Source organism: Citrobacter sp. S39 (genome assembly GCF_009495675.1).
GTDB lineage: Bacteria > Pseudomonadota > Gammaproteobacteria > Enterobacterales > Enterobacteriaceae > Citrobacter > Citrobacter freundii.
This window is the reverse complement of sequence record NZ_CP045555.1, coordinates 2,701,220-2,758,153: the sequence shown is the minus strand read 5'-3', so window position 1 is coordinate 2,758,153 and position 56,934 is coordinate 2,701,220. Positions and strand designations below refer to the sequence as shown.

The 56,934-nt window shown below is 49.4% G+C and carries 55 protein-coding genes and 2 riboswitches (1 of these 57 running past the window's edge); of the genes, 29 read left to right on the top strand and 26 right to left on the bottom strand.

Translation table 11 applies throughout. The features are described 5' to 3' along the window. Positions 1–306: 306 nt before the first annotated feature. Positions 307–531, top strand: coding sequence for a cold shock-like protein CspD (cspD, locus tag GFB57_RS12990; RefSeq protein WP_003036813.1), 225 nt, complete (start codon positions 307–309; stop codon positions 529–531). A 74-nt stretch (positions 532–605) separates the two neighbouring features. Here the strand turns inward: cspD and macB are convergent, their stop codons facing one another. Together macB and macA are read right to left on the bottom strand one after the other, a co-directional pair. Further along, complete coding sequence (gene macB / locus GFB57_RS12985; protein WP_003036815.1) at positions 606–2,552, bottom strand: macrolide ABC transporter ATP-binding protein/permease MacB; 1,947 nt, start codon at positions 2,550–2,552, stop codon at positions 606–608. Then, positions 2,549–3,664 carry a macrolide transporter subunit MacA gene (macA, locus tag GFB57_RS12980; RefSeq protein WP_003036818.1) on the bottom strand — a complete coding sequence of 372 codons (1,116 nt, stop codon included), beginning with the start codon at positions 3,662–3,664 and terminating at the stop codon, positions 2,549–2,551. The genes macB and macA overlap by 4 nt, the downstream gene beginning before the upstream one ends. A 159-nt stretch (positions 3,665–3,823) precedes the next feature. Here macA and GFB57_RS12975 point away from each other — a divergent pair, with 159 nt between their 5' ends. Then, the gene (locus GFB57_RS12975; protein ID WP_008324663.1) at positions 3,824–4,771 is read left to right on the top strand and encodes a VirK/YbjX family protein; all 948 of its coding nucleotides are present in this window, start codon (positions 3,824–3,826) and stop codon (positions 4,769–4,771) included. Here the strand turns inward: GFB57_RS12975 and GFB57_RS12970 are convergent. Then, entirely contained in the window at positions 4,768–6,426 is a 1,659-nt protein-coding gene (locus tag GFB57_RS12970) for an ATP-dependent endonuclease (protein WP_003036822.1), read from the bottom strand. The genes GFB57_RS12975 and GFB57_RS12970 overlap by 4 nt on opposite strands. 371 nt (positions 6,427–6,797) lie before the next feature. Between GFB57_RS12970 and aqpZ the strand changes: the two genes are divergently transcribed. The 5 genes from aqpZ to GFB57_RS12945 all read left to right on the top strand — a co-directional run bounded on the left by aqpZ (position 6,798) and on the right by GFB57_RS12945 (position 13,139). After that, positions 6,798–7,493, top strand: coding sequence for an aquaporin Z (gene aqpZ, locus GFB57_RS12965; protein ID WP_003840208.1), 696 nt, complete (start codon positions 6,798–6,800; stop codon positions 7,491–7,493). Between the two features lie 144 nt (positions 7,494–7,637). Further along, the gene (locus GFB57_RS12960; protein ID WP_003027250.1) at positions 7,638–8,537 is read left to right on the top strand and encodes a lysine exporter LysO family protein; all 900 of its coding nucleotides are present in this window, start codon (positions 7,638–7,640) and stop codon (positions 8,535–8,537) included. 155 nt (positions 8,538–8,692) lie between these two features. Next, on the top strand, positions 8,693–10,345 hold the full coding sequence (gene hcp / locus GFB57_RS12955; RefSeq protein WP_003840204.1) for a hydroxylamine reductase: 1,653 nt from the start codon (positions 8,693–8,695) through the stop codon (positions 10,343–10,345). Between the two features lie 10 nt (positions 10,346–10,355). Further along, positions 10,356–11,324 carry an NADH oxidoreductase gene (gene hcr / locus GFB57_RS12950; RefSeq protein ID WP_003027256.1) on the top strand — a complete coding sequence of 323 codons (969 nt, stop codon included), beginning with the start codon at positions 10,356–10,358 and terminating at the stop codon, positions 11,322–11,324. 201 nt (positions 11,325–11,525) lie between these two features. Next, positions 11,526–13,139, top strand: a complete 1,614-nt coding sequence (locus GFB57_RS12945) for an FAD-NAD(P)-binding protein (protein ID WP_003027259.1) — start codon at positions 11,526–11,528, stop codon at positions 13,137–13,139. Between the two features lie 74 nt (positions 13,140–13,213). Here GFB57_RS12945 and GFB57_RS12940 read toward each other — a convergent pair whose 3' ends face one another. Further along, a complete protein-coding gene (locus GFB57_RS12940) occupies positions 13,214–13,648 on the bottom strand; it encodes a DoxX family protein (RefSeq protein WP_003027261.1) in 435 nt (144 codons plus the stop codon). A gap of 152 nt (positions 13,649–13,800) precedes the next feature. On the opposite strand from GFB57_RS12940, the gene poxB reads away from it, so the two are divergent. From poxB to GFB57_RS12920, 4 genes are all read left to right on the top strand, one after another. Beyond that, on the top strand, positions 13,801–15,519 hold the full coding sequence (gene poxB, locus GFB57_RS12935; protein WP_003027264.1) for a ubiquinone-dependent pyruvate dehydrogenase: 1,719 nt from the start codon (positions 13,801–13,803) through the stop codon (positions 15,517–15,519). Positions 15,520–15,674: 155 nt separating this feature from the next. Further along, entirely contained in the window at positions 15,675–16,676 is a 1,002-nt protein-coding gene (gene ltaE / locus GFB57_RS12930; protein ID WP_003027267.1) for a low-specificity L-threonine aldolase, read from the top strand. A gap of 10 nt (positions 16,677–16,686) precedes the next feature. Beyond that, complete coding sequence (locus tag GFB57_RS12925; protein ID WP_003027270.1) at positions 16,687–18,117, top strand: SDR family oxidoreductase; 1,431 nt, start codon at positions 16,687–16,689, stop codon at positions 18,115–18,117. Between the two features lie 97 nt (positions 18,118–18,214). After that, the gene (locus tag GFB57_RS12920; protein ID WP_003027273.1) at positions 18,215–19,228 is read left to right on the top strand and encodes an NAD(P)-dependent oxidoreductase; all 1,014 of its coding nucleotides are present in this window, start codon (positions 18,215–18,217) and stop codon (positions 19,226–19,228) included. A gap of 105 nt (positions 19,229–19,333) precedes the next feature. On the opposite strand, the gene GFB57_RS12915 is transcribed toward GFB57_RS12920, so the two are convergent. Both GFB57_RS12915 and GFB57_RS12910 read right to left on the bottom strand, forming a co-directional pair. Next, positions 19,334–20,164: an N-acetylmuramoyl-L-alanine amidase gene (locus GFB57_RS12915; RefSeq protein ID WP_003027275.1), complete on the bottom strand. Its 831-nt coding sequence runs from the start codon at positions 20,162–20,164 to the stop codon at positions 19,334–19,336. Next, a complete protein-coding gene (locus GFB57_RS12910) occupies positions 20,161–20,484 on the bottom strand; it encodes a heavy metal-binding domain-containing protein (protein WP_001160725.1) in 324 nt (107 codons plus the stop codon). Before GFB57_RS12910 ends, GFB57_RS12915 begins: the two co-directional genes overlap by 4 nt. Positions 20,485–20,610: 126 nt before the next feature. On the opposite strand from GFB57_RS12910, the gene GFB57_RS12905 reads away from it, so the two are divergent. The 7 genes from GFB57_RS12905 (at position 20,611) to yegS (ending at position 26,209) form a co-directional block, all read left to right on the top strand. Further along, positions 20,611–21,126, top strand: coding sequence for a lipoprotein (locus GFB57_RS12905; RefSeq protein WP_003027292.1), 516 nt, complete (start codon positions 20,611–20,613; stop codon positions 21,124–21,126). 225 nt (positions 21,127–21,351) lie between these two features. Then, entirely contained in the window at positions 21,352–22,080 is a 729-nt protein-coding gene (gene artP, locus GFB57_RS12900; protein ID WP_003027295.1) for an arginine ABC transporter ATP-binding protein ArtP, read from the top strand. A 16-nt stretch (positions 22,081–22,096) separates the two neighbouring features. Then, positions 22,097–22,828 (top strand): arginine ABC transporter substrate-binding protein ArtI, encoded by a 732-nt coding sequence (gene artI, locus GFB57_RS12895; protein ID WP_003027298.1) that lies wholly within the window; start codon positions 22,097–22,099, stop codon positions 22,826–22,828. A gap of 6 nt (positions 22,829–22,834) precedes the next feature. Further along, positions 22,835–23,551: an arginine ABC transporter permease ArtQ gene (gene artQ, locus GFB57_RS12890; protein WP_003027301.1), complete on the top strand. Its 717-nt coding sequence runs from the start codon at positions 22,835–22,837 to the stop codon at positions 23,549–23,551. Next, positions 23,551–24,219 (top strand): arginine ABC transporter permease ArtM, encoded by a 669-nt coding sequence (artM, locus tag GFB57_RS12885; RefSeq protein ID WP_003027306.1) that lies wholly within the window; start codon positions 23,551–23,553, stop codon positions 24,217–24,219. The genes artQ and artM overlap by 1 nt, the downstream gene beginning before the upstream one ends. A gap of 227 nt (positions 24,220–24,446) precedes the next feature. Continuing rightward, positions 24,447–25,178 (top strand): arginine ABC transporter substrate-binding protein ArtJ, encoded by a 732-nt coding sequence (gene artJ / locus GFB57_RS12880; protein ID WP_003027308.1) that lies wholly within the window; start codon positions 24,447–24,449, stop codon positions 25,176–25,178. 131 nt (positions 25,179–25,309) lie between these two features. After that, positions 25,310–26,209, top strand: a complete 900-nt coding sequence (gene yegS / locus GFB57_RS12875) for a lipid kinase YegS (protein ID WP_003027310.1) — start codon at positions 25,310–25,312, stop codon at positions 26,207–26,209. Positions 26,210–26,231: 22 nt separating this feature from the next. Here yegS and fbaB read toward each other — a convergent pair whose 3' ends face one another. Beyond that, positions 26,232–27,284, bottom strand: coding sequence for a class I fructose-bisphosphate aldolase (gene fbaB, locus GFB57_RS12870; protein WP_003027312.1), 1,053 nt, complete (start codon positions 27,282–27,284; stop codon positions 26,232–26,234). A gap of 252 nt (positions 27,285–27,536) precedes the next feature. Between fbaB and GFB57_RS12865 the strand changes: the two genes are divergently transcribed. Genes GFB57_RS12865 through GFB57_RS12855 form a run of 3 tightly spaced genes read left to right on the top strand, consistent with a single transcriptional unit; the run spans position 27,537 to position 30,777 of the window. Then, entirely contained in the window at positions 27,537–28,814 is a 1,278-nt protein-coding gene (locus GFB57_RS12865; protein ID WP_003027315.1) for a nucleoside permease, read from the top strand. Next, the gene (locus GFB57_RS12860) at positions 28,811–29,815 is read left to right on the top strand and encodes an ADP-ribosylglycohydrolase family protein (protein ID WP_003027318.1); all 1,005 of its coding nucleotides are present in this window, start codon (positions 28,811–28,813) and stop codon (positions 29,813–29,815) included. Before GFB57_RS12865 ends, GFB57_RS12860 begins: the two co-directional genes overlap by 4 nt. Then, the gene (locus GFB57_RS12855) at positions 29,812–30,777 is read left to right on the top strand and encodes a PfkB family carbohydrate kinase (protein WP_003027323.1); all 966 of its coding nucleotides are present in this window, start codon (positions 29,812–29,814) and stop codon (positions 30,775–30,777) included. Before GFB57_RS12860 ends, GFB57_RS12855 begins: the two co-directional genes overlap by 4 nt. On the opposite strand, the gene GFB57_RS12850 is transcribed toward GFB57_RS12855, so the two are convergent. From GFB57_RS12850 to thiM, 3 genes are read right to left on the bottom strand one after another with little or no spacing between them, the layout of a single operon-like run. Continuing rightward, the gene (locus GFB57_RS12850) at positions 30,751–31,497 is read right to left on the bottom strand and encodes a GntR family transcriptional regulator (RefSeq protein WP_003027325.1); all 747 of its coding nucleotides are present in this window, start codon (positions 31,495–31,497) and stop codon (positions 30,751–30,753) included. The genes GFB57_RS12855 and GFB57_RS12850 overlap by 27 nt on opposite strands. A gap of 42 nt (positions 31,498–31,539) precedes the next feature. Beyond that, the gene (thiD, locus tag GFB57_RS12845) at positions 31,540–32,340 is read right to left on the bottom strand and encodes a bifunctional hydroxymethylpyrimidine kinase/phosphomethylpyrimidine kinase (protein WP_003027328.1); all 801 of its coding nucleotides are present in this window, start codon (positions 32,338–32,340) and stop codon (positions 31,540–31,542) included. Positions 32,341–32,342: 2 nt separating this feature from the next. Further along, positions 32,343–33,125, bottom strand: a complete 783-nt coding sequence (gene thiM, locus GFB57_RS12840; RefSeq protein WP_003027330.1) for a hydroxyethylthiazole kinase — start codon at positions 33,123–33,125, stop codon at positions 32,343–32,345. A 31-nt stretch (positions 33,126–33,156) separates the two neighbouring features. Beyond that, positions 33,157–33,253: riboswitch (TPP riboswitch) on the bottom strand. A 368-nt stretch (positions 33,254–33,621) separates the two neighbouring features. Here thiM and GFB57_RS12835 point away from each other — a divergent pair. Continuing rightward, positions 33,622–34,293 carry an EAL domain-containing protein gene (locus GFB57_RS12835; protein WP_048240704.1) on the top strand — a complete coding sequence of 224 codons (672 nt, stop codon included), beginning with the start codon at positions 33,622–33,624 and terminating at the stop codon, positions 34,291–34,293. Between the two features lie 39 nt (positions 34,294–34,332). On the opposite strand, the gene GFB57_RS12830 is transcribed toward GFB57_RS12835, so the two are convergent. The 9 genes from GFB57_RS12830 to GFB57_RS12790 all read right to left on the bottom strand — a co-directional run bounded on the left by GFB57_RS12830 (position 34,333) and on the right by GFB57_RS12790 (position 41,869). Then, the gene (locus tag GFB57_RS12830; protein ID WP_290366804.1) at positions 34,333–36,186 is read right to left on the bottom strand and encodes a hypothetical protein; all 1,854 of its coding nucleotides are present in this window, start codon (positions 36,184–36,186) and stop codon (positions 34,333–34,335) included. Between the two features lie 336 nt (positions 36,187–36,522). Further along, positions 36,523–37,560, bottom strand: coding sequence for a major capsid protein E (locus GFB57_RS12825; protein ID WP_071667356.1), 1,038 nt, complete (start codon positions 37,558–37,560; stop codon positions 36,523–36,525). An 18-nt stretch (positions 37,561–37,578) separates the two neighbouring features. After that, the gene (locus tag GFB57_RS12820; RefSeq protein WP_071667357.1) at positions 37,579–37,956 is read right to left on the bottom strand and encodes a hypothetical protein; all 378 of its coding nucleotides are present in this window, start codon (positions 37,954–37,956) and stop codon (positions 37,579–37,581) included. 3 nt (positions 37,957–37,959) lie between these two features. Next, positions 37,960–38,184 (bottom strand): hypothetical protein, encoded by a 225-nt coding sequence (locus GFB57_RS12815; protein ID WP_071667358.1) that lies wholly within the window; start codon positions 38,182–38,184, stop codon positions 37,960–37,962. A gap of 1,011 nt (positions 38,185–39,195) precedes the next feature. Beyond that, positions 39,196–39,585, bottom strand: a complete 390-nt coding sequence (locus GFB57_RS12810) for a hypothetical protein (RefSeq protein ID WP_290366803.1) — start codon at positions 39,583–39,585, stop codon at positions 39,196–39,198. A gap of 120 nt (positions 39,586–39,705) precedes the next feature. Further along, positions 39,706–39,987, bottom strand: a complete 282-nt coding sequence (locus tag GFB57_RS12805) for a hypothetical protein (RefSeq protein WP_071667360.1) — start codon at positions 39,985–39,987, stop codon at positions 39,706–39,708. 8 nt (positions 39,988–39,995) lie between these two features. Then, complete coding sequence (locus GFB57_RS12800; RefSeq protein ID WP_071667361.1) at positions 39,996–40,280, bottom strand: hypothetical protein; 285 nt, start codon at positions 40,278–40,280, stop codon at positions 39,996–39,998. Between the two features lie 10 nt (positions 40,281–40,290). After that, positions 40,291–41,739, bottom strand: coding sequence for a DEAD/DEAH box helicase (locus GFB57_RS12795; RefSeq protein WP_174329119.1), 1,449 nt, complete (start codon positions 41,737–41,739; stop codon positions 40,291–40,293). Next, entirely contained in the window at positions 41,705–41,869 is a 165-nt protein-coding gene (locus tag GFB57_RS12790) for a hypothetical protein (RefSeq protein WP_155167263.1), read from the bottom strand. Before GFB57_RS12790 ends, GFB57_RS12795 begins: the two co-directional genes overlap by 35 nt. A 1,432-nt stretch (positions 41,870–43,301) precedes the next feature. Here GFB57_RS12790 and GFB57_RS12785 point away from each other — a divergent pair. From GFB57_RS12785 to GFB57_RS12775, 3 genes are read left to right on the top strand one after another with little or no spacing between them, the layout of a single operon-like run. Next, positions 43,302–43,994: a tyrosine-type recombinase/integrase gene (locus GFB57_RS12785; RefSeq protein WP_233594598.1), complete on the top strand. Its 693-nt coding sequence runs from the start codon at positions 43,302–43,304 to the stop codon at positions 43,992–43,994. A gap of 5 nt (positions 43,995–43,999) precedes the next feature. After that, complete coding sequence (locus GFB57_RS12780) at positions 44,000–44,206, top strand: hypothetical protein (protein ID WP_071667254.1); 207 nt, start codon at positions 44,000–44,002, stop codon at positions 44,204–44,206. Continuing rightward, positions 44,203–44,484: a hypothetical protein gene (locus tag GFB57_RS12775; RefSeq protein WP_174329118.1), complete on the top strand. Its 282-nt coding sequence runs from the start codon at positions 44,203–44,205 to the stop codon at positions 44,482–44,484. The genes GFB57_RS12780 and GFB57_RS12775 overlap by 4 nt, the downstream gene beginning before the upstream one ends. 129 nt (positions 44,485–44,613) lie before the next feature. Here GFB57_RS12775 and GFB57_RS12770 read toward each other — a convergent pair whose 3' ends face one another. The 3 genes from GFB57_RS12770 to GFB57_RS12760 form a co-directional block, all read right to left on the bottom strand. Beyond that, on the bottom strand, positions 44,614–45,111 hold the full coding sequence (locus GFB57_RS12770; RefSeq protein ID WP_044700793.1) for a hypothetical protein: 498 nt from the start codon (positions 45,109–45,111) through the stop codon (positions 44,614–44,616). Between the two features lie 275 nt (positions 45,112–45,386). Further along, positions 45,387–46,555, bottom strand: a protein-coding gene (locus GFB57_RS12765; protein ID WP_100216202.1) for an IS3 family transposase whose coding sequence is annotated in 2 segments (ribosomal slippage) — positions 45,387–46,306 and positions 46,306–46,555 — 1,170 coding nt in all. Because the reading frame shifts where the segments join, the coding sequence is not laid out codon by codon here. A 485-nt stretch (positions 46,556–47,040) separates the two neighbouring features. Next, the gene (locus GFB57_RS12760) at positions 47,041–48,345 is read right to left on the bottom strand and encodes a tyrosine-type recombinase/integrase (RefSeq protein ID WP_174329117.1); all 1,305 of its coding nucleotides are present in this window, start codon (positions 48,343–48,345) and stop codon (positions 47,041–47,043) included. 67 nt (positions 48,346–48,412) lie between these two features. Beyond that, positions 48,413–48,508: riboswitch (TPP riboswitch) on the bottom strand. Between the two features lie 254 nt (positions 48,509–48,762). Between GFB57_RS12760 and GFB57_RS12755 the strand changes: the two genes are divergently transcribed. The 4 genes from GFB57_RS12755 (at position 48,763) to GFB57_RS12740 (ending at position 52,477) form a co-directional block, all read left to right on the top strand. Continuing rightward, complete coding sequence (locus tag GFB57_RS12755) at positions 48,763–49,428, top strand: SLATT domain-containing protein (RefSeq protein ID WP_003027331.1); 666 nt, start codon at positions 48,763–48,765, stop codon at positions 49,426–49,428. After that, entirely contained in the window at positions 49,428–50,942 is a 1,515-nt protein-coding gene (locus GFB57_RS12750; RefSeq protein WP_003027333.1) for an alkaline phosphatase D family protein, read from the top strand. Before GFB57_RS12755 ends, GFB57_RS12750 begins: the two co-directional genes overlap by 1 nt. Positions 50,943–50,963: 21 nt before the next feature. Beyond that, the gene (locus tag GFB57_RS12745) at positions 50,964–51,893 is read left to right on the top strand and encodes an alpha/beta hydrolase (RefSeq protein ID WP_003027336.1); all 930 of its coding nucleotides are present in this window, start codon (positions 50,964–50,966) and stop codon (positions 51,891–51,893) included. Between the two features lie 251 nt (positions 51,894–52,144). Further along, complete coding sequence (locus GFB57_RS12740) at positions 52,145–52,477, top strand: RcnB family protein (protein WP_153983721.1); 333 nt, start codon at positions 52,145–52,147, stop codon at positions 52,475–52,477. A gap of 71 nt (positions 52,478–52,548) precedes the next feature. Here the strand turns inward: GFB57_RS12740 and GFB57_RS12735 are convergent, their stop codons facing one another. The 4 genes in view from GFB57_RS12735 to GFB57_RS12720 are tightly spaced (at most 52 nt apart) and all read right to left on the bottom strand, a layout consistent with a single transcriptional unit that may run on beyond the window. Then, positions 52,549–53,526: a fimbrial protein gene (locus tag GFB57_RS12735; protein WP_008323496.1), complete on the bottom strand. Its 978-nt coding sequence runs from the start codon at positions 53,524–53,526 to the stop codon at positions 52,549–52,551. A gap of 8 nt (positions 53,527–53,534) precedes the next feature. Then, positions 53,535–56,015 carry a fimbrial biogenesis outer membrane usher protein gene (locus GFB57_RS12730; protein WP_290366802.1) on the bottom strand — a complete coding sequence of 827 codons (2,481 nt, stop codon included), beginning with the start codon at positions 56,013–56,015 and terminating at the stop codon, positions 53,535–53,537. 12 nt (positions 56,016–56,027) lie between these two features. Beyond that, positions 56,028–56,711, bottom strand: coding sequence for a fimbria/pilus periplasmic chaperone (locus GFB57_RS12725; RefSeq protein WP_003027340.1), 684 nt, complete (start codon positions 56,709–56,711; stop codon positions 56,028–56,030). Between the two features lie 52 nt (positions 56,712–56,763). Next, positions 56,764–56,934: the 3' portion of a fimbrial protein gene (locus GFB57_RS12720; protein WP_003027341.1), read on the bottom strand. It continues 381 nt past the right edge of the window; the window shows 171 of its 552 coding nt (coding positions 382–552); its start codon lies off the right edge, out of view — the gene reads right to left on this strand; the stop codon is at positions 56,764–56,766.

Genomic DNA, 56,934 nt, shown 5'->3' with positions numbered 1-56,934 from the left:
AGTTACGGTTTCCGGCAGAAAATCTTGCCGCTGACAAGCAGCCTATGCGCACAATCAATCTACCTCAAGTATTAGATAACTATCATCTATTAGTGCCATCCGCGACATCTGTCACATAACCGACAATAGCGTTAACTGCTTCAAATTTTGATGCATTTTTACCCTATTCTGTCTGCCTGGCGCTTGACGCCCCGCCTGATTTCTCTAAATTGTAGTTTCGAGAGTTGGCGAGGTTTTGAACAGCCCCCACTCCGCCACCGGTTCATTCCATCTTACTTATATAAGATTTACGAAGGATGTCGAAGTATGGAAACGGGTACTGTTAAGTGGTTCAACAACGCCAAAGGGTTTGGTTTCATTTGCCCCGAAGGCGGCGGCGAAGATATTTTCGCCCATTATTCCACCATTCAGATGGATGGTTACAGAACGCTAAAAGCCGGACAGTCTGTCCAGTTTGATGTCCACCAGGGGCCAAAAGGCAATCATGCCAGTGTCATCGTGCCTGTCATTGAAGCAGAAGCTGTCGCATAGCTCTTCTGTCTCATTGTGTACATCCCGCAGTCAAAATGCCAGCCTTTGCGGCTGGCATTTTTATCCCTGTGGCATTATTCCCGCGCCAGAGCATCTACTGGATCCAGACGTGCCGCATTCCGCGCCGGTAGCCAGCCAAACAACACCCCGGTTGCAGTCGAACACAGGAACGCCGTCAACAGCGCGACGGGTGAGAATCCAATTTCCCAGCCCGGCAGGAATAGCTGAAGTGTAAAGGCGATCAGCATCGACAGGCTAATGCCCAACGCGCCACCAACCAGACACACTAACACCGCTTCAATTAAGAACTGTTGCAGCACATCACTGGCACGCGCGCCAACCGCCATACGAATGCCAATCTCACGCGTTCGTTCGGTTACCGAAACCAGCATAATATTCATCACACCAATCCCACCAACCACCAGCGAAATCACCGCCACCAGCGTCAGAAAGAGTTGTAATGTACGTGTGGTCTTTTCAGCGGTTTTCAAGACACCGTCCATATTCCAGGTGAAGAAATCCTTCTTACCGTGGCGCAACGTCAACAGTCGGGTCAGTTGCTGTTCGGCCTGGGCACTGTCAAAACCATCCTTTACTCGCACGGTGATCGAGTTCAGCCACGACTGCCCCATAATTCGTCCGGACATGGTGCTGTAGGGCAGCCAGACCCGCAGGATCTTGCTACTGCCGAACATCGACTGTTTCTCTTCTGCAACGCCAATTACCGTGGCCGGCATATTTCCCACCAGCACGACTTCGCCGACAACTTTCGCTTTATTGGGGAACAACTGGCGCCGGGTATTACTGTCGAGCACCACCACCTGAGCGCGCCCCGCCAGTTGCTCGGCGTTAAAGGTGGTCCCTTCGCTAAATGTCATGCCATAGACGTTGAAATAGTCGCCGCTCACGCCGTTAGCACTGGCAGCAACGTCGATATTGCCATAGCGTAACCGCAGGTTCTTCGATACGGCAGGCGTTACCGAACTGACCCAGGGCTGCTTCTGTAGCGCCGTCAAATCGTCATACTTCAATGCCTGTTGATATTGCGGATCGTCGTCGCCGAAATCTTTGCCAGGATAGATATCAATGGTGTTAGTACCAATAGCGCGAATATCTGCCAGTACCAGTTGTTTAGCCGCATCGCCTACCACCACGATCGACACCACCGAAGCAATACCGATGATGATCCCAAGCATGGTGAGTAGCGTTCGCATCTTATTTGCGGCCATTGCCAGCCAGGCCATGGTAAGCGCTTCACGAAAACCGCTGACAAACTGACTCCAGCCGGATGCCGTTTTCACCGTTGGCTCCGCGATATCGCGTCCGCCAGAAGGTTTCTGTGGCGGCGGATTGCGCACAATCTCGCCGTCACGAATTTCAATGACCCGCTCGGCCTGTGCGGCAACCTGCGGGTCGTGCGTGACGATAATTACCGTGTGTCCGCGATCGCGCAGCTGATGCAAAATTGCCATTACTTCTTCGCCGGAATGGCTATCCAGCGCGCCAGTGGGTTCGTCGGCAAGAATAACCTGTCCCCCGTTCATCAGCGCACGCGCAATACTTACCCGCTGCTGCTGACCACCGGAAAGTTGAGAAGGTTGATAGTCAACCCTGTCGCCCAGACCCAGCCGCTGGAGTAATTCCTGCGCACGCGCCAGGCGCTGCTTACGCTCGGTGCCAGCGTAGACCGCAGGCACCTCGACATTTTGCGCCGCGGTTAAATGTGACAGCAAATGATAGCGCTGGAAGATAAAGCCGAAATGCTCACGGCGCAGCTGTGCCAGCGCATCGCTATCCAGCGTGGAAACATCCCGCCCGGCAACCCGGTACGTACCGCTGGTAGGTTTGTCCAGACAGCCGAGAATGTTCATCAGCGTCGATTTACCCGAACCCGACGCCCCGACAATCGCCACCATTTCCCCGGCCTGAATGCTCAAGGATACGTCCTTCAACACCTCAACCAGGCCTTCACCTGAGGGATAGCTGCGGCGGATATGGCTCAGTTCAAGCAATGCTGTCATTTTGCAGCTCCAGCGTTGCCCTCGCCGGTAATGACTTCATCACCCTCTTCCAGCCCTTTCACGATCTCCACATCGGTGTCATTCCGCGCGCCGATAACCACTTCACGTTCGCGGGTTTCGCCGTTACGCAGTAGCCTGACGTTATAGCGGTTGTTACCAATAGGATCGCCCAGTGCCGACAGCGGGATCGTCAGAACATTTTTGACATCAGTGAGCTGGATATGGACCTGCGCGGTCATATCCAGACGCAGGATCCCTTTCGGATTGGGAACTTCGAAGCGGGCATAGTAGAAAATCGCATCATTCACTTTCTCTGGCGTCGGAAGAACATCTTTGAGCGTGCCTTCGTAGCGCGTCTGCGGATCGCCCAGTACGGTAAACCAGGCTTTTTGCCCAGGTTGCAGGTGAATTACATCAGCCTCAGAAACCTGCGCTTTTACCAGCATGGTGCTCATATCCGCCAGCGTCAGAATATTAGGTGCCTGCTGGGCGGCAATAACGGTTTGCCCTTGCAGGGTAGTAATTTGCGTTACTTCGCCTGCCATTGGCGCGACAATGCGGGTGTAATCAAGGTTGGTTTTTGCCGTATCGAGAGAAGCCTGATTACGTTTAATTTGCGCGTCAATTGTGCCAATTTGCGCCTGTTTGACCGCCATTTCGGTGGCCGCCGTGTCGAGATCCTGCTGTGAAACGGCCTGGGTTTTTGCCAGCTGTTGCTGACGGGAAAGCGTCACCCGCGCCAGTTTCCACTCAGCTTCTGCCTGTAAACGCTGGGCGCGTAATTCCATTAGCGTCGCTTCAACCTCTTTGATTTGGTTTTGCGCCTGTTCAGGATCGATTACGCCGAGCAACTGATCTTTTTTGACTTTATCGCCAATCGCGACCGACAGCGTTTTTAACTGCCCGCTGACCTGCGCCCCGACGTCAACTTTACGCAGCGCATCCAGTTTACCGGTAGCCAGCACGCTTTGCTGCAGATCGCCCGGACGAACAATTAATGTTTGATACTGAGGTAAAGGCGCATTAAGCGTTCGCCAAAGTGCAATTACCGCCACAATAAGAATGATGGCGAACAGAAAATAGCGTTTTTTGATTTTTCCCTTGAGCTTCATAAATGTCCCAATTCCCCCAATACGTCCACCAGAGTGGAGTGCTAAACATCAACGTTAAATAAATCGCCGTTGAAAAGCGCAAGAATAACAGAGTTATTGATGAATGGTTAAGATCCGCTGTGCTGAAATTAGTACCAGGGTATCAATCGGATTTATATTATGAGTCAACTAACTGAAAGCACTTTTCTTTCCACCAAACCCGTCACCAGCTTTGGTCTTTTTTACAGCCTGAGCAGCGGCCATTTACGTCCCGCACATTGCTGGGATAAGCGTAGCTTTCGTCGTAAGTTTATCTGGCGCTCACTCTTGATACCTCGCCTCACCCAGGAATGGATGACAGAACTGGCCCAATGGCCGGATCTTGAAAACCTGCTATCCCACCAACCCCGACTGCCGGTGCGTTTGCATCGTCCTTACCTTGCCGCAAACTTCACCCGTAAAATGCGTTTAGACGCGGTGCGTTTTCATTATAATGTTATCCGCCATGCATTTTTACCCGCAGAATTTAACGCCTTATTAAGCAATGACGGCTTACAGCTGGCGCAAATTGAAGGCAAAGATGGCGATATATTTACCGTAACCATGATGATGTTCCCGGTGCTGGATAAAGAGGGAGAGAGCACTATTCAGGTGCAAAATGGCGACGGCGACGTGCTGACTAAAATGACGTTTACGTTCTGCGAATATAATGGCAAAAGTACATTATTTATTGGCGGTGTGCAGGGCAATGCACAACTTCCTCACGAAGCAATCCAAAAAGCGACCAAGTCCTGTCACGGGATATTCCCAAAACGTATTGTAATGGAAGCCATTTGCCGGTTAGCAGAACGATTGAATATCGATAATGTTATGGCAGTCAGCAATGAACAGCATATCTTTCGCAGCCAACGCTACCACGATAAAAATAAGGTAATTCATTCCGACTACAACGCATTTTGGGAATCGGTTGGCGGCGAGTGCGACAGACACGGGTACTATCATATTCCGCGCACGCTGGCGCGAAAAAGCGAGGCGGATATTGCCAGCAAAAAACGCGCAGAATACCGCCGCCGCTATCAGCTAATGGACAGCATCCATTCGCAGCTGTCGTCGATGTTTCACCACTAATCCGCTCTACCGCGTGCCAGCCACAGCACGCGGGAAAACATTTTTCGCAGCAGCGTTGGCACTGCGTCAACGCCGCGCCGCCCGGCTTCCATCGCTACCTCAATGGCTAAATCCGGTTTTGACGAACGATGTATCGCCTTGGAGATAATTTTGCGCATGTTCATGGGCACGTTCTCCGGGATTTGCGCCACCCGGTGAAAGACGTCAGCAAACCCCTGGCGATACATAAAGTGTTCCATATCCAGCGCGGGGAGCATGGTCAAATGCTCACGCTCTTCCTCTCTGTCGTCATTCAATAAGCTACGTACCGTGGCCGCATACTTTTTTCCGGCCTCATCACCATCGACCAGCACATGCCACTCGATACCCATCCGGCGGGCGAATTTAACCAGCGGCTTAAGGCCGGACTGGGCGAATTCAATAACTTTAATCCCTTCTGCATCAAAGTGATGTCCGCACTGACGGGCCAGTTCGTTAATAACCCAGGTTTCCGTTTCGCCTTCTACCAGCAACCAGCAGCGGGCAAACAACGATGACGCACGATTAAAACGAATATGAAATGCGATTCGCCGACCATCTTCTGCACTGATCCCACCCGGCCCCAGCCGCCAGGCGGCGACGCGGGATGATTCACGAACCAGACGAACAACATGTTCCACGGGCGTAAGGGACAACAGCTCACCGGAGTTGGTTGTCGCCACTCGCTGCAGAGGCAGTAAATTCAACAAGTGCCAGGCCACCGACAGCATGATGGGATGTAAACGCGTTTCCGGATCTTCCACCAGCAATAAAGGTCGGGCGTCTTTATCCAGCCTCAGCGTGCCTTTGGCCTGCAACAGGGTCGAAAACAGGCCCAACAGAATAACCCGGTGCGTACGTCCGCCGGGTTTATCAATCATGCGGTTAATAATGTCCAGATAGCGCCAGCTCCGTTGTTCGTTATTGGAGCGACGGCGCATCAGACGGTAACGGGACTGGCCAGCCCCCTGCTCGGAAAAATAGTGCTCCAACAACTGCACCATGGCCGATAACCCCTGGCGGATCTGCCCGTCGGTCAGGTTTTGCGGTCGGGTAGCCAGCTCACGCGCCAGAAAATCCAGTTGGCGGGCGGTGACTTCGACGTCCGCCGAATCCGGCACGGTACCGTTGCGGATCCGTCGCATAAACCGCGCGTCGCGCAGACGCAGTACCGGCATCAGGCGCACAAGATGCCGCGCCTGATCGTTAATGTCATCGAGAGGTAATGGATGGCCGTCGCCGTCAAGAAAACTGCGCAAGGTCAGAACGCTACCGTCATCCGCACACTCGCCTTCCAGACGATAAAAAATGCGGTGATAGCCATCCTGGCACGGCGTCCAGCTGGCTTCCAGAGGGCGATAGCGACGTACCCGGTGACGACCCGGCTGGGATTCACGAAACGTCAGGATAATGTGCAGGTGGTGTTCCCGGCCCTGTATATCGCCCGGCGGGAACCAGAAATCCTCGCGGACAAAATGATACAAGTCTGGCTCCGGCGACAGCAGCAGGGTTAAGGCATCCAGCAGACTGGATTTACCCCACGCGTTCTCCCCAATCAGCACGTTGCTCTGCTCCAGCATCAACGACAGACGGTTAATACCACGAAATCCAACAATCTCAACGCGTTCGAGAATCATATAGCCTCCGGAAATGCTAACTTTTTCCTTCAAGTTATCAGGAGTATAACGGCAAGCGGGTGCTCAGGACACCCGATATCAATCTGGCGTGAATCGCAAAAGCAAAAAAAATAAGAATATTCTTCTTATGTTTTCTCCTGAATATAATTTCAGAACTTAATCATCGTCCTTTCGCTAGTTGGACTATGCTTCATTCATCCAAGATTCAAAAAGGAATCGCAACATATTGCCTTAAATCAAATTTTTTCATCAATTTAACTGGCGAAGGGATGATATTTTTTTCTAAAATACCCGCTCTTTCATCATCGTCCCTTTTAGCGATGAATTACCGGGCAAGGAATACGAACCCGGAACTTTTAATTGAGGTGGTTATGTTCAGGAAATTAGCAGCTGAATTCTTCGGTACGTTTTGGCTCGTTTTTGGTGGGTGCGGTAGTGCAGTGCTGGCAGCCGCATTCCCGGAATTGGGAATTGGATTTGCCGGTGTCGCGCTGGCATTCGGCCTGACCGTATTAACCATGGCATTCGCCGTGGGTCATATTTCAGGTGGGCATTTTAACCCGGCGGTAACCTTCGGTTTATGGGCTGGCGGTCGTTTCCCGGCAAAAGATGTTATTGGTTACGTTATTGCTCAGGTTGTAGGCGGTATTGTTGCAGCAGCGGCGCTGTATCTTATTGCCAGCGGTAAAGCAGGTTTTGATGCAACGGCCAGTGGTTTTGCTTCAAACGGCTTTGGTGAACATTCACCAGGCGGTTATTCCATGCTTTCTGCCGTCGTCATTGAAATTATTCTGACCGCAGGCTTCTTATTAGTGATCCACGGCGCGACCGATAAACATGCTCCGGCAGGTTTTGCACCTATCGCAATTGGTCTGGCGTTAACTCTGATCCACTTGATCAGTATTCCAGTCACCAACACCTCCGTAAACCCGGCACGTAGTACCGCAGTAGCCATTTTCCAGGGCGGCTGGGCATTGCAACAATTGTGGTTCTTCTGGGTTATGCCGATTATCGGTGGGGTACTCGGCGGCCTTATTTACCGCACTCTGCTGGAAAAACGCGATTAATCGCTAACAAAAAAGGCCTGGCGCAAGTCAGGTCTTTTTTATCCTCTCTATATTTCCTTTGATTTGCAACTTTACTCCCCTCTTTGCTTTGAGTAGTGTGTGCTAGCGCATTTCGTCTTACTTCTCAGCAAGGATCTGGTTTTCATGTTTTCAGGGCTGTTAATCATTCTGGTTCCCCTTATTGTGGGCTACCTTATTCCGCTCCGGCACAGGACTGCATTACAACTTATCAATCGCCTGTTGAGCTGGATCGTCTACCTTATTCTCTTTTTTATGGGTATTAGCCTGGCGTTTCTGGATAATCTCGCCAGCAACCTGTTAGCTATTCTTCATTATTCTGCAGTCAGCGTGACGGTCATTATACTGTGTAATATTGCGGCGCTGTTCTGGCTGGAGCGTTCGCTGCCCTGGAGACACAACCACAAGCAAGAAAAGCTCCCCTCGCGAATTGCAATGGCGCTTGAGTCGCTCCAGCTTTGCGGCGTCGTCGTCATCGGTTTCCTGCTCGGCCTCACTGGGCTTTCCATTCTGCAGCATGCCACCGAAGCCAGCGAATATACGTTAATCTTTTTACTGTTCCTGGTGGGGATCCAGCTGCGCAACAGCGGTATGACCTTAAAGCAAATTGTGCTGAACCGTCGGGGGATGATCGTAGCCGTCGTCGTCGTCGCCAGTTCGATGCTGGCGGGGGTTATCAATGCATTGATCCTCGGTCTGCCGCTGAAAACCGCGCTGGCGATGGCATCAGGTTTTGGCTGGTATTCCCTGTCCGGTATTCTGTTGACCGAATCGTTCGGACCCGTAATTGGTAGTGCCGCCTTCTTTAACGACCTGGCCCGTGAACTGATCGCCATTATGTTGATTCCAGGAATGGTGGGCCGCAGCCGCTCTACCGCGCTGGGATTATGCGGGGCGACATCAATGGATTTCACCCTGCCCGTTTTACAACGCAGCGGCGGCCTGGAAATGGTCCCGGCAGCCATCGTCCACGGCTTTATTTTGAGTCTGTTAGTGCCTCTGCTGATGGCGTTTTTCTCCGCCTGACGCCCGGGCAAATACCTCTCTGGCGGTAGTCAGCTACCGCCAAAATTGCGCTAAATCAATCTCCCTGCAAGTAGTAGCAGAAATCCCTTTTATCCCTACGCGCACAGGCATAATCTTAAACATGTATATTAAATATAACTTTAAAAGGTGTGACCATGTTTTGTGTGCAATGTGAACAAACCATCCGTACTCCGGCAGGAAACGGCTGCTCTTACGCGCAGGGTATGTGCGGTAAAACGGCTGAAACCTCCGATTTGCAGGATCTGCTGATTGCTTCCCTACAAGGTCTGTCTGCATGGGCTGTTAAAGCACGTGAATACGGCATCATCGACCATGAGGTTGATAACTTTGCGCCGCGTGCGTTCTTCTCCACGCTGACTAACGTAAACTTCGATTCCCCGCGTATTGTTGGCTATGCCCGTGAAGCTATCGCCATGCGCGACGCCCTGAAAGCACAATGCCTGAACATCGACGCGAACGCAGCTGTCACCAACCCGATGGCCGATCTGCAACTGGTCAGCGACGATCTGGGAGACCTGCAACGTCAGGCCGCTGAATTCACCCCGAATAAAGACAAAGCGACCATCGGCGATAATATCCTCGGCCTGCGTCTGCTGTGTCTGTACGGCCTGAAAGGTGCGGCAGCTTACATGGAGCACGCCCACGTCCTTGGTCAGTACGACAACGATATCTATGCTCAGTACCACAAAATCATGGCGTGGCTGGGTACCTGGCCTTCCGATATGAACGCTCTTCTGGAGTGTTCAATGGAAATCGGCCAGATGAACTTCAAAGTGATGAGCATTCTGGACGCCGGTGAAACCACTAAATACGGTCACCCGACCCCGACTCAGGTCAACGTAAAAGCAACCGAAGGTAAGTGCATCCTGATCTCCGGTCACGACCTGAAAGATTTGTACAACCTGCTTGAGCAGACTGAAGGCACCGGTGTTAACGTTTATACCCACGGTGAAATGCTGCCAGCACACGGCTATCCGGAACTGCGTAAGTTCAAACACCTAATCGGTAACTACGGCAGCGGCTGGCAGAACCAGCAGGTTGAATTCGCCCGCTTCCCTGGCCCAATCGTGATGACTTCTAACTGCATCATCGACCCAACCGTTGGCGCCTACGACGACCGTATCTGGACCCGTAGCATCGTCGGCTGGCCGGGCGTGAGCCACCTTGAAGGTGACGATTTCGGTCCGGTTATCGCACAGGCGCAGCAGATGGCTGGCTTCCCGTACAGTGAAATTCCGCACCTGATCACCGTAGGTTTCGGTCGTCAGACCCTGCTGGGCGCTGCTGATACCCTGATCGACCTGGTGAGCCGCGAAAAACTGCGTCACATCTTCCTGGTTGGCGGTTGTGACGGCGCACGTGGTGAACGTAACTACTTCACCGACTTCGCCACCAGCGTACCAGACGACTGCCTGATTCTGACCCTTGCTTGCGGTAAATACCGTTTCAACAAACTGGAATTCGGCGATATCGAAGGTCTGCCGCGTCTGGTCGATGCCGGTCAGTGTAACGATGCCTACTCTGCCATTATCCTGGCGGTCACCCTGGCAGAGAAACTGGGCTGTGGCGTGAACGATCTGCCGCTGTCTCTGGTGCTCTCCTGGTTCGAACAGAAAGCGATTGTTATTCTGCTGACCCTGCTGTCTCTGGGCGTGAAAAACATCGTCACTGGCCCGACTGCGCCTGGTTTCTTCACACCGGATTTGCTGGCAGTTCTCAACGAGAAATTTGGTCTGCGTTCCGTGACCACCGTTGAAGAAGACATGAAGCAACTGCTGAGCGCGTAAGGAGTAAAGAATGACAATGCCAACTCATCAGTGCCCATGGCGGATGCAGGTTCACCACATCCATCAGGAAACGCCGGATGTATGGACAATTTCGTTGCTGTGCCACGATTATTATCCTTACCGCGCCGGGCAGTATGCACTGGTCAGCGTACGTAATTCAGCGGATACGCTGCGTGCTTACACCATTTCCTCAACACCGGGCGTTAGCGAGTACATTACGTTGACCATCCGCCGGATTGACGATGGCGCAGGTTCACAGTGGCTAACCCGCGACGTGAAGCGCGGCGACTATATCTGGCTGTCCGATGCCATGGGTGAGTTCACCTGTGAAGATAAAGCGGAAGACAAGTTCCTGATGCTGGCCGCAGGCTGTGGCGTTACGCCAATCATGTCAATGCGTCGCTGGTTGGCAAAGTACCGCCCGCAAGCGGATGTACAGGTAATCTTTAACGTTCGCTCGCCGCAAGATGTCATTTTTGCCGACGAGTGGCGTGAATATCCGGTGACATTAGTTGCTGAAAACAATGCCACCGAAGGTTTTGTTTCCGGCCGACTGACTACCGAACTGCTGAAAAGCGTACCGGATCTGACCTCGCGTACCGTGATGACCTGTGGCCCGGCACCGTATATGGATCTGGTCGAGAAAGAAGTCAAAGCACTGGGTGTGACGCGCTTTTTTAAAGAGCAGTTCTTCACACCTGTTGCCGAAGCCGCCACCAGTGGTCTGAAGTTTACCAAGCTACAGCCGGCGAAAGAGTTCTATGCGCCGGTGGGCAGTACGCTGCTGGAAGCGCTGGAAAGCAACAAGGTTCCGGTTGTCGCCGCATGCCGTGCAGGCGTTTGCGGCTGCTGCAAAACCAAAGTGGTTGACGGTAACTACACGGTCAGCAGCACCATGACGCTGACCGACGCAGAAATCGCTGAAGGTTATGTGCTGGCCTGTTCCTGCCATCCGCAGGGTGATTTAGTGCTGGCGTAATTGGCCGGTATCTGATGTGCAAAAGGCTGCCTGGCTGTACCGGGTGGCCTTTTTTTATGCTCTCAGGCGCTGCAAAATTCTGATATTTTCACTCTACCCGGCAAAATACCTCCTTCCCCCCGTGAATTATCGACCACACTTACCCTTCGCAGATTAAGCATAATCCCCGACTACCACGTCGAACTTTCTACAAGGATCCCCATGAAAAAAGTGGCCATTGTCGGCGTCGGTCCCACCGGGATTTATACGTTTCATGCCCTGGTTGAGCGCGGTGAACCGCTGGAAATAGAGCTTTATGAGCAAGCTGAAGAGGCGGGCGTTGGCATGCCTTATAACAGCGACAACAACGCAGACTTCATGCTGGCAAATATAGCCAGCATAGAGATCCCACCGATTTATATCAGTTATCTGACGTGGCTACAGAATCAAAGTGATGACTATCTGGCGCAGTTTCGGATTGAACGTAATTCTTTGCATGAACGGCAATTTTTGCCCCGCGTGCTCCTCGGTGACTATTATCGCGATCGTTTATTCGCTATCGTCGAGAAAGCGCGAGGCTCAGGCTTCACGATTAGCATAAACGAATTAAGCAAAGTCACCGACCTGCAAGTGACCCCGAATGGGGTCTCTCTGTGGATCAATCATGCTTTACAGCCTGTCGAGGTGGACTTCGCCGCTATCGCCACCGGTCATCTGTGGCCTGAAACGGATGTACAGACACGGAAGTTTTTCCCCAGCCCGTGGACCGGTCTGATGGACGTCCAGATTAGCGCTTGCCGGGTAGGAATTCTCGGCACCTCGCTCAGCGCGATTGACGCAGCGATGGCCGTGGCCTGCCAACACGGTGCCTTCACCACCGGGGCTGATAACGCACTCCAGTTTATCTGTAAATCCGACAGCCAAAGCCTGAAGCTGACCCTAATGTCGCGCAGCGGTGTGCTGCCTGAAGCAGATTTTTACTGCCCTCTGCCCTATGAATCGTTGAATATCGCAACGCCTGAAGCAATTGAAGACGTCATTGTCCATGGGCAAAAAGGATTACTGGACCGCATTTTCCGGATTATTGTACAACAACTGCAAGATGCAGCCCCGCAATGGAGCCAAGAGATAGCACTTGAGACGCTCAACGCCGATACATTCCCCGAGGCCTACTTTGCCGACAGGCTTGAGCACGAACCTTTTGAATGGGCGAAGCGCAACCTGATTGAAGTTGAACGCAACAAACAGGAACAGCGTACCGTCGCGTGGCGCTATACCCTGCTGCGGCTACACGAGGTAATCGAAGAGATCGTCCCACATCTTGATCCGCCTGATGAAAAGCGCTTTAAGCAAGGACTGGCGCGCGTGTTTATCGATAATTATGCGGCAATCCCGTCTGAATCAGTCCGCCGACTGCTGGCGCTGCACGACGCCGGGCTGATTGAGATCCTCACACTTGGTGCGGATTATGAGCGTACGAATGAGCAGGAAATGACGGTAATTTACCACCACGGTCGACGCAGCGAATTCGATGTGTTTATTGACGCCCGAGGGCAACGGGCATTGCAGAGCAAAGATATCCCTTTCCCAACGCTACGCCATCAACTGCTGGCCTGTGGCGATGAGATCCCGGACATCGGCGAAGATTACACGCTGCAAGCGCCGGAAAACGCCCGCAATCGCATCGCTTTTGGCGGGCTGCCGTGGTTGATGCACGATCGTCCGTTTATTCAGGGACTGGTTGTCAGTGCTGAAATAGGCGCCGCGATGGCAAGGGCATTGACGCAGCGAGCGCTGAGACGTCGGCACAAACTATGGAACAGTGATGACATATAGATTAGCGACAGATTGAACGACGAGGCGGGCAAACCGTTAGCGCCCCCGCCTCGGTATTGACTCTCAAATGGTAACTATCGCCAGGCAGAATTTCCTGCAACGGAGTAACGCCCCGCCCCCAAAAACGCCACGGCCAGCGCACCGATGAAGAAATACACCAGACTTTCAATCGCCCATGCACCGGTTTTATCCAGTGTCCAGGTTTCGCCCATCCCGACCATCAGCCATGCCACAACCATCGTAAACGCCAGCCCCAACGCTGCCGGACGCGTCAGGATGCCTAGAATAATCAGACACGGCGCTACAACCTCTCCCAGCAGAACGCCGTACGCAATAAAGCCTGGGAAACCTTTCGCTATCAACATACCGCTGATGCCATCAATACCAGCAAACAGTTTATGCAGCCCATGAAACAGCATCAGCCCACCGACGGCAAGGCGTAACAAAAACTTGCCAAAATCTTCGTGAGTCAGTACCCGGTTAACTGTATTTAATAGTTTTATAACCATTTGAATTTATTCCTTGTTTCACCATGTCCAATAACAAACTACGCTTAATACAGATTAAATGAAACCTGCCGGAAATAAGGGGTAATGAGAAGCATAACGATTATCTTCATCTAAACTTGTAACCGGTATCACATTAGAGGAGAAGGAAAACCATGAAACAAACGGTTGCCGCTTTTATTGCTAAAACACTCGAACAAGCTGGCGTTAAACGTATTTGGGGTGTGACGGGAGACTCGCTCAATGGCCTTAGTGACAGTTTGAATCGTATGGGCACGATTGACTGGATGCCAACCCGCCATGAAGAGGTTGCCGCTTTTGCCGCAGGCGCAGAAGCCCAACTGACCGGTGAGCTGGCCGTCTGTGCCGGCTCATGTGGACCGGGAAACCTGCACCTGATTAACGGCCTGTTTGATTGCCACCGCAACCACGTTCCGGTACTGGCAATCGCCGCGCATATTCCATCCAGTGAGATAGGCAGTGGTTATTTTCAGGAGACCCACCCGCAGGAGTTGTTCCGTGAATGTAGCCACTATTGCGAGCTGGTCTCCAGCCCTGAGCAGATCCCCCAGGTGCTGGCTATAGCTATGCGTAAAGCGGTGCTCAACCGTGGCGTCTCCGTGGTGGTATTACCCGGCGACGTGGCGCTGAAGCCCGCCCCTGAAAGCGCCACCACGCACTGGTATCATGCGCCGCTCCCGGTAGTCACCCCGGAAGAGGAAGAGCTGAGAAAACTGGCGCAACTGCTGCGCTACTCCAGCAACATCGCCCTGATGTGCGGCAGCGGCTGCGCCGGTGCGCATAAAGAGCTGGTTGAGTTTGCGGCTAAAATCAAAGCCCCGATCGTGCACGCTCTGCGCGGGAAAGAGCATGTTGAGTACGATAACCCCTATGACGTGGGTATGACCGGGCTGATTGGCTTTTCATCCGGCTTCCATACCATGATGAATGCCGACACGCTGATCCTGCTCGGTACCCAGTTCCCCTATCGCCCGTTCTACCCCACCGACGCCAAAATTATTCAGATTGATATCAATCCGGCGAGTATTGGCGCGCACAGTAAAGTTGATATGGCGCTGGTAGGCGATATTAAATCCACGTTACGCGCCCTACTACCTCTGGTGGAAGAGAAAACCGAGCGGCAGTTCCTGGACAAAGCACTGGAGCACTACCGCGAGGCGCGCAAAGGGCTGGATGATTTAGCCAAACCCAGCGATAAAGCCATTCACCCGCAATATCTGGCGCAACAGATCAGCCACTTTGCCGCTGACGATGCCATCTTTACCTGCGACGTTGGCACGCCAACGGTGTGGGCAGCACGCTATCTGAAAATGAACGGCAAACGTCGCCTGCTCGGATCGTTTAACCACGGGTCGATGGCTAATGCCATGCCGCAGGCACTCGGCGCACAAGCGACCGAACCAGGACGTCAGGTTGTGGCAATGTGCGGTGACGGCGGCTTTAGCATGCTGATGGGCGATTTTCTGTCGGTGGTACAAATGAAGTTACCGGTGAAGATTATTGTCTTCAACAACAGCGTGCTGGGATTTGTGGCGATGGAGATGAAGGCTGGTGGTTATCTGACTGACGGCACCGAACTGCACGACACGAATTTCGCGCGGATTGCCGAGGCCTGTGGCATCACGGGCATTCGCGTAGAGAAATCTTCAGAGGTTGATGAGGCGCTGCAAAGGGCGATGTCAATTGACGGCCCGGTGCTGGTCGATGTGGTGGTGGCGAAAGAAGAGCTGGCGATCCCGCCGCAGATCAAACTCGAACAAGCCAAAGGTTTTAGCCTGTATATGCTGCGCGCAATCATCAGCGGGCGCGGTGATGAAGTGATCGAACTGGCGAAAACTAACTGGCTCAGGTAAAACATCCTTATTAAACCACACACAAAATCATTCATGATGCATCAAGGCGGCAAGCCCGAAAATCCCCAGGAGCATAGGAATACTATGTGACTGGGGTTTGAGGGTGCAGCCAACGCCGAGGCAGCTTGAAGGATGAAGTGTAATAAGGAGATACCATGATTGATTTACGCAGTGATACCGTCACCCGACCCAGTCGCGCCATGCTCGAAGAGATGATGGCCGCCCCGGTCGGGGACGACGTCTACGGTGATGATCCTACCGTTAATGCCCTCCAGCAATACGCGGCCGAGCTTTCTGGCAAAGAAGCTGCCATTTTCTTACCTACCGGCACTCAGGCGAACCTGGTTGCACTGCTCAGCCATTGTCAGCGCGGCGAAGAGTATATCGCCGGTCAGGGCGCGCATAACTATCTCTACGAAGCGGGTGGCGCAGCGGTGCTCGGCAGCATTCAACCGCAACCCATCGATGCCGCGCCGGATGGCTCCCTGCCGCTGGACAAAGTGGCAGCAAAAATCAAAGCAGACGATATCCATTTTGCCCGCACCCGTCTGCTCAGTCTGGAAAACACGCATAACGGCAAAGTGCTGCCGCGCGAGTATCTGAAAGAGGCCTGGGAATTCACCCGGGAGCGCAATCTTGCCCTGCACGTCGACGGCGCGCGTATTTTTAACGCCATCGTCGCCTATGGCTGTGAGCTTAAAGATGTCATGCAATACTGCGACTCGTTCACCATTTGTCTTTCCAAAGGTCTGGGAACGCCGGTAGGCTCGCTGCTGGTCGGCAGCCACGAGTACATCAAGCGTGCCATTCGCTGGCGCAAAATGACCGGCGGCGGCATGCGCCAGGCGGGTATTTTGGCGGCGGCCGGACTGTATGCACTGAAAAATAACGTGGCGCGTTTGCAGGAAGACCATGACAACGCCGCCTGGATGGCGGAGCAACTGCGCGAAGCAGGGGCGGACGTCATGCGCCACGACACCAACATGCTGTTTGTTCGCGTTGGCGAAGAGCACGCGGCCGCGCTGGGTGAATATATGAAAGCGCAGGGTGTGCTGATTAACGCTTCCCCGATTGTGCGCCTGGTGATGCATCTGGACGTATCACGTGAACAACTTGCTGAAGTCGTCGCCCACTGGCGCGCTTTTTTAACCCAATAAGGAGATGGGCGTGCCGCAACGGATTTTGGTTCTTGGCGCCAGTGGCTACATTGGTCAGCATTTGGTGCAGGCGCTCAGTCAGCAAGGGCATCAGGTGTTGGCTGCGGCACGTCGCATTGAACGACTGGAAAAGCAGCAACTGGCCAACGTCAGTTGCCATAAGGTCGATTTGAATTGGCCAGATAACCTCACCCCGCTGCTGGCGGGTGTTGATACGGTTTATTACCTGGTCCATGGCATGGGTGAAGGCGGTGATTTTATCGCCCACGAACGTCAGGTGGCGATGAATGTCCGTGATGCACTGCGTAATACACCGGTCAAACAGCTTATTTTCCTGAGCTCATTACAGGCTCCCCGGCATGAACAATCCGATCATCTGCGTGCGCGACAGATAACCGCAGATACTCTGCGTGAATCAGGCGTGCCAATGACGGAATTGCGTGCGGGCATTATCGTGGGGGCAGGTTCCGCTGCCTTTGAAGTGATGCGCGACATGGTCTACAACCTGCCGGTACTCACCCCTCCGCGCTGGGTACGTTCGCGCACCACACCTATCGCGCTGGAGAATTTGATGTACTACCTGGTGGCGTTGTTGGATCATCCCACGCAACATCACCGCGTACTCGAAGCAGCCGGCCCGCAGGTGTTGAGCTATCAGGAACAGTTCGAGCATTTTATGGCGGTCAGCGGTAAACATCGCCTGCTCATCCCCATCCCCTTCCCTACCCGCTGGATTTCGGTCTGGTTTTTAAACGTCATTACGTCAGTGCCGCCAACCACGGCCAAAGCGCTGATCCAGGGCTTAAAACACGACCTGCTGGCAGATGACACCGCACTACGTGCGCTGATCCCGCAAAAGCTGATTGCCTTTGATGACGCGGTGCGCAGTACGTTGAAGGAAGAAGAGAAGCTGGTCAACTCCAGCGACTGGGGTTACGACGCACAGGCGTTTGCCCGCTGGCGTCCAGAATATGGCTATTTCGCCAAACAAGCTGGCTTTAGCGTTGAAACCTCCGCCAGCAAAAAAGCACTGTGGCAGGTAGTGAATCGACTCGGCGGCAAAGAAGGTTATTTCTTTGGCAATATTCTATGGAAGACGCGCGCGGCGTTGGACCTGCTGGTCGGCCATAAGCTGGCAAAAGGTCGTCCCGAACACCCACTATTGCAAGTTGGCGACACCGTTGATAGCTGGAAAGTCATCATCGTTGAGCCGGAGAAACAGCTGACGCTGCTGTTTGGGATGAAAGCACCGGGATTGGGTCGCCTGAGCTTCACACTGGAAGATAAAGGCGATCATCGACGCATTGATGTACGCGCCTGGTGGCATCCGCACGGTATGCCTGGCCTCTTCTACTGGCTGTTGATGATCCCCGCCCACCTGTTCATTTTCAGGGGGATGGCGAAGCGTATAGCCAAACTTGCAGAACAAATCACAGACTAATGATAAAAAGAGCCTGTATTCTTTCATGTTTCCCATTGCATACAGGCGTATTTCACGGAAGAATGCGCACGACGTTTTTTAAACACAGTGGATTGATATGAAGGTACTGGTTACCGGAGCCACCAGCGGCTTGGGCCGAAACGCGGTTGAATTTTTATGCAGCAAAGGCGTCAGCGTCAGAGCCACCGGTCGCAACGAAGCGATGGGCAAGCTGCTGGAGAAAATGGGCGCAGAGTTTGTGCATGCGGATTTGACCGAGCTGGTTTCTTCGCAAGCAAAAGTGATGCTTGCCGGCATCGACACGCTGTGGCACTGCTCCAGTTTTACCTCACCGTGGGGAACTCAGGAAGCCTTCGATCTGGCCAACGTTCGCGCAACTCGTCGTCTGGGCGAGTGGGCCGTGGCCTGGGGTGTTCGCAACTTCATTCATATCTCCTCGCCGTCGCTCTATTTTGATTATCACCACCATCGCGATATCAAAGAGGACTTTCGCCCGCACCGCTTCGCCAATGAATTTGCCCGCAGCAAAGCAGCTGGCGAAGACGTGATTGCGTTGCTGGCGCAGGCCAACCCGCAGACGCGTTTTACGGTATTGCGTCCGCAAAGCCTGTTCGGACCACACGATAAGGTCTTTATCCCGCGCCTGGCCCATATGATGTACCACTATGGCAGCATCCTGTTGCCGCACGGCGGAAGTGCGCAGGTAGATATGACCTACTACGAAAATGCAGTGCACGCGATGTGGCTGGCAAGTCAGCAAGCCTGCGATAAGCTGCCGTCAGGTCGCGCGTACAACATTACCAACGGCGAGCATCGCACTCTGCGCAGCATTGTGCAGAAGCTCATCGACGAGCTGAATATTGATTGTCGGATCCGCTCCGTTCCCTACCCGATGCTGGACATGATTGCCCGCAGCATGGAGCGTTTAGGCAATAAATCGGCAAAAGAGCCAAAGCTGACGCATTACGGCGTCTCGAAGCTAAATTTTGATTTTACGCTGGATACTACCCGCGCTCAGGAAGAGTTGGGTTATCAGCCCATTGTGACGCTGGATGCAGGGATTGAACGTACCGCGGCCTGGCTGCGCGACCACGGTAAGCTGCCGCGTTAACCATTGCCGGATGGCGGCGCAAGCGCCTTATCCGGCCTACAAAATCCAGCCTAAATTAGCCGTAGGCCTGATAAGCGAAGCACCATCAGGCATTGGTATTCTGCGTTAACCCTGCCCGTATTTTTCCAGTAACGCTTCGGCAATCGCCTGAGTTTCTGCATCCGCCACGCCGTTCCACAGCGTCGGGCGGAAGTGCATCTGGAAGGCCATAATCACCCGCTGCTGTTCGCGCGGCGTCATATCAGATTTTATCTCATAGCCGTAACGCGACAGCAGATCGAGTAAAGATTCGGTTGCTACCGGCGTATGAGGCGCTCGCCCGGCAAGATAAAACGCTACGCGCTGAGTGTCCGGCCACGCGCCAATTCCCTGTTCGGCCAGCACTTTCCATGGGAAAAGCGGTCCAGGATCGTCCTTACGTTGCGGCGCGATGTCCGCATGGGCTACCACGTTCTGCGGTTTTATGTCGTAGCGGGCGATAATATCTTTCGCCAATGGGATCAGCGCCTGAATCTGCGCGGGCTCAAACGGCGCAAAATATTTTATCCCTGCCGATTTTTGCCAGCCGCGGTTTTCCAGCTCAATGCCAATTGAGGTATCGTTAATACGCGTAGCGCCACGCCAGAAGCTAATCCCCGCATGCCAGGCCAGATCTTTTTCCGGCACCAGTTGCCAGATACGCGGTTTGCCGTGGTAGAGCGGCGGCACAGCCGGGATCAAATAGTGCGAGCTGACGTTTTTATCGGTCAGCGTAGCCAGAGAAGAGTCAAAATCATCGGCCGTGTAATGGATAACCAGCACTTTAATGCGTGGATAAGCAGCCTGTGCCTGACGGCGGGTATCTAACTGATACCCGTCTTTGTCGACTATCCCTTTTTCGCCAGCACATCCCACCAGCAACAGCGTAAATGCCAGCAGACACAACAGACGCTTCATCGGCGAGTTTTCACCGCGGTACCGCTGACGCTCACCATCAGCATACTGCCGTCTTTGCCCACGGTTTCGTAATCAATATCAATACCGACCACCGCATCAGCACCCAGCGCTTTGGCCTGTTCGCCCAGCTCCTGGAAAGCAATTTCACGCGCTTTACGCAGCTCTTTTTCATACGCGCCGGAGCGACCGCCGACAATATCGCGAATGCCGGCGAAAAAATCGCGGAAAATATTCGCGCCTAAAATGGCTTCGCCAGTCACAACACCGCAGTATTCCACGATGCTCTGCCCTTCCAGCGTAGGGGTAGTCGAAAACTGCATGGTTAATCTCCTTTTTGCGCTAAGAGCACGATCTCAAAAGCATTATCGAACCGATCCACTATCATTGAAAGGATATATTCTATCAACGTAGAACACTAATAGTAGAAAGCTAATAAGGAAATCATTATGCGCTACTCGAAACTCTCTCTGCTGGTTCCATTTGCACTACTTCTCAGCGCCTGTACGACCGTGACGCCGGTCTATAAAGATAACGGCACGCGTAGCGGTTCATGCGTAGAAGGCGGGCCAGACAGCGTGGCTCAACAATTCTATGATTACCGTATTCAGCATCGAAACAATGATCTTACCCCACTTCGTCCATACCTTAGCGACAACCTGGCTAAACTGCTGACCGACGCCAGCCGCGATAATGCACACCGCGACCTGTTTAACAGCGATCCGTTCTCCAGTCGGGCTACGTTACCGGACAGTGCCAGCGTCGCCAGCGCATCGACTATTCCGAATAGTGATGCACGCAACATTCCGCTACGCGTAGAGCTGAAACAGGGTGACCAGAGCTGGCGTGATGAAGTGCTGATGATCCGCGAAGGCCAGTGCTGGGTCGTTGATGATGTACGCTATCTGGGCGGCAGCGTACACGCGCCAGCCGGGACGTTGCGCCAGTCTGTCGAAAACCGTTAATCGCGTCATTTACTCGCCCAAATCATAACCCCCATTAATTGTCTGGCATTCTGCATAGAATGCCGACAATTATTCTTGCCCACTGGTGGCCCCGCTATTTTGTGCTATGTTTAGAGAAGAATGCGGTTTGCATTTAACTTTTAACGCATAAATATTGCATAACTATTCTGTCAAAGGTAGTATCTGCGGCTTCAATAGCTATCAGACTGCCAGTATCGAGTGTCAATGAGTATTCAATTAAACGGCATTAACTGCTTCTACGGCGCACATCAGGCGCTGTTCGATATCACGCTGGATTGCCCTCAGGGTGAAACACTGGTGTTACTTGGCCCAAGTGGAGCCGGGAAAAGCTCGCTACTGCGCGTACTCAACCTGCTTGAGATGCCGCGCTCAGGCACGCTCTCTATTGCGGGTAACCGTTTCGACTTCACGAAAACCCCGTCAGATAAAGCCATTCGGGATCTGCGTCAAAACGTGGGCATGGTCTTCCAGCAATATAATCTTTGGCCGCATCTCACGGTGGTGCAGAACCTGATTGAAGCGCCCTGCCGCGTACTGGGGCTGACGAAAGAGCAAGCGATGGCGCGTGCCGAGAAACTGCTGGAACGACTGCGTCTGAAGCCGTACAGCGATCGCTATCCACTGCATCTGTCCGGCGGCCAGCAGCAGCGTGTGGCCATTGCCCGCGCGTTGATGATGGAACCACAGGTGCTGCTGTTTGATGAGCCTACCGCAGCGCTTGACCCGGAAATCACCGCCCAAATCGTCAGCATCATTCGTGAGCTGGCAGAAACCAATATTACTCAGGTGATCGTCACCCACGAAGTGGAAGTTGCTCGTAAAACGGCCAGTCGCGTGGTGTACATGGAAAACGGTCATATCGTCGAGTTTGGGGATGCGAGCTGCTTTGCCAACCCGCAAACCGAAGCGTTTAAAAACTATCTTTCTCACTAAGATTCGGGACAATACAATGAAAAAAGTTCTGATTGCCGCGCTAATCGCAGGTTTTAGCCTTTCCGCTACCGCAGCCCAAACCATTCGTTTCGCCACCGAAGCGTCTTATCCTCCGTTTGAATCGATCGATGCTAACAACAAGATCGTAGGGTTTGACGTTGATCTGGCGAATGCGCTGTGTAAAGAGATTGACGCTACCTGTACCTTCACCAATCAGGCCTTCGACAGCCTGATCCCGAGCCTGAAATTCCGTCGTTTTGACGCGGTGATGGCCGGTATGGACATCACGCCTGAGCGTGAAAAACAGGTTCTGTTCACCACCCCTTACTACGACAACTCTGCGCTGTTTGTTGGCCAACAGGGTAAATACACCAGCATTGATCAGCTGAAAGGCAAAAAAGTCGGCGTTCAAAACGGGACGACGCACCAGAAATTCATCATGGATAAACATCCGGAAGTGACTACCGTGCCGTATGACAGCTATCAGAATGCCAAACTCGATCTGCAAAACGGTCGTATTGACGGCGTCTTTGGTGATACCGCAGTAGTAACAGAGTGGCTGAAAGACAATCCAAAACTGGCCGCGGTTGGCGACAAAGTCACTGATAAAGATTACTTCGGTACCGGTCTGGGCATCGCTGTGCGCCAGGGCAATACCGAGCTGCAGCAGAAATTTAACGCTGCGCTGGAAAAAGTGAAGAAAGATGGGACTTACGAGACCATCTACAACAAATGGTTCCAGAAGTAATATTTGATGAATGAATTTTTTCCTTTAGCAAGCGCCGCCGGGATGACCGTCGGCCTTGCCGTTTGTGCGCTGATCATTGGCCTTGCGCTCGCCATGTTTTTTGCCGTCTGGGAGTCAGTAAAATGGCGCCCGGTGGCATGGGCGGGCTCGGCCCTGGTCACCATCCTGCGCGGTCTGCCAGAAATTCTGGTGGTTTTGTTTATCTATTTCGGATCCTCACAACTGCTGCTGACGCTGGCCGATGGCTTTACGATCAATCTCGGGTTTGTACAAATCCCGGTTCAGATGCAGATCGAAAACTTCGACGTCAGCCCGTTCCTGTGCGGTGTCATTGCACTGTCATTGCTGTATGCCGCTTACGCGTCGCAAACGCTGCGTGGCGCGCTGAAGGCCGTGCCACTCGGGCAATGGGAGTCAGGTCAGGCGTTAGGTTTGTCTAAAGCCGCGATCTTCTTTCGTCTGGTGATGCCGCAGATGTGGCGTCATGCCTTACCGGGACTGGGTAACCAGTGGCTGGTATTGCTGAAAGATACCGCGCTGGTCAGCCTTATCAGCGTGAACGATCTGATGCTGCAAACCAAGAGCATCGCTACCCGTACCCAGGAGCCGTTTACCTGGTACATTGTGGCGGCCGCTATTTACCTGGTGATTACGCTGGTGAGTCAGTACATTCTCAAACGCATTGACCTGCGCGCGACACGTTTTGAGCGGAGACCAGGCTGATGCTTGAGTATTTACCTGAATTGTTGAAAGGGCTGCATACCAGCCTGACGCTGACGGTCGCCTCCATCGTGGTTGCTCTGGTGCTGGCGCTGATCTTCACCGTCATCCTGACGCTGAAAACGCCGGTACTGGTGTGGCTGGTTCGCGCTTATATCACGCTGTTTACCGGTACACCGCTGCTGGTGCAAATCTTCCTGATCTACTACGGACCAGGACAGTTTCCGACGTTGCAAGAATATCCGGTACTTTGGCACCTGCTCTCTGAACCCTGGTTATGCGCCTTAATTGCGCTGTCGTTAAACAGTGCGGCCTACACTACGCAACTGTTCTACGGCGCTATCCGTGCAATCCCGGAAGGCCAGTGGCAGTCCTGCGGTGCATTGGGGATGAGCAAAAAGGATACGCTGGCGATTCTGTTGCCGTACGCCTTTAAACGCGCCCTCTCCTCATATTCCAACGAAGTGGTGCTGGTATTTAAAAGTACCTCACTGGCTTACACCATCACCCTGATGGAAGTCATGGGTTATAGCCAGCTGCTGTACGGCCGTACTTATGACGTTATGGTATTCGGTGCTGCGGGTGTGATTTACCTGATCGTCAACGGCTTGCTGACGCTGATGATGCGCTTAATCGAACGTAAAGCGCTGGCGTTTGAACATCGGGATTAAATCGGTATTTGTGCCTTTGTAGGTCGGATAAGGTCTAACGCCGCCATCTGAAAAATGTGCATAAGCAAAAAACACAAAGACGGACAAAAACCTAAATTGTCCGTCTTTTTTTATGCCATTAAAAATATTTAATCATTTTTATTGCATATAAATTCATTAAATGGCATTGTTAGTCCACGCCGCAGACACGGTAAATAATCATAAGATTGACAGACGGGAGTTCCACCATGAAAAAGTTAGTACTGGCCGCATTACTTGCTACTTTCGCCGCTGGCGCCTCAGCTGCTGATAAAATTAGTTTCGGTGTATCAGCCACGTATCCGCCATTTGAATCACTGGACGCCAGCAATAAGATTGTCGGTTTTGACATCGACCTGGCAACGGCGCTGTGCAAACAAATGCAGGCAGAATGTACTTTCACCAATCACGCTTTCGATAGCCTGATCCCCGCGCTGAAATTCAAGAAATATGATGCGGTTATTTCCGGAATGGATATCACCCCTGAGCGTAGCAAGCAGGTAGCATTTACTCAGCCTTACTATGCCAACTCCGCGCTGGTGATTGCGAAAAAAGACACCTATAAAACCTTTGCCGACCTGAAAGGTAAGCGCATCGGTATGGAAAACGGCACCACCCATCAGAAATACCTGCAGGATAAACATCCTGAGGTGAAAACCGTGGCCTACGATAGCTATCAGAATGCGATTATCGACCTGAAAAATGGGCGTATTGATGGCGTATTTGGCGATACGGCTGTGGTTAACGAGTGGCTGAAAACCAACCCGCAGTTAGGCGTAGCCACTGACAAAGTAACCGACCCGCAATACTTCGGTACTGGCCTTGGCATCGCGGTTCGCCCGGATAACAAAGCCCTGCTGGAAAAACTGAACAGCGCGCTGGCGGCAATCAAAGCTGACGGCACGTACCAGAAAATCAGCGATCAGTGGTTCCCGCAGTAACGTCTGCCCAATCTGAAAAGCCGCGCTCTGCGGCTTTTTGTATCTCTTCGCCTGCGCTTTCAGTCAGTTCTTACGCCATAAATGCTTTCCTGGCATACACTTGTTAAAACGAAAAAAAGTGAGGCAAACGGATGATAGCGTTCCCTGCCAGTTTACTGATCCTCAATGGAAAAAGTGCTGATAATCTCCCCCTGCGTGATGCCATTGCGAAGCTTCGCGATGAAGGCGTGGAAATCCATGTTCGCGTGACCTGGGAAAAAGGCGATGCCCAACGCTACGTTGATGAAGCTCGTCAGCTAGGCGTTGAAACGGTGATTGCCGGCGGCGGCGACGGCACCATCAACGAAGTTTCGACGGCGCTGATCCAGTCGCAGGGCGACAATATTCCGGCGCTGGGTATTTTACCGTTGGGAACGGCAAATGATTTTGCCACCAGCGTGGGGATACCCGACGACCTTGATAAGGCGTTAAAGCTGGCTATCGCCGCAAATGCGACAGCGATCGATATGGTGCAGGTCAATGATAAAACCTGTTTTATCAACATGGCGACCGGCGGCTTCGGCACACGTATCACTACCGAAACGCCGGAAAAACTCAAAGCTGCGTTGGGTGGCGTATCATACTTTATCCACGGATTAATGCGCATGGATACGCTCAAACCCGACGTCTGCGATATTCGTGGGGAAGATTTTCACTGGCAGGGTAAGGCGCTGGTGATTGGTATCGGTAATGGTCGTCAGGCTGGAGGCGGGCAACAGCTTTGCCCAACGGCGCTGATCAACGATGGTCTGTTGCAACTGCGCATTTTTACCGGCGAAGAACTGTTGCCAGGGCTGCTTTCGGCGTTAACGCAATCCGAAGACAACCCTAACATCATCGAGGGCGCATCATCGTGGTTTGATATCCGCGCCCCACACGAAATTACCTTTAATCTTGACGGCGAACCGCTCAGCGGACAGGAGTTTCATATTGAAATCCTGCCTGAGGCGTTACGTTGCAGACTGCCGCCGGGTTGTCCACTGTTGCGCTAACACAACGACACCCCGGCTGTAATCAGGCGATGGTAACTTTGCTGTCCAGATAAACATCCTGCACGGCGTTAATCAGCTTAACGCCGTCGGCCATGGTTTTCTTGAATGCTTTGCGTCCAAGAATCAGCCCCATGCCGCCTGCCCGTTTGTTAATCACCGCCGTACGTACCGCATCACTGAGATCGGTTTCGCCGCCAGCCGCGCCGCCGGAGTTAATTAACCCGGCGCGCCCCATATAACAGTTCGCCAGTTGATAACGTACCAGGTCAATTGGATTTTCGCTGGTCAACTTGGTGTAGACGCGATCGTCGGTGTAGCCAAAATTAACCGCTTTATACCCACCGTTATTTTCCGCCATTTTCTGCTTAACGATATCCGCCCCGATAGTGGCCGCCAGATGGTTAGCCTGCCCGGTTAAATCGGCGGAAACATGGTAATCCACACCATCTTTTTTAAACGCGGAGTTACGCAAGTACGCCCACAACACGGTAACCATACCCAGCTCATGGGCGCGCTCAAACGCTGCAGAAATCTCTTCAATCTGGCGGCGAGATTCCTCAGAACCGAAATAGATTGTTGCCCCTACCGCAACCGCGCCCATATTGAACGCCTGCTCTACGCTGGCATACAGCGTCTGGTCAAAGGTATTCGGATAGCTGAGCGTTTCGTTGTGGTTAATTTTAACGAGGAACGGAATGCGGTGCGCGTAGCGGCGGGAGACAGAAGCCAGCACGCCATAGGTCGATGCCACGCAGTTGCACCCTGCTTCGATAGCCAGCTCCACAATATTCTTCGGATCAAAGTACAGCGGGTTAGCCGCAAACGATGCGCCAGCGGAGTGCTCTACCCCCTGGTCCACCGGTAGAATCGACAGATACCCTGTCCCGGCCAGTCGCCCCGTGTTATACAGCGTCTGCATGTTACGCAGCACGGCAGGCGGCCGATTGTTATCCACCATCACACGGTCGACGTAATCATGTCCAGGCAGGTAAAGTTGATCAGAAGGAATGGTCATACAACGATGCTGTAAAAGGTTGTCGGCGTCTTTGCCAAGCAACTGCGCAATATCAGTCATAGCTATGCTCCCGTAATTTCCGATTTGAAACCGGAATGTGGATTGTCCTGACCCGCTTTGTTGCGGGCAGCATTAAGCCTGGTACCGACTGCGTTTTTTTTCCATCTTTAGCGCACTTTTCAGCAACTTCTGCTGGCTCGATTCAGGAAGAAATAATGTTAAGGCGGTCAAATTTAGACCACAAAGGTATTTTAAAGGTATTATCAGATGGTACTATCAATGCGTACCTTACCTGTCATGAAGGATTTAAAGATGAAAACTACAGTTAAGCTGTCGTTCATGATGTTTGTAGAGTGGTTTATCTGGGGCGCCTGGTTTGTACCGCTGTGGCTGTGGCTGAGTAAAAGCGGCTTTAGCGCCGGGGAGATCGGCTGGTCCTACGCTTGTACCGCGATCGCCGCGATCCTGTCGCCCATTCTGGTCGGTTCAATCACTGACCGCTTTTTCTCCGCGCAAAAAGTGCTGGCGGTGTTGATGTTCGTCGGCGCTATTCTGATGTACTTCGCCGCCCAGCAAACCACCTTCAGCGGATTCTTCCCGCTGTTACTGGCCTATTCGTTGACCTATATGCCGACGATTGCGCTGACTAACAGTATTGCTTTTGCCAACGTACCGGACGTTGAGCGTGATTTCCCGCGCATCCGAGTGATGGGAACCATCGGCTGGATTGCCTCTGGTTTGGCCTGCGGTTTCTTACCGCAAATGCTTGGCTATAGCGACATTTCACCCACCAATATTCCCCTGCTGATCACTGCCGGAAGCTCTGCACTGTTGGGCGTCTTTGCGTTCTTCTTACCGGATACGCCACCAAAAAGTACCGGTAAAATGGATTTCAAAGTCATGCTGGGTCTGGATGCGCTGATCCTGCTGCGCGATAAAAATTTCCTCGTCTTTTTCTTTTGTTCTTTCCTGTTTGCGATGCCACTGGCGTTCTATTACATCTTCGCCAACGGCTACCTGACAGAAGTCGGAATGAAAAACGCCACCGGTTGGATGACGCTGGGCCAGTTCTCTGAAATCTTCTTTATGCTGGCGCTACCATTTTTCACCAAACGCTTTGGCATTAAAAAGGTATTGTTACTTGGTCTTATTACTGCGGCGATCCGCTACGGATTTTTCGTTTACGGCGGTGCGGAAGAATATTTCACTTACGCCCTGCTGTTTCTCGGCATTCTGCTGCACGGCGTCAGTTACGACTTCTATTACGTCACGGCCTACATCTATGTCGATAAAAAAGCGCCGGTTCACATGCGCACCGCAGCGCAAGGGCTTATCACCCTCTGCTGTCAGGGATTCGGCAGCCTGCTCGGTTACCGTCTGGGCGGCGTGATGATGGAAAAAATGTTTGCTTACCAGGAACCGGTTAATGGTCTCACCTTTAACTGGGCTGGCATGTGGGGATTTGGCGCGGTCATGATTGCCGTCATTGCCGTGATGTTTATGATTTTCTTTCGCGAATCTGACAAAGAAATCACCGCCATTAAGGTGGACGATCGCGATGTAGCGTTGAAACAAGGGGAAGTAAAATGAAAGCAGAACGTATTCTCGGTGCTCTTTATGGGCAGGCGTTAGGGGATGCGATGGGCATGCCGTCGGAACTGTGGCCAAGAACCCGGGTTAAAGCCCATTTCGGATGGATCGACCGTTTTTTACCCGGCCCTGCGGAAAATAATGCCGCCTGCTATTTTAACCAGGCGGAGTTCACTGATGACACGTCCATGGCGCTGTGTCTGGCAGATGCCCTGCTTGAATGCGACGGCGAAATTGTACCAGACGTAATTGGTCGCAATATTCTGGCCTGGGCCGAGCAATTTGATGCCTTTAATAAAAACGTGCTCGGCCCGACCTCAAAAATTGCGCTCAAAGCCATTCGCGACGGCAAACCTGTCGCCGAACTGGAGAATAATGGCGTGACCAACGGTGCGGCAATGCGCGTTTCGCCACTGGGATGCCTGCTACCCGCCCGCAATCTTGATGCCTTTATCGATGACGTGGCACTGGCCTCCAGCCCGACGCATAAATCGGATCTGGCTATCGCGGGTGCTGTTGTCGTCGCGTGGGCGGTATCGCGCGCCATCGACGGAGGAACATGGTCAGAGATTGTTGATGCGCTGCCTGCCATTGCCCTGCATGCGCAGCAAAAGCGGATCACTACCTTTAGCGCCTCTCTCTCTGCACGCCTTGAGATGGCGCTGAAAATCGTCCGTAATGCCGACGGCATTGAGTCTGCCAGCGAACAGCTGTATCAGGTGGTGGGAGCCGGAACCAGTACGATTGAGTCCGTGCCTTGCGCCATCGCGATGGTCGAACTGGCGCAGACTGATCCCAATCGCTGCGCCATTCTGTGCGCGAACCTCGGCGGCGATACCGATACCATCGGAGCGATGGCTACCGCCATTTGTGGCGCGCTGAACGGCGTCGGCGCGATTGGCCCGGCATTGAAGCAGGAGTTGGATGCGGTTAATCAGTTGGACTTTACCCGCTACGCCAACGGGTTAATACGACTGCGTGAGCAGCGGGAGGCGCTATGAGCACCACGCGTCTGCAACAACTTCTCTCGCAGTTACGTACACAGCGGCCAGTAACGGTGGTGGGTGCAGCGGTGATTGATGTCATTGCCGATGCGTATGCCCTTCCCTGGCGAGGCTGTGACATCGAACTCAAACAGCAAGGCGTGAACGTTGGCGGCTGCGCGCTCAATATTGCCGTAGCGCTCAAGCGTTTAGGTATCGACGCCCGTAATGCGTTACCGCTGGGTCAGGGGGTGTGGGCCGACATTATCCGCAATCGGATGGCAAAAGAGGGGCTGCACAGCCTGATCGACAACGCTGAAGGCGATAACGGCTGGTGCCTGGCGCTGGTGGAACCGGATGGCGAACGTACCTTTATGTCCTTTAGCGGCGTTGAGAATCAGTGGAATGCCGCCTGGCTGGCACAGCTGGATATCCCGCGTCATAGCCTGGTGTATCTCTCGGGTTATCAGCTAGCGTCCCCGTGCGGTGAATTGCTGGTGCAGTGGCTGGAAGGACTGGAAGAGGTGACACCGTTTATCGATTTTGGCCCGCGCATCGGCGACATTCCTGAGCCCTTACTGGTACGAATTATGGCCCGCCGTCCGCTGGTGTCACTTAATCGTCAGGAGGCGGAAATTGCTGCCGAGCGATTTGCATTGAGTCTGGATGTGGAAGGTTTTGGCGCAGAATGGGTGCAGCGTTTCGCCGCACCGGTGGTCGTTCGTCACGATAAAGACGGCGCATGGTATTTCAGCGCACAGACATCCGGCTGCGTACCGGCATTTGCAACGGCGGTCATTGATACTATCGGCGCAGGAGACAGCCACGCCGGCGGCATGCTGGCCGGACTAGCGTCTGGCTGGACGCTGGCCGACTCAGTGCTGTTAGGTAACGCGGTGGCGTCATGGGTAGTTGGGCATCGTGGCGGCGATTGCGCCCCATCACGCGAGGCGCTACTCCTCGCACACAAAAACGTATAGATCGCTACGACAGTAACTGATGCTGTATTCAATAGGCCGTTGCTGCTGATCAAGCGCTACCTGCTTGATCACCAGTACCGGCACTTTACTATCCATTTGAATGTGCGCCTGGAACTCTGCATCCGGCATTCTGGCGCTAACGCGTGAGCGCGTACGCTGTGGGAAAATATGCTGGCTACGAAAATAGTCATACAGAGAAACACCAATGGCATCCACGTCATGAATTAGATGTGCGGGTACCCAAGACTCTTCAATAGATACTGCGTCTTCGTCAACGTAACGAATGCGTTTGAGCAGAAAGACATCACTTCCTGTGACAACAGCTAACTGCTGTGCCACCTCTTCCGGGCAAGGTACAATTCTTTTGTTAACCCACAACGTATCCGGTTTTTTACCGCGCAACACCACCTGCTGAGAAAAACCGCGCGCTTCTTTGAGCGAATACTCGAAGATATTGTTGATTTGCGTTCCGTAACCGCGGGCACGTGTTACTACACCTTCTTCTTCCAGGGCCTGCATCGCCTTGCGTACCGTAATCCGAGAAACGCCGGTCAACTGGCTGAGGTCGCGCTCGCCGGGCAGGATATTGCCGTGTTCCAGGATCCCACTGCGCACAGCATTCTTCACCGTCTGCGCAAATTTCATATACAGCGGCGTGTTATCCGCCGCTGAAATACGTTCATTCAGTTGTGCGATAAGCTGGGTATGCGCTTGTTCCATTTATCTTTTCCCTGGCCGCCGTTTCTGCAGCCAGTATACCCATTACCACCACGCGTGAAAATGATGCACCGGACCAATTCCCTCGCCAACTTCCAGCGTGTCTGCCTGTGCCAGCGCCGCTGAAAGCCACAGTTTGGCTTCCTGTACGGTATCGGCCCAGTTGTTATGGCGCGGACGCAGGGCTGCCAACGCCGCCGATAGCGTACAACCGGTGCCATGGGTATTTTTGGTCATCACCCTCGGCGCGGTAAAACGCTGCTCGCCTTCGCGAGTAAAGAGCCAGTCGGGGCTTTGCGCGTCATCCAGATGACCGCCCTTCATCAACACCGCCTCGCAACCCAGCGCCCGTAGCGCTCTTCCCTGCTCTAACATCTCCTGCTCAGTCTGCGCATGCGATGCCCCGAGCAGTGCAGCTGCTTCGGGTAAATTAGGGGTGATAATCGAAACCTGTGGCAGCAAACGGGTACGCAGCGTTTCTACCGCCGAGGGTGACAGCAACGGATCGCCGCTTTTCGCCAACATCACCGTGTCCAGCACCACATTTTGTACCCGATGACGACGCAAACGTTCGGCGACCGCTTCAACAATATCCGTCTCCGCCAACATACCAATTTTTGTGGTGTCGATACGCACATCACTCAACACAGAGTCCAGCTGCGCAGCGACAAAGTCAGGTTCAATACGATACACCGACTGCACCCCGCGCGTATTTTGCGCCACCAACGCCGTAATAACGGAACAGCCGTATGCGCCCAGCGCCGAGAAGGTTTTTAAATCGGCCTGAATACCCGCGCCACCGCTTGGATCGGTTCCGGCGATCGTTAATGCGTTAATCCGTTTCATGCTTACTCCTGGGCGTTCAGGTTATAAAGGGCGTCGAGAAATGCCGGGACAAAGCTGCCCGGTCCGTTTGATTGCTCGGTGGCGATTTGCCCGGCCTGTTTCATCCAGCTACAGGCGGAGGCGACGTTATCAAGTCGGTCACCACGCAAGGCACAACTGGCTGCAACAACCGCTGATAGCGCGCATCCGGTGCCCACCACGCGAGTCATTAACGAGTCGCCGCCGTCCACGCAAACGGTACGCTGATCATCGGTGACGTAATCCACTTCGCCGGTAACCACGACAATGGTCCCAATCTGACGAGCCAGCGCCTGCGCTGCCGGAAGCGCAGCGACAGCTGTATCGGTTGTATCCACGCCACGTCCCCCACCGTTCATGCCGGCCAGAGCAAGTATTTCCGAAGCGTTGCCACGAATAGCAACAGGCTGTAGCGACAGTAAATCCAGACAAAAGCGGCGGCGAAACTCAAGCGCGCCTACGGCAACGGGATCGAGCGTCCACGGGGTTTTAGCATGATAAGCCCGCTCAACGGCGGCGCGCATCGCTGTGGCCCGCTCCTGAGTTAAGGTGCCGACATTAACCAGCAATGCACTGGCAATAGCGGCGAATTGGCTGGCTTCTTCAGGTTCGATCACCATCGCCGGCGATGCGCCCAGCGCCAGTAATGTATTGGCAGTAAAGCTTTGCACGACCTCATTGGTCATACAGTGTGTGAGCGGGGATAGGGTTCTAAATTGGTGCAAAGTATGAGCCGCGAGCGCGCGGCTGTGCAGGTCAGGCTGCATGGTTCAGCTCCTGCCCGCGCGAAGAAGGGACACGGGCAGTGTCAGACTTCCCTACGCTGGCATTATCCAGATCAGGTGGTACGGGTATTTCTCAGCCTTCACCAGGAAGGGCACCCCGAGTCATGTAGATTGAATCTCTATACTTTTTGCCAGCTTAGGGGAAGTTGCTTGCTGTTGCAAGCCCGCCCTTCCGGTCATCGCATCTACACCTTGAAAATAAGCATAACCCCTAATTTGACCCCCATTTTGACCCCCACCCCAGACAGCAAAAAATGGCATAAGCCACTTCTTATCCCTTCCCACTCAACAAGACATAAACCATCAGAAAAGCACTCCGTCACAGCCGTTAGGAATAGTCTGTTTTTGTTTTTAGACATACAAATCATATAGATACATTAATCGTTTTTATCGATCGTGTATTGTTTATTGATCGCTAATATTGATCAATTCTTATAAATGGAGCATTATCAGCCTGTTACACTCACGGTGAAGCCTCATGCAGACTAAATTTATCGCAGAACCAATAATGAGCATTGACGAGAGATTAATGGGGGTTGAGCTTCTCACTCGTTTCATTTCCAGTGAAGGGCGCTCACAGCATCCGGGGTATGTGATTTCATCCTGGGATTTGGATAGGAAGCGGCTCTTTCTTTACGAGCAATGCGGTTTCATTGCCAGCAAACAAAAGTGGTTCGAAAGGAATAATCTGTTTTGCACACTAAACATTGATCAACAAATGGCTTTTCTCGTTCGGCACGATCACACATTGATAAAAACGTTTGAATCTATGCCTTTCGTCAAACTTGAGCTTTCTGAGCATTTCCCTGGTTTAGATAAAGGATTGAAAAGCCCCTTGTTAAAGGCACTGAGCCAGGGTGTAAATGGGCTATGGCTCGATGACCTTGGCGCAGGAAACGCGAATGTAGTTAGTTTGATGGAAGGATACTTTGAGGTTGTAAAAGTAGATCGCTGCTTCTTTAATCAGCAGGTGCAGAAACCAACCTTCTACCCGCTGATTGCTTCCATTCAAAAACACTGCGGCAAAGTTATTATCGAAGGGATTGAGAATCGAGAACATTTGGGAATACTGCGTGAGGTGGGGATTTGGGGATTACAGGGGTATCTTATTAAATCTGTCCCTTTTAAAAATGTGGATTCATTGCTGTAGTGTTGAAACCATCAAAGGGGCTTACGCCCCTTTGATGTATCACCCACCTGTTGATGATTGACCGCTTAACGCTGACAACGTGAGCGATTGCATGAAGCTGGCTTGTGAGGCTCTCGCCTGGAAATCGACATAATCAGCAAGGCGCGAAGCGTCACTCTGAATTGTTAGCGGTACTTGTGGCGCTACTGTCAGATTAAACACTGGTGCAAGGTTGTACGCTGGCGCGTTACCGCTGGTTAGTGACATTGCAGAACCACGAAGAGAATCACCATTTAGGCTGTATTGATTTGCCGCTGTTCCAGCATTACCACCACCAACGCCTAACCAATCCATGATAGCTGGCCCCACTGAACGAGTATTGAAGCCCGTCTTATCCTGAATCCAATCCGCTGTAGCATTCGCAGAACCACCCACAGCACCATCGTAGAGGGCCTGGGCCGCTGGCTTATCGCTATTAGTGAACCACTGAGGGAAACGGGAGCGAAGCCCTTCATTCAGATCAGACACTACGCCGGAAATCTCACCAACAAAGCGCGTCACCTGTTTAGCCAGATCTCCTAATCCCTCTCCAAGCATTCCAGCCGATTCTGTGATCACTTTGGTGTTTTTAACGAGGTCGTCGCTATCCCCGAAGCCTTTCATAAAGCCAGTGAACAGACTGTTATCAACGCCATTCATCAGATTACCCATTGCCACAGACAGATCGCCGTAAGCGTAGGTTTGTTTGATTTGTTCGTCGTTCAACGTCTGACCGGAATCGACAAGTTTTTCCAGCATCTTGTTATACTCTGCACCGTTATTCAGGAATAGATCGGTGTAGTGCATCAGGTCATCACCTAATGATTCGATCAAATTACCAATCTGGGCCTGGCTAAAGCCTCTACGCTGCCCTTCATTCACAGTAGCTTGTAAGAAATCTAACGGATTATCCTGATACATAGCGATCTGCTCCTTCGACCAGCCAAACTTATTCATGATGGTTGTGATCCCGCCGTCGCCACCTGCCCATTTTCCATCTTTGAACTGTCCATTTGTAACAGTCATAGCAAGGCGCTCACGTACATCTTTCATGTTATCGACGGCCTTAGACGTGTTAGCGGAGTCTACGCCGTGTTGCTGCCCCCATGCTACCATCGTCTTGATTGCATTAGGATTAGTCTTAACAAGAGCCGATTGTCTCACCAGATCAAGATTCTCATTCCCTTTGTCAACAATTCGCTGCCCCACTCCGAGGGAGCCAGCCGTTAACGCAAGGCTTCCTAATACCCCACCACCGACGATAGGAGCACTCCCGCCCTTCTGAGCCTTTAGCTTAGTGGCTACTGCTGCATACTGGGTACGCTGTGCCTGTGTCACTTTCGCTTGCTGTGCGGCTTCTCTGCGTAACAGGGTTACACGCTCACGAATAGAGGCGTTCATACGGGCGCTGGTCAGATTGCCTTTGGCAAATTCCTCTGTTTGCTGACGTATGAAACGTAACGCTTCATACTGAGACTTAGGATCAAGTCCGTATTTACCTTTAATTCCTGAAACTTGTAGCCCTGAATGTCGAAATTTTAGCTCGGCTGTTTCCTGTCGTTTCTGTAGCTGCGCCTGATCCTTTAAGCGTGCTTTTTCATCTCTCGCTTTCTGCTTCTCTGCTGTACGCTGCACTTTCATTTCAGCCGTATTCTTAGGAGAGCTATTAAACTTCGCATCATCGGCTTGTTTACGGGCTTTCTGTCTGTTTTTCTTTTGAGCCTGAAAACGAATTTTAGGATCTGCAATTTTCTCAAAGTATTTTTTCAGGTCATCGCCAGCTTTACGGGCTTGCGCAATACTTTGTTTATCGACCACAAAAGAAACGGTTGTCTTAATAGAAGCAACGTTGATCGATAGTCCACCATCAGACATTATTCACCACCTTTCTTTTCGTTAACAAGATAATTAAGTGCATCCGACACACTCATTCCTCTGAAAATAAGTTGTCTTAAATGTGAATGACTCACATCAAGCGCTCTCGATACGGCTGCTAAATTGAGTATTTGCTCTGCGCTTGTATCATTAAGTTGTAAATGTAAGCCTCGACTCTTAAGGATAATTTCCAATTTTATCTTTCCTCTTATTCTGGAAATAAAAAAGGGCGGGAACACTGGGGAGATTTGTGCTCTCATAGTTCCCAACGTTCACACGCCCTGTTTAAAAGCTCTTCTTTATTTCCAGACGGGAAGAACTACCGTCTATCGCTCGTTATTCCGAGACAGTACCGAAAATGATCGCTTGTGGGATCGCCACGATTGGGAGATAGCTGCACTCTGTAGCCACTTCTGGGAAGCCCCAACGCTGATCTACAATCACATACTGGTGATACAGATCCGCGCCTTTGCCTTGTGTCGCATGGCGAACACCAACACCAGAGTGAAGAACGTAAGCGTTAGATTCAGGAGCCATTAATGGGATACTCACGAACGAATCAACACCAATACGATCCGTGATAAGGCTATAACCTGTCACATCGATCACGGTTACGCCGTTCAGCGTCCAGGTTTCGAAAGCAGGGTTAGCGCCTTTAGTGCGGGTGTAGAAGTTATCACCGGACTCCAGAGGCAGTGTATACACCATGAAGTCTTTCACGGACGGGTGATAGTGTAGCGCTACGGCTGCTTTGCCGGATGCCAGGATCACCGCCCCTTGTTTAGCCTGTGCCAGCCCTGATCCAAGTTTCACATTCTGAATGCGTCCGATCTCACTTAGTTGCTGGAATACGTTAGCGTCTGCGCTAATGTCCATCGTGTATGTGGTTTTAGCTTCGCCAGCAAGGAAATCTAAATTGCCCTGTCCGGCGTATTGTGACTCCACACGAAGCCCTAACAGCGCCTCTACAAGGTCAACCTCTACCGTGTTACTCACCTGTGCATACTGTGCGTCGCTGAAATCAGAAATAGCGAGGGTAATTTGATCCGCAGTGTCTACCACGCCTCTTGCTTTAAACTGCTCCAGATCACGGCTTGAAACACTATTCAGAGAATTTGTGTATTTAAGCTGGTAAAGAGAATTGGTAAATTCTGGACGTTCTGCACTATTCCAATCGCTTTGTGCATAAGGCATCTTTTCAGGTGCAACAAGATTTTTCACATCAGTGATTTTCTCAAGTGCAATAGAGTTAACGTCGTGATTCTCAATTTTAAATAACCCAAGATTAGTTACAATCTGGTTTAGTTGAGTAGAGAATGTAAACGGGCTGGCAAAGTCATACATGTTGCCAGAAAATAAATCTGAATAAGCCATTCTTATTATTATCCTTGATTAGGTTGTGCGTAGGGCTACGGTAGAGTAGTCAGTGAAAGTAAAGCCAAGAGTTACTAATTGCGCTTGAGCCAGAGATTTATCCAGGCTTCCAAATTCAACGCCAACCAAGGCTAAAATAGTATGCTCTGGAGAAGCTACAATAAACGCTTTATCGCCAGCGGTTGCAGGTTCTACGACAACATACGCAATGTCACCAGGGGTGGCAGCTTTCGCGCCTGTATCGTTCACGAGGTCGCCAACAATGAGATCGGCAGGAATACCGGATTCCACACGGATTAGCTTATCCTGCATAATTGCATCAGAAGCATGGGCGATAATTTTATAACGGGCGTGGCTGTTATTCCCGTTCAGAGTTTGAAATGTTCCAAATTGCATTGGTTATTTTCCTTTTGCTATTAGTTTTAATCGTGCCTCAAGCCCTGATGGTGGGTGAGGGGTATTTGATTTTGTGATCGTGGCTGTAGGCCAGAATTTCTCTGTAGCCTCTCGAATAGTCTCAACGTCCACATTGAGAAAATCAGCCGCTTGCTTAATCATCTTTTCAGAGAGAATAAGGGAAGCGCCTTTGTGAGTGATCACACGGTCATAATTCATCAGAAACATGAAGAAGTTTCCTTATTGTAACTTTTTTGTTTTCATCATTTAAAAAACAAGGCAACCGAAGTCGCCAAGAGAGAATGCCCCTTGCTAAAGAAAGCATTGTTTAACGTCATAGAGGAGGCCATGAAGTTAAAGAATGTCTTCTTGAATAAATGAAGGGCGCAATGTGAATACAGATGTAACACAAAGTAGGATCGCCCGTCATTGCTCCTCATTTAAAAGCGCACACCTATAACAATAGGTGACACCCTGGAATAAATGAGGCTTTCATTATCTATTAGCTGACACTTTCGGGAGTGTAATTAATAGAAGATTTGCCAGCTTAACGTAATTCCTGAACCTCTCACAATTCAAGGTAGTTAAGTCTGACTACATTCACCCTAACGGAGTGAATGAGGGATAAAGAGCGAATGCTCTTTTTGAAAAGGTCGGAGATGCGCGGGTGATTGCATGTAATGCCAACACAACGAGACATTACATCCCGCGCATTCCTTCGGAACTAAACAAAAAAGAAGAAGAAAGAACCAACACTTTCAAAAAAAGCATTCAAAAGAGAGTGCCGCTATGGGAAACGGCATTCAGGAGGGGAAGTGATTCGAATACTATCCCTACTTCTTATTCTATAACATTTCTGTTAATTTGTCAATACCCAGATCGCCATTTTATTCACTTTAACTACATTTTTATTCAAATTCACTTACAGCAAATTTCTCGGCAATAGACATTGCCAGCTCCGCAAGTTCGGCGGTGATGTATTGCAGGGAGCAAGCAAGTTCTTCAAGGTCATTTGCTGCTCGCCACGCCTAATCAGCGGTAATGGTGCTACCGTCACGCTCCACCAAACGAGCTACAGAGGTTTGCAAGTGCTCAAGGGCTGTGATGGCTTGCTCTGTATGTCTGACAGCGTTAAGGAGGCTCTCAGGCGTTGCTGTAATGTATGTTTTATTCACTTCCTGTAGTAGCGGGAGATGGTAATTATCTTCGAAACTAAGAAGTAGAGATTGAATTGTGTCGTTAGTCATTATAATTTTCCTTGTCGTCATTAAATAAAAAATCCAAATCGGCAGTGTGACCACTCAGGCCGTTAGTTTGTGAATACCCGACATAATCGGAGTAATGTTCAAATCCGATAATTTGCCAGGGTTTAAGCTGGCTACTGTCAATTATGTATTCTTTTCTTTTTCGAGGTTTCCAGAATACGCTAGGCGTAGTGCTAATTATTTCTTGCAAGGCGTTGTATTCATCACCGCAAGGTACAGAGGGAGGGTGTTCTAAAATAGTTGTTTTTAGTGAGCCTGGTATAGATTCTCTTGAATAATCTTTTAGCTTATGGCTGTATTTACGTTTTGTTGCTCTTACTGCTTTTTCGATTCTGATAATGTTACTACGTTCTTTTCGTCCCATTCATTCCTCGTAGAGGGAAACTTCCGTATTTCCTCGTTATGCTCCATACTGCGTAAAATGCAAATAGCCAATAGATAGCGATGATCATAAAAGTTTCCCGATTGTTTTTAGTATTGCTTATCAGTGGAGTGTAGTGATAAAACCCACCGCATCATTAACGGTAATGTCGTAATACTTGCCGTGACGCTCCATAGTAATAACGGCTGCATCGTGCATTAATAACATCCAATACCGCGCCCCGCTTTCACTAATACCGGCACCATCAGCAATGTGTTTCACGGTGGCTTTTATTGCTCCGCTTTCACGTTTGAGAGATGCAAGGTGATAATAAAGACGCTGGCAGATGGTGTTACATTCTATTTGATGATGTGTAGCTTCGTTCAATAAGTATAGTTTGTTCATTGTTCCTCTTAATTTGGTTCGTCATTAATTTCTAATGTTTGTAAAGCAGCTTCGTATAACTCATCACGCCGCAATCCTTCAAAGATTCTGCTATCTTTCAAAGTAAGATTGTAATCACTACGTCTAAGCGGTTTCATAAATGGAATCATACGACCAATGCAAATGTATTGATCAAGTTGCGAGAATGAATCAATAGACCTTTCAGTAAAAAATCCGTATACGTTGCTTTCGAGCATTACAAAACAGACGTGTGGATGTTCACCATCCTTAAGTAAATAAATGTGTGTCTTCAATTACTTCTCCTTAGTTCCAGTTTCGTTTGATGGTGGCGATCCCTTTCTTCATGAGTGCCGCCGTTTGTTTTTGGGTCAATCCTTTGGATTTATGTTCCTGCACTTCTGTGCGTGTATTGTCGCCTTTAACCTTTTTTCTTACTTTCCCAAAGTTGAAGCATTCAATCTTTGCACCTGGGAAATAATGCTCTTTGATGTATTCAGCAGTAGCCAGATCCGGCACTACAAACACCAGAGGATGATCAGTATCAGCATTACGTACAGATGTACGGCTAATAAACTGGTAGCACCGTTCATAGTTCATCGCGGCGCGTTGCTTCTGTTCAAATTCTTCAACATCCCATCCGTTAAGCTCTGAATACTGCCGCCATTTACCCTGGAAATCACGATCAAGATTACTGCATCCCAGAAACACAGCATTGTGCATGTGCTGGTAATGGTTTAGTCCGTAGGAAGCCATTGAAACACGCTTGCCCCGTTCAGCACAGGTTAGAATCTCGTCTCCAATCGTCTTAAATTCGCAGATGGATTTATCTCTGTTAGTGGCAAAGATAAATTCACCTGGCACACGCTGGATAATTTCCTGTAGATGTTCATGAAATACTTTCTGTAAAGCTGTCAGGGTACATCTGTTTTCACATACGGCGACCAGAGAAATCGGCACACGCTTGTGCTTACGTCTTTCAAGTGGCGGCTGTAAATGTTCACCAGCTTCCTCTACTTCGTATTGCGCCAGATGTTCAGCAGCCCAGGTAAACAAACTTCGAGAAGAGCCAGCACCTAAGAGTGTAAATTGTTCAGCCCATTCTACAGATCTGATAATTGGTGAAGCAGTGAAAGCAAACAGATGTTTATTTTCTTCGTAGAGAAGTCCTGCACCCTGCATAATCGCCCAGAGTAGACGCTTTAACTCAGCACCATTCGCCTCTGTTTCGTGCCAGTATGCGTAGAAATGTTCACGCTTATCCTCTCGAAGGAATAACAATCCGTCCCGCTCTTCCAGCCAATCCAGGAATGGAAAATTTTGTTCCGTCCGTTTGGTATGCTGCACTTTGATGTAAGCGCCAAACATTGCATCAGGGATTTCATCAACAAAGATACTGAAATTACGGAGAAGGTTTTGAAGTTCCGTTTCAAGCGCTGCACGATAGCAGTAATGAATGAAACATTGATGTGTGCAGATAATAACCGAATGTTGAAAATCGTATTCCAGGGTGGAAATTAGGTGTCTTACCGCTTCTGTTTCAGTGTCTACGTGATAACTCTTCACCCTTCGGCTTTCAAGTTCTTCCTTCACTTGATTACATAAATCATGTGTTGGCATCACGAGAAGATAACGAGGGGGAATTGCTTCGGAATTTGTTAATAAACTTGATTTGATGTAGTACTGTAATGTGGTGGATTTTCCAGATCCGCAAATTGCATCAACGAATTTTACTACTTGCTTCTTTTCTTTCATTGGGTTCCTCTTGTTGTAGGATGTTATTTTTGACAATGGAGTTAACCAGGGCCGGAATACTTACGCCTTTAATTGTGGCGGCTTCGCGGAGTGCCTCGTAAACTTCTGGACTAAAACGAATGTTCATCATTGGTTAATTTCCTTTCGGTGTTGGTCATAACGGGCGAGAGCGTCAGCGAACATTTTCATTCGGTCTGTATACTCCCTCGATTTTGCTGCTTGCATGGATGCGTAAATAACGTGGCGTTTCACCTTGCCACTCACCAGATCATTAAAAACCTGGTCACTGCTGAAATACTTCAATAACTACCTCCTTCGGATTTTGGATGCAAAAAGCCCCAGGCAGATTACCCCGCCCAGGGCCGAAAGTTTCAGAAGGTTTTCTCCCCTTCATACTTACCAGAATACACTATTTCACTAACGTTTGTCAAGCTATTTATGCAAGAAAGTGAATAAAGTTATCGAAATGTGCATAATTAGTCATCTATAGTATCATTTCCGGCTCTTCATGCAAGTGAGCCGATTTTGTAGCTACGCTACATTGCACATACACATGTAGAAGGTATCAAAATTATGTAAAGGGCTTATCATTAAAATGATACCCTCTTACCTTCTAAAATGTAGGCTCACAATGAACCAGCGATCAGCGGGTGAATGTTGCATGAAAAAGTATCTGCACATAACCATCTTGCACAATGATGTATGTTCGAGGAGTACGAGAACATAAGAGAGATAATTAATAACCTTAATTTAATTAAGGGTAGTTAGTAGATGGTTTGTGTCAGTGAGCGAAGCGAGCATGACAAATTATCTCTACAGGAAAATTTCTTCTCAACAATACTTTTCTGTAGAAGTCACTTTCCTGTATAGCTATCCTCCATGCGCGTGATCAGCGCATACCAAATTGTACAGTCCACTTTATGGAGAATTAACCCTCCATCAATCCTGATTACGTGTTAATAGCGAATACTCGCCTCCATAGCGCCGGAAAAATCCCACGCTAAATACATTCTAAATACCCGCTAAACCCCAGGTAAAGCGATGCTTAATCTATTCCAAATAATCCACCAGTAACGCTCTCTGAGCGCCTTTCTCACTTTCAAAGTATCTTTCATCACTTATACGAAAGCCTTGCGCCGTGCGGCTCACAGCGATCATTGTCCACAATGTACACTTTCATGGTAGGTGCAATGTACTGAACGAGTCTTATGAATTGAAACGATGTTTCTTTTTTCATGCTCAAAACCCAGTCATTTGAGAATAATTCTCAACAAGTCAGATCGCCCATCCTCAAATGAGAAAATTTCTCATCCGATGTGCAATGCCTCTACCTCAAGGTTGTGTAGTAATGTGAGATAGAACACCTAACCTATTGATTTATTTAACACACGACCAGTTACTTTCCTCCTTTCTATCTAAGGTATGCAATGAATCTGCATAAACCGTGCATAGCCTCGCCAGGATTTGGCAACGTTCAAACATCTATTTAGACTTGCCAACCGTTTGATTTTGTTAAGGATATTCTATATTTGTGCGAATTTTAAACAGGAGGCCGTACTTCTTTGCATTCAGTAGTGCTGGAAATGGCGCAACCTTCCACCACCTTCAATAAAAATGTGAGATTGAATGGTTGTAACTTACTGAAAATGATCATAATCTTATTTCACAGTTTCAAGATTGATGGAGATAAGCAGATGGCGACCACGAAGATAATCACCCAGGCAGAGGCGTTTAAGCTGATTAGCTGGCTTGAGAGTCATAACAAACAGCTATTCGCAGATGTAGCGATCACTATGGCCTCTTTATGTTTACGGGTAGGTGACACGGTGAATTTGAAGTTCAGCCAGTTCAAGGAGGGAAATACGCTGGAAGTGCTGGAGAGTAAGACGGGCAAGAAGAAGGAAATCATAGTCCCTGCGAAGGTGTGGGAGATTGTAGGACGTCGCCGCCAGGCATTCCCGAAAGACGAATATGTTTTCACGTCACACAGCAATCGTGCATCAGGAAAATCCCCTGTAAGCCGTGAACAAGTGAACCGTGAGATCAAACAGGCTGCGGAGAATGTCGGGATTAAAGGAACGGTAGGCTGCCATTCTTTTCGCAAGTTTTCTGCCACACAGGTGTGGGAGAAGTCTAACGGGAATTTGGCTTTAGCCATGAAAGCGCTGAACCATTCAGATCCTAAAGTGACCATGAACTATTTGAAGATTGACGTTAAGAGCGTGGGCGCTGCCCTTGCAAACATTTGGGAGTGATCAACATGAAACGCTTACTGGTGCTGACGCTGGCGCTCTCGCCAGCCCTGGCGAATGCAGGACAAATTACGATGACCAACCCACAGGAGGAAAAGACGGAGAACGGGAAAACGCTATGCACGTATCAGAACAGCAATTATCTGTTCACTTACGTAACAAAGGGGAAATGTCCGTATGCGAAAACCTTCAATACAGAGGATTCAGAAGAGTGAAAAAGGAGGAAGAGCCGATCATTAGCTTTATCTGGAATGGGGCCACCGTGCGCGTTTATACGCAAGTGGTGAAATTTGCAGGGACGACGATACAGCGTCACCTGTTACCAACCAATCTTAGAAAAGCAGTTGATCAACAAGTGGCAGGGGCCGCCAACCACCAAGAAGCCAGCCCCCGCCGTATTCAACATTCCCAACGGAGAGAAGGAAATGCAGAACAGCAGCATTATGGCGTTAGCGCTCGCGATGTGCAACGTAGAACGAGGTCAAGCGGTTAAAGTACCAGCAATGACTGGAAGCCAGCTTCATTTGCTTATGATGTGGCTACGGGCTTTACAGGAATGATACGAGGGGGCGTGATGCCCCCTTTGTTTTTATGGTGTTAGGTGCGTTCGTTGCGTAAGGGCTTAAAGATTAGAAGTATCGCTTGCCACCCTACTGTTTGGAATGTAACGAACAACTGTTTGGGCCATGATCCCAGAAATGACCATCTTACTTAACTCAACCGTAGTTTCAGGAAGTTTCCAGGTTGCTTTATCTGAATCTGAAAACTCAGGTTTCCCATACTTCTGAGTTAACAATTGACTCAATGTGCCAAATTGACTCGCAGCGATACCTTCATTTTTTTTCTCATTACTGGCTACATTCGTTTGTACAAGACGATCTGCGCTATTAAAAAGGAATGTGACAGTATAAAGACCGCTACCGATCGATACATTATCAATCCGCACTTTCCCAAAATTATCTTTATACTTCTCTGGTGAGATCAAATGTGCGCCATTGCCCTGAGCCGCAACAACTTCTGACGGATTCATGTCCCATTTAGTATTTCCATAACCAATACCCTTAGCGAATGAGAGCAGAGGTAAAGTTAGAATCACGAAAGCCATTAGTAATTTTTTCATTCCATCCCCACGAATTGAGTTTATTAATTGTGAACCAGTTTACAATTATCCCATTGCTCAGTGCTTCTTGCGATGCGGTCACTAATTGCAAAGTTCATCAGCGACGAATCATAGGCATACACTTTGCTTTTATCATCTGCCATCATCAACTTACCGTTAGTTTTCAGCTTTGGTGAGAGCAGGTATGTACCGTTTAAACGGTTAGCTTTGAAGCTATCGACATACAACGTTACCTCTGCACTACCCAGCACACGTAAAGCACCTATTTGTAGTGGTCAACTAAAACTGGCCACGGCTTTAGAGTTTTTCCAGTATCGGTTTTCCGATTCGTTTGGGGGCAACCCACCGTTATAGTCATGCGGCCTTAGCGAGCTGTAATACCCGACGATATAGTCTGTGATCGCATGAGCAGCATCGCTAAAGTTTATATAACCTGTCACTGGCACCCACTCGTTTTTCAGACTACGGAAGAAGCGTTCCATCGGGCTGTTGTCCCAACAGTTTCCACGTCGGCTCATACTCTGCCTGATCTGGCAACGCCACAGTAACTGCCGGAACTGCCTGCTTGTATAGTGGCTACCCTGGTCACTGTGGAACATCACTCCGGCTGGTTTACCGCGAGCTTCCCACGCCATTTCCAGCGCTCTGATGGTCAGCTTGCTATCCGGCGAGAATGACATTGCCCAGCCCACTGGTTTCCTTGCGAACAGATCGAGAACAACTGCAAGGTAAGCCCAACGCTTGCCTGTCCAGATGTACGTCACATCGCCGCACCACACCTGGTTAGGTTCTGTCACTGCGAACTGTCGCTCAAGGCGATTCGGGATAGCGATGTGTTCATGACCAACACGTTTATACCGGTGGGTAGGCTGCTGACAACTCACCAGCCCCAGTTCTTTCATGAGCCTGCCAGCAAGCCAGCGTCCCATTCTGAAGCCTCTCAGGGTTGCCATAATGGCGATACTTCTTGCGCCAGCAGAGCCATGGCTGATGTTATGCAGCTCCCGAACCTGGCTGCGTAACACAGCTCGCCAGCCGTCTGGCTTTTCGGCGCTTTTCTCCCAGTATTTGTAGCTACTGCGATGAACCCCGAACACGTGGCAGAGTGTGACCACAGGATACTGCGCTCTGAGTTTCCCGATTAACGAGAATTGTTCAGGGAGTCTGACATCAAGAGCGCGGTAGCCTTTTTTAATATGTCGTTTTCCATTTCAATGCGTTGTAGCTTTTTCTTCAGCTCACGTATTTCAATCTGTTCCGGGGTTATAGGGGAGGCTTTAGGTATTTTGCCCTGTCGTTCATCCCGCAACTGCTTTACCCATCGCGTCATGGTAGAAAGACCCACATCCATAGCACTGGCCGCAGCTGCAACGGTGTAGTTCTGATCAAGGACCAGTTGAGCGGATTCACGTTTAAACTCTGCGCTGAAATTTCTTTTTTTCATTAGGGCACCTGTAATGTTCTGAGGTGAGCATATCACCTCTGTTCAGGTGGCCAAATTCAGTAAACCACTACAATTCTACCATTCTGTACTGCTGCAATAGCGTACTGACAGAGATAGGTTTTCGCAGTTGAAGCTGTGTTTTTTCCCTCAACCTTCGCTGAAGGGGAATGTGAAGAGGAGTTAGGGATTGAACTATGAAGAGAAGATGATGGGTAAGAGTAAGAATAATTTTTATACGCAGAAGAGGTACTTGATCCAATCCTGCACGTTTTTCCAACCGCAATGCACGAATTACCGCATGGTATACTTTTCTTACAGTTCTTCGCGTATGTAGAGAACGACAACCCAGCTAATAGAAATGTACCAATGGTTATCCTAACCAACGAAGACCAGCTCATAAACCACCCTTCTTTTAAGATTTTCCCTACATAGTACCATACTTAAATTAAGGGAATAGCAGCCAATAAGCCCGTTGGTGAGCGTATTTAGGACTCCCAATCAATACCATCAATCACATAAGAAACAGAGGAAAGCGGGAATGTATGCAGATAGCGTTTCGTGATTCCGCCGCTCTTCTCATGGCCTACTGTCTGCTGTAGGTGCAAAATGTTTTTCACCCAACCAGCCATAGCAGAAGAACAGACGCTGTGGCGGATCGAATGCAGTAATCGCCGTTGCCCGTAATCATCCAGATACGGAATACCAAGTTGATCACGGAGATCAGCAAACATTTTGCCTATTTTTGTCATGTTCGTACCAGCCACTTCTGAGAAAATCCGCTCTTTCCATTGGCGATCAACATAATCCATAAATCCCCATTCGATCAGCTTAGGATGGATTACCACTTGCCGCGTGGCGTTTTCTGTTTTCCCCTGCCCTCCCTCTGCAATCAGGAAGTAATGCCGTTGGCTGTCTTCATCGAATTTGATCTGTGACTTCTCCAGTTTGGCAATCTCGCCTCTTCTGGCTCCGGTGTATGCCAACAGCAATGTGATCCACTTTTGCCAGTTATCAGGCTGTTTAAGCGCCCACCCCACAAACTTTTTCATTTCTGTTGCGCTGTATGCGCCAAACCTTGCTTTAGAAGGTGCAGCCACAACGCCATCAGTTGGCGATTTAGATAAAATGTCTTTGTTTTCTGTGAGGAAAGTTTTGAACAGTGATTTGTATAATTTGAGATGCTTATGGATGGCCTCAACACCAACCAGATCATCCGGTGGCACGTCATCACATTGTATCAGTTGCTGAATGGTCATTGAGCGGTAAGGCTGAACAACGCGTTTAGGGAGGCTTTCAACAACTTCCATCACTTGTTTAATGTCCTGTTTAGTGATCGCCGTTACATCAGTTTTCTTTCCCAAGACAGTTAACAATACTTCCATGTAACGTTCATTTGCCATTGAGATCGATTTCGTCCAGTTGCGCCCTTTTTCATCTTTGTACATCGCCCACGCATCCGAAAGGGTTAGCACTTTTTCCGCTTCGGCTGGCGGTTGAGATTCTACGATTACAGCAGGAACAATCATCTGCTGGTGGGGTATGAGTGGATTTCTCCCAGCCTTGCGTTCTGAGGCAATCAGATTTGATAAGAATGATTCGAACACTGGAAGCGGCATAGCTAATGATTTAACAAAAGGAATGTGCGGAATGATGCTAATCATCAAAGCAGATGCTTCGCGATAGCTGTCAGTAGAAAGTGATTTTTTGTATGACCGCCCATTAGATAAGCGAATCTGAATGTAGTAGTTACCGTACCTTTTGAAAGTGTACGGAAGCGATTTTAACCTCATGGACAAGCCCTTTTTGTACCTCAAGTGCATTACGCACGGACAAAAAGAGATGCAATCTCATGATAAGTAGGCCAAATTTTGGCCCCCTACGCTGGCATTATCCAGATCAGGTGGTACGGGTATTTCTCAGCCTTCACAAGGAAGGGCACCCCGAGTCGTTAAAACGATATTTAAGTATTTTACTGAATATCGTCCTGTGACAAGCATACGTCGCTTAACAACAATTGTAAATGACCCTTTATTCCCACTGCATTCTCATTACATGGCAGCATTTTACTCCGGCTTATTGTACCAATAAGTTATTTCATAGTTTTCTCATAAACAGGTCTAAAAATAATGAAAAATTATCATATTGGGAAAATAAATAGCAGATCATACTTTAACAACATCCTCTATATATTATATAAGGAGGCACGTATGATATCCAAAAACTCTTTAAAAGAATTAGATAAAATAGTGGTTCTGGGTCACGCTGATTTCTATACCAAATCTACCGCGATATATTATTTCCTCCAGCAGTCGACGCTGAGTACCTGCCAATGGTACTGGACACACAGTGCCAGGAAACGTTTTGCATCATTTATCATGTTAATTATCATTTTTGTTCTAATAGTCTCCGCGACATTTACTCAGTTTTGCTTGCTCAACAAAACAACTAACTCAGCGGAAGTAAAAGTATTTTACTCACAACTAGCTATTGGCCTGTATATGTTAGCCGCTATTTTATTTACAGCCGATAAAGTCTTTGGTTGGACATCCGGTTGGGTAAGGTATATTTCCGCTGTAATGAGCATCGAAGCATGTTATCAACGATTTTTACTCGAATGGATGAGCATTAATCTCGAAGACAACAAAATCAATGGCGAACAGCTTAAACAACGAATCTCACTAGCAAGCGCATTTATTACAGAGGTACTGGAAATACAAAAGCAGGAAATGACTGAATGGGCGACTGAATTCGGTGATAGCCTCAGCCAGTTACGCGCCATGGTGAATGAAAGATCAAAAGCAGAAGAAGCACGAAAACCCCAAACAGTCGCCAAAACAACCTTCTTTGCAAAACCCAAAAAATGGAGTGAATAATGAGCATTGAATTCGGCCCAATTCTGAACTTGCGCAAAACAACAGGTACCAAATGGACTATTTCTGCGCTCGTCCTTGTGCGCAAAAATGCTTCCCCTCCAGCGAATGAGGCGACCCTCTCATCAGGTACCGTTGATAATATTACAACCATTGCTTCAGTTCCTTTAGCGTCACCACAGTACGATGCCGTTAGATATGACTTTTCCATACCATTAACGACTAAGCCACAAACTGTCACCTACCAAATCGGTACTGAGCAGTTCCAGTTTTCTATTCCAGCTAAAAATACAACGCCTAATCTGGCTTATGTCTCCTGCAACGGTTTTTCCAGCGCCCGGGTAATGAAAGATGTTGAAGATAAATACAATCGGTGGAGAGATATTAATAATGAGCATCAGAAGAAAAACTTCAATATATTATTAATGGGTGGAGATCAAATCTATAGTGATAGTATTTGGCATGATTCTGCAACGCTGGAGGACTGGAGCAACCAATGGGGGAGTTCTCGCTGGAAAACGCCTTTTACACAGACCATGCATGATGAAGTTGATTTTCTGTTTTTTAAAATATATCTCAAAAATTTCAGTAATAATGAGATCCGCTCAGCGCTCAGTTGTATCCCAACAATCATGATGTGGGATGATCATGATATTATGGATGGCTGGGGATCGTATCCTTTCGAACGACATAATAGTGATGTCTATCAGGGAATATTCCGTGTAGCTGAAAAGTACTTCCGTATATTCCAGTTGCAAATTCCTGCTGATGATATAACTGTGCACCCTGCCTCGATCCCGAACATCACTAATTACAGCCTTGGCTATCTGAAAATGGGAGAATTGTCATTAATGGTTGCCGATCTGCGTAAAGAGAGGTCGCCTCAACCGATGCAAATAATGTCAGAAGCTAACTGGAAAATATTTTATCAATACCTGGATAAAATACCTGAGGATGGTCATTTGATCATACAATCCAGCATTCCTGTTGCTTATCAGAATTTGAATAAGCTGGAAGCACTATTAAACATGTTACCGGGTCAGGCGGAGCTAGAAGACGACCTGCGCGATCACTGGCGTAGTGAGGCCCATATGGGGGAACGCAAACGGTTTATTCATCGTTTGTTAGATTATACCCGGCAGAAAAAAACGCGTGTCACTATAGTATCGGGCGATGTTCATGTTGGGGCCAGCGCCGTTATAGAATCAACTCGTTATCCTGACAGCAGTTTTTCCAACAATATCAATCAGCTCATTTCCACCGGTGTCGTTCATCCTGCCCCATCTGCATTTGTTCGTTACTTACTGGAAAATAATTCCCGAGAAATCGAAACAATTGAAAGTGGTATTACTGCGCAAATGATACCGCTGACGTCAAAAGGACACTATTTAATTGGAGAAAGAAACTGGCTTTCTATTGAACCTGATGACAGTTCCCGTCTATGGGCCAACTGGCACGTCGAATTTAGCGACCAGCTGATTACACGTGTTATTCATCCAGCTGGATATAAACCTTAATTAATGTCAGATGAGGTGAGTATGCTTTTTATCACAAACAGGGTACCCGAGGGTTCTGTCATTACCGAAATTGGTCGTGAATTCCGTTTCAATATGACTGATAACACCCCCTCACCTTCAATGTACTTTTGCCAGCACAACGAACCGACAGGACACATTACTGAAATAGGTAGTGATAACCTGATAGCTGAACTCCGACGTGCTCCGCACGCCCACTTGCTTTTTTTGCTGCATGGTTTCTCCAATCAACCTCAGGATGTACTCAATTCTGCCCGCATCTTACAGGGCTTATGCAACACCCTGGGCGACAACAAGATCCTTGTTATTCCATTAATCTGGCCATGTGAAAAGAATGCAGGTATTTTTACACGTTACTGGGACGATCGAGGCTCCGCCTCAGCCAGTCGCGCAGCATTCTCACGCGTAGTGATGAGGCTGTATGATGGATTAACAAAACCGGCAATGAAGCAGTGTAAGGGGATCCATATCCTGGCGCACTCAATGGGAAATTATGTGCTTTCCTGCGCGTTGCAGGAATGGAGCACTCTTACACCCAAACGGATAAATGTGCCTTTCTTCAAAAATTCTTTTCTGGTTGCCGCTGATATCGAAGATGATTCGCTTGAACCAGGCAAACCGGGTGATTTGATCTGTGAGAAAAGTGAAAAAGTTGTGGTCTATTTTGCACCGGATGACCGCGCGCTTTATACCAGCAAAACAATTCGCGGCGATCGATACTATCGTTTAGGGGCATACGGACCTGCGCATTATTCGAGATTAACCAATGTGACCGCTGTGAATTGCCGGGCAGTAAATCAGAAAAGCGATAATTTTTTTGGTCATAGCTACTATACCGATATAGCAAACAAAGAAACCGCGCCCGGAAAGGTGGTTCAGCAGATTATTTCGATTATTATTCATGGCGGTGGACCAGATACAATCTATCTTTGATGCCTTTTCAGGCTAACTCTCTGCTACGGTGAGTTGCTTACTCACGAACTCACCCGGCTACAAACCCACACAACAGCATCCTTGTATTTACATCATAATTAAATTCAGACCTCACCGGGATGACGGCCAGCATACTTTTATTTACACTTTTTACGAAATTAGTGGAGTACTAACAAAATAAATCTTGTCAGATATCCCTTATGCCGGGAATGATACATGACTGATTTTGATGACCCGAACAGGTAGAGAGGATGGGTATGAAGAAGAAAATGTTGCTGGGTGCACTTCTGCTTGCAAGCAGCGTCGTCTGGGCCGCGCCAACCGCAACAGCTGCCCCCACCGGTATCGATAAGTATGAACTGAGCAGCTTTATTGCTGACTTCACCCATTTCAAACCCGGTGACAAGGTTCCACCACTGTATCTCACCGAAGAATACACCATTAAACAGTGGAATCTACGCAATCTGCCCGCGCCGACGGCAGGCACCCACTGGACCTACATGGGCGGCGCGTATGTGCTGGTCAATGATGCCGATGCTAAAATCATTAAAGCCTACGACGGCGAGATTTTTTATCATCGGTGAAGGTATTTAATTAAAATGAAGAACACGTACTGTCCAATGGGCAATTCGTGTTCTATTTTTTATAAAAAAAATCAATCATATGCAATAGTAAAAACAACCTTGCTTTGCACTTTCCCTGATCGTAATGACTCACCATTAATTCGTGCATACCTGGCACTAACTATAAAATCATGATATTTATAAAGCGCCCCCATCTTTTTTATTCTTTTTAAAACAGAGCCATTTTTTAGGGGGATACTAGTATCTGAACCACTGTAGATATTAAACCCCACACCTAGCGCCCCACCAGGTAAAGTATTTTTTAGTGTAAGTCCATCATCCGACCAATCGCCAGAAGAAATTTTAAGTGTTACCGGGTTTGTTGCTACACTATACACACCATTACATTCTAGCTTTAATGTATCAGAAACATTTCCTCCATATCTACCTGCCTGTAAATCATTTATAGAAATGTTAGGTAATGTAATAGAATAATCAGACTGTAGGAATTTACACGTTGTAGGTTGGTGCGTTACATTAAAGGTTATACTTTGTGCAAATGAAGCATTAAGCCCAAAGCATGCATAAATATTTGGCCAACCGCAGCTAGAATTTGATGAAAATACAATCGCATCAGAAATAGTAAAGGTATTCATATTTGAAGACCTCAGATTTACATTACCAGGAGCGTCGACATACTCCATCTTAAGTACAATATTTTTTGTATTAAATAAACTTGCCGCCGAATATTGCCTTCCGGTTAGGGATGAACTTGGCGTATCTATCGGAAAATTACCTTCAACAAATGCATTTAACTTTATGTAGATTGGTTTCTCACCTGAAATATCATATAATTCAACTATGTAATTTTGTAACGCATTGATCACATGCATTTTATCAGAAGATAAATAACAAGTGAAATTTCCATCGAAGTTCGTATTGAAGTTTTGAGAACTCGCTCCATCTGTTAAGGTAACACTAATATTATTACTATTTTTTTGTGAACCATTGCAAGTTGCATAAGCCATCATAGGAAATAACATGATTAATATCATAAGATATTTTTTCATCTACCACCTCACCGACAAATATAAACTTTACTTTCATCAATCGTTTTGCCGAAAATGATTGAGCATGAAAGTCCCTGTTGTTTATCGACCGCCACTTTTATTTCCGGGGGCACTTCATTAGTGCGAATAAAGAGCTGGCTTCCCTGGCCTACCACGCCGATATTGTGTCCATGAATATCCTCTACTTCGAAACCAAACGTCAGCGGTGAACCATCAGGGCGCTGCGCCCGGATATACCAGGGTTTACGTTGGTCGGTATCAAACGTTGCCAGCACTACCGCTCCGCGGTACGGGGCGGTGCTGCGGCGGTTGCCTTGCAGGTAGGTTTCACTATTGGTGTTGGAAACATCCAGCATCAGGTGGTTTTCACGATATGGCGTTAAACCGTCGTAGACCACCACGCCATTGCGGTTGGTGGTACGGTATTTCTGCCCGTTCACATACGCCCCTTCCAGACCCGGCGCATGCATCACGGCAAACGTTTCCGACAGTCGGTTGGCTAAATTCACGCCACCAGACCAGGCTACCAGACCGCCTGAAATACTGCCGCCAGTTTGTGTGTATTTAGAAGACTGACTGTAGCTACCGTTAAGCGTGGCGACCGGCGCATTCCACGTTAGATTACCGCCAGCCGTTGTCTCACTGTCCTGCCGTTGATGACTGAGATTTACCCCATAGTTAAACTGATCGCGACTGCCTGCGGTGCCTGAAATCCCGGTATTGTTTGACGTAAAACCATCATTATCAAAGGTGGTCGAGTTAGACACATACAAATGTCGACGCGGAGCGCTAATATCATCCCCCCAGTCGAACGGAATAGAGATAAAGACGTTAAAACACTTATCTTCGTGATGATCCTCGTCATAGGTCTGACTGGCTGAAAAGGTATAGCTAATCCGTTGCCAGCTATTGGAATAGCTCAGCTGATAATCTTTGCTACTGCCACTTCGACCCCAGTAGTCTCGCCACAGCGTACTCAAAGATACAGAGCCCCAACCTTGCGGCAAAGACTGGCTGACGTTAGCCGAAAAGCTGTTTTTCCGACCAAAATCGTTCTGGTAATAATCCGCAATGTCATATACATCGTTTTCATCACGATGGTAGCTGTTTTTGTTATTTGCCCAGACGTGATCGTTAAACGTGCGGTAGTCTTTGGAAGAGTAGCGATACGCCGCCAGGCCAAAACGGGTGGCAGTTTGTGTCAAATACTTGTTATAAGCAATCTGATAACTCTGCCCGTCAAACACATCTCCGTTATCCTGCTTACTGTGGGACTGTGTCGCATCGACAGAAATCGCGCCGATACGCGTATTCCAGCCAGTACCAAGCGTAAACGCATTGTAGTTATCTGCCAGCATGGTACCGCCATACAGCGTTAACAGATTATTCAGCCCGTATTGGTAGCTCAGTTGCGCAAAGTCGGTCTGATTACTGGCACCTTCGATATGGCTACGCCCAGCGGCAAAATCATATTTTGAAACCCCAGGCTGCAACATATTGGGCACCGCTGCGTACGGCACAAGATAGGTCGTAATCGATCCGTCAGCCTCTTTAATGCTAACGTCAAGATCCGCGCCGCCGCCCGCAAGCTGTAAATCGGCAATAGAGAACGGGCCTGGCGGCACTTCTTTTTGATAAACGATAAAGCCGTTCTGTTCGATGGTGACCAGTGCGTTACTCTGCGCAATCCCCTGCACTAGCGGCGTAAAATTCTGCTTTGAGTTTGGCAGCATCTGCATATCGCGATACAACCGTACGCCGCGAAAACGCACCGCATCAAAAATATCCGATGAGGTATACATATCCCCGGCACATAGCGTGCCGAGAATTTGCGGTATGCTACGTTCCAGATATAACGTGTTGCTTTTCCACTCCCCGCTGCTGTCATCGGTTTTGTTATAACTGGCGTCTGAATGCAACTGCCAGCCCAGCAGGTTTAATCCGCTGGTAAAACGCGCATAGGTACTTTTACTGTTACCAGAATCCTTATAGTCACTGTAATACTGGCTGGCGTAATACGATGTGTAAAAAGCATTAATGCCACGATCCCAGTTTTCCGGAGGGACATAACCCTGTTCAAGTTCATCGACAAACGCCTGCGGAACGCTAAGATCCAGACGAAACGTGCCGATATTCCAGGCAAAACTCCCCCCCTGTACCGCCTGCTTTAGCGTTGGGCATTCATTTTTCTTGTCCAAAGCTTGCGTATTTATTCCCAGACGAGTTAAAACATCTCGTGATAAGCAGGTATCATCTGGATTATCTTTAACAGTAACCTCATATTTTCCGCGCCACTGTTTATTGACATAGATATCAATGTCATATTGTCCCGGTAACGGTTGATTATCATCGAGGCGGAAATCGGAAACTTTCTCGCCCTTCATTCCACCCATCATAAAGTTTGTATCAAACGTTTCTTCTGCGGCATGAGCATCAATGCCGAGCAGCAACAGTAATACCGCCGAAGCAATCGGAGTCATCCTTAACATAATCAGCTCCTGTTATTTTAGGCTGACGTTATCGCTAATATAATTACCGTGGTCGTCAATAATGGTCATTTTATACTGATTGGCATTAACACTTTTTAATGCCACATCTGCACCGGAGAGTGGTGCAAGCATAATACTTTCGTTATTTATTTTGACATTATTAGCTTTTACTTCCGTTATCGTGATCCAGTTAGCCGCATCATTCTTAATAGAGTAAATACTACCACTACGTTTCATGGACAGTTTTTGAAACGTATTCTTATTAACTGGCGAGACCCCTTTAGGCCGATAAAATAGTTTAATCCTATTCTGCATCGCGAACTTGAGTACATTCTTTCCTGCGCTGTCAGGATTGTTCGGTGGAATATCCAGCACATTGAGAAAAAACAAACTTTCTTTGTTGCCAGGCAGCGAATTCGGCATTTTTTTGATTTTCAACTGCTGACCTGAATCGCCTGCAACCTTTACCACTGGCGGGGTCAGTAAAAACGGCACCTGGATTTTTTCTGGTGGTAACAAAGTGTCACCGTCATCAATCCATGATTGCACCAGTGAAGACCGTTCTCCCTGATTCATCAGATGTACCAGGACTTCATTTTTTTCCGCCGGGTAGATAATACGAGTACCATAAATCACAATACCAGCATGGACGGATTGCGTAGATGCGATCAAAAAAGCAATTAGAATCCATTTCATTTCGCGTTCGTCCTTCTAAAGGTATCGCCGGTGAAGCCACCGGCATGAAAGGTTAGTCAGCAGAAACAGAAATAGTTAAAACTGATGATAAATTCCCTGCAGTTACCGGAACACTAGTATCAAGTCGAGCATATTTAGCGCCAAAATCTAAAGTATATTCAACTCCATCACTTGTTATTTTCGGAGTCAGTTCTCCTGAAAGGTCGCTTTCCTCAACGTCAGT

What these genes read in the sequence shown, in the direction of transcription:
- GFB57_RS12910 (WP_001160725.1), bottom strand. Translation starts at nt 20,484, where the DNA reads ATGCAGTTTTCGACTACCCCTACGCTGGAAGGGCAGAGCATCGTGGAA.
- GFB57_RS12975 (WP_008324663.1), top strand. Translation starts at nt 3,824, where the DNA reads ATGAGTCAACTAACTGAAAGCACTTTTCTTTCCACCAAACCCGTCACC.
- aqpZ (WP_003840208.1), top strand. Translation starts at nt 6,798, where the DNA reads ATGTTCAGGAAATTAGCAGCTGAATTCTTCGGTACGTTTTGGCTCGTT.
- GFB57_RS12805 (WP_071667360.1), bottom strand. Translation starts at nt 39,987, where the DNA reads ATGAACAAACTATACTTATTGAACGAAGCTACACATCATCAAATAGAA.
- GFB57_RS12945 (WP_003027259.1), top strand. Translation starts at nt 11,526, where the DNA reads ATGAAAAAAGTGGCCATTGTCGGCGTCGGTCCCACCGGGATTTATACG.
- GFB57_RS12760 (WP_174329117.1), bottom strand. Translation starts at nt 48,345, where the DNA reads ATGAGGTTAAAATCGCTTCCGTACACTTTCAAAAGGTACGGTAACTAC.
- thiD (WP_003027328.1), bottom strand. Translation starts at nt 32,340, where the DNA reads ATGAAACGGATTAACGCATTAACGATCGCCGGAACCGATCCAAGCGGT.
- GFB57_RS12740 (WP_153983721.1), top strand. Translation starts at nt 52,145, where the DNA reads ATGGGTATGAAGAAGAAAATGTTGCTGGGTGCACTTCTGCTTGCAAGC.
- GFB57_RS12755 (WP_003027331.1), top strand. Translation starts at nt 48,763, where the DNA reads ATGATATCCAAAAACTCTTTAAAAGAATTAGATAAAATAGTGGTTCTG.
- GFB57_RS12905 (WP_003027292.1), top strand. Translation starts at nt 20,611, where the DNA reads ATGCGCTACTCGAAACTCTCTCTGCTGGTTCCATTTGCACTACTTCTC.
- GFB57_RS12795 (WP_174329119.1), bottom strand. Translation starts at nt 41,739, where the DNA reads ATGAAAGAAAAGAAGCAAGTAGTAAAATTCGTTGATGCAATTTGCGGA.
- hcp (WP_003840204.1), top strand. Translation starts at nt 8,693, where the DNA reads ATGTTTTGTGTGCAATGTGAACAAACCATCCGTACTCCGGCAGGAAAC.
- yegS (WP_003027310.1), top strand. Translation starts at nt 25,310, where the DNA reads ATGATAGCGTTCCCTGCCAGTTTACTGATCCTCAATGGAAAAAGTGCT.
- ltaE (WP_003027267.1), top strand. Translation starts at nt 15,675, where the DNA reads ATGATTGATTTACGCAGTGATACCGTCACCCGACCCAGTCGCGCCATG.
- GFB57_RS12865 (WP_003027315.1), top strand. Translation starts at nt 27,537, where the DNA reads ATGAAAACTACAGTTAAGCTGTCGTTCATGATGTTTGTAGAGTGGTTT.
- GFB57_RS12820 (WP_071667357.1), bottom strand. Translation starts at nt 37,956, where the DNA reads ATGCAATTTGGAACATTTCAAACTCTGAACGGGAATAACAGCCACGCC.
- GFB57_RS12920 (WP_003027273.1), top strand. Translation starts at nt 18,215, where the DNA reads ATGAAGGTACTGGTTACCGGAGCCACCAGCGGCTTGGGCCGAAACGCG.
- GFB57_RS12940 (WP_003027261.1), bottom strand. Translation starts at nt 13,648, where the DNA reads ATGGTTATAAAACTATTAAATACAGTTAACCGGGTACTGACTCACGAA.
- thiM (WP_003027330.1), bottom strand. Translation starts at nt 33,125, where the DNA reads ATGCAGCCTGACCTGCACAGCCGCGCGCTCGCGGCTCATACTTTGCAC.
- GFB57_RS12855 (WP_003027323.1), top strand. Translation starts at nt 29,812, where the DNA reads ATGAGCACCACGCGTCTGCAACAACTTCTCTCGCAGTTACGTACACAG.
- artQ (WP_003027301.1), top strand. Translation starts at nt 22,835, where the DNA reads ATGAATGAATTTTTTCCTTTAGCAAGCGCCGCCGGGATGACCGTCGGC.
- GFB57_RS12830 (WP_290366804.1), bottom strand. Translation starts at nt 36,186, where the DNA reads ATGTCTGATGGTGGACTATCGATCAACGTTGCTTCTATTAAGACAACC.
- GFB57_RS12815 (WP_071667358.1), bottom strand. Translation starts at nt 38,184, where the DNA reads ATGTTTCTGATGAATTATGACCGTGTGATCACTCACAAAGGCGCTTCC.
- artJ (WP_003027308.1), top strand. Translation starts at nt 24,447, where the DNA reads ATGAAAAAGTTAGTACTGGCCGCATTACTTGCTACTTTCGCCGCTGGC.
- fbaB (WP_003027312.1), bottom strand. Translation starts at nt 27,284, where the DNA reads ATGACTGATATTGCGCAGTTGCTTGGCAAAGACGCCGACAACCTTTTA.
- GFB57_RS12970 (WP_003036822.1), bottom strand. Translation starts at nt 6,426, where the DNA reads ATGATTCTCGAACGCGTTGAGATTGTTGGATTTCGTGGTATTAACCGT.
- macA (WP_003036818.1), bottom strand. Translation starts at nt 3,664, where the DNA reads ATGAAGCTCAAGGGAAAAATCAAAAAACGCTATTTTCTGTTCGCCATC.
- GFB57_RS12770 (WP_044700793.1), bottom strand. Translation starts at nt 45,111, where the DNA reads ATGAAAAAATTACTAATGGCTTTCGTGATTCTAACTTTACCTCTGCTC.
- GFB57_RS12810 (WP_290366803.1), bottom strand. Translation starts at nt 39,585, where the DNA reads ATGGGACGAAAAGAACGTAGTAACATTATCAGAATCGAAAAAGCAGTA.
- GFB57_RS12725 (WP_003027340.1), bottom strand. Translation starts at nt 56,711, where the DNA reads ATGAAATGGATTCTAATTGCTTTTTTGATCGCATCTACGCAATCCGTC.
- GFB57_RS12825 (WP_071667356.1), bottom strand. Translation starts at nt 37,560, where the DNA reads ATGGCTTATTCAGATTTATTTTCTGGCAACATGTATGACTTTGCCAGC.
- GFB57_RS12860 (WP_003027318.1), top strand. Translation starts at nt 28,811, where the DNA reads ATGAAAGCAGAACGTATTCTCGGTGCTCTTTATGGGCAGGCGTTAGGG.
- artM (WP_003027306.1), top strand. Translation starts at nt 23,551, where the DNA reads ATGCTTGAGTATTTACCTGAATTGTTGAAAGGGCTGCATACCAGCCTG.
- artI (WP_003027298.1), top strand. Translation starts at nt 22,097, where the DNA reads ATGAAAAAAGTTCTGATTGCCGCGCTAATCGCAGGTTTTAGCCTTTCC.
- artP (WP_003027295.1), top strand. Translation starts at nt 21,352, where the DNA reads ATGAGTATTCAATTAAACGGCATTAACTGCTTCTACGGCGCACATCAG.
- GFB57_RS12745 (WP_003027336.1), top strand. Translation starts at nt 50,964, where the DNA reads ATGCTTTTTATCACAAACAGGGTACCCGAGGGTTCTGTCATTACCGAA.
- GFB57_RS12915 (WP_003027275.1), bottom strand. Translation starts at nt 20,164, where the DNA reads ATGAAGCGTCTGTTGTGTCTGCTGGCATTTACGCTGTTGCTGGTGGGA.
- GFB57_RS12735 (WP_008323496.1), bottom strand. Translation starts at nt 53,526, where the DNA reads ATGAAAAAATATCTTATGATATTAATCATGTTATTTCCTATGATGGCT.
- GFB57_RS12780 (WP_071667254.1), top strand. Translation starts at nt 44,000, where the DNA reads ATGAAACGCTTACTGGTGCTGACGCTGGCGCTCTCGCCAGCCCTGGCG.
- GFB57_RS12960 (WP_003027250.1), top strand. Translation starts at nt 7,638, where the DNA reads ATGTTTTCAGGGCTGTTAATCATTCTGGTTCCCCTTATTGTGGGCTAC.
- hcr (WP_003027256.1), top strand. Translation starts at nt 10,356, where the DNA reads ATGACAATGCCAACTCATCAGTGCCCATGGCGGATGCAGGTTCACCAC.
- poxB (WP_003027264.1), top strand. Translation starts at nt 13,801, where the DNA reads ATGAAACAAACGGTTGCCGCTTTTATTGCTAAAACACTCGAACAAGCT.
- GFB57_RS12850 (WP_003027325.1), bottom strand. Translation starts at nt 31,497, where the DNA reads ATGGAACAAGCGCATACCCAGCTTATCGCACAACTGAATGAACGTATT.
- cspD (WP_003036813.1), top strand. Translation starts at nt 307, where the DNA reads ATGGAAACGGGTACTGTTAAGTGGTTCAACAACGCCAAAGGGTTTGGT.
- GFB57_RS12790 (WP_155167263.1), bottom strand. Translation starts at nt 41,869, where the DNA reads ATGATGAACATTCGTTTTAGTCCAGAAGTTTACGAGGCACTCCGCGAA.
- GFB57_RS12835 (WP_048240704.1), top strand. Translation starts at nt 33,622, where the DNA reads ATGCAGACTAAATTTATCGCAGAACCAATAATGAGCATTGACGAGAGA.
- GFB57_RS12750 (WP_003027333.1), top strand. Translation starts at nt 49,428, where the DNA reads ATGAGCATTGAATTCGGCCCAATTCTGAACTTGCGCAAAACAACAGGT.
- macB (WP_003036815.1), bottom strand. Translation starts at nt 2,552, where the DNA reads ATGACAGCATTGCTTGAACTGAGCCATATCCGCCGCAGCTATCCCTCA.
- GFB57_RS12730 (WP_290366802.1), bottom strand. Translation starts at nt 56,015, where the DNA reads ATGTTAAGGATGACTCCGATTGCTTCGGCGGTATTACTGTTGCTGCTC.